This window comes from Kitasatospora sp. NPDC127067 (assembly GCF_042724755.1).
Taxonomy (GTDB): Bacteria; Actinomycetota; Actinomycetes; order Streptomycetales; family Streptomycetaceae; genus Kitasatospora; species Kitasatospora lactacystinica.
Genome location: NZ_JBHXEM010000011.1, coordinates 52286 through 109681 on the forward strand (window position 1 = coordinate 52286; position 57396 = coordinate 109681).

Annotated in this window: 44 protein-coding genes and 1 pseudogene (1 of these 45 running past the window's edge); 11 read left to right on the forward strand and 34 right to left on the reverse strand. The window is 73.9% G+C overall.

The features are described 5' to 3' along the window. Nucleotides 1–215: 215 nt before the first annotated feature. The 10 genes from ACFWJ4_RS07080 to nrdR form a co-directional block, all read right to left on the reverse strand. Nucleotides 216–1604: an ABC transporter substrate-binding protein gene (locus tag ACFWJ4_RS07080; RefSeq protein ID WP_380540132.1), complete on the reverse strand. Its 1389-nt coding sequence runs from the start codon at nt 1602–1604 to the stop codon at nt 216–218. Nucleotides 1605–1930: 326 nt separating this feature from the next. After that, a complete protein-coding gene (locus ACFWJ4_RS07085; RefSeq protein ID WP_380540135.1) occupies nt 1931–3145 on the reverse strand; it encodes a cytochrome P450 in 1215 nt (404 codons plus the stop codon). Nucleotides 3146–3180: 35 nt separating this feature from the next. Continuing rightward, nucleotides 3181–4425 (reverse strand): cytochrome P450, encoded by a 1245-nt coding sequence (locus tag ACFWJ4_RS07090; protein WP_359907035.1) that lies wholly within the window; start codon nt 4423–4425, stop codon nt 3181–3183. Beyond that, on the reverse strand, nt 4422–5234 hold the full coding sequence (locus tag ACFWJ4_RS07095) for an ATP/GTP-binding protein (RefSeq protein WP_380540140.1): 813 nt from the start codon (nt 5232–5234) through the stop codon (nt 4422–4424). Before ACFWJ4_RS07095 ends, ACFWJ4_RS07090 begins: the two co-directional genes overlap by 4 nt. Further along, nucleotides 5215–5583 (reverse strand): DUF742 domain-containing protein, encoded by a 369-nt coding sequence (locus ACFWJ4_RS07100; protein WP_359907038.1) that lies wholly within the window; start codon nt 5581–5583, stop codon nt 5215–5217. The genes ACFWJ4_RS07095 and ACFWJ4_RS07100 overlap by 20 nt, the downstream gene beginning before the upstream one ends. Beyond that, on the reverse strand, nt 5580–6017 hold the full coding sequence (locus ACFWJ4_RS07105) for a roadblock/LC7 domain-containing protein (RefSeq protein ID WP_380540143.1): 438 nt from the start codon (nt 6015–6017) through the stop codon (nt 5580–5582). Before ACFWJ4_RS07105 ends, ACFWJ4_RS07100 begins: the two co-directional genes overlap by 4 nt. Continuing rightward, on the reverse strand, nt 6017–7798 hold the full coding sequence (locus ACFWJ4_RS07110) for an ATP-binding protein (RefSeq protein ID WP_380540146.1): 1782 nt from the start codon (nt 7796–7798) through the stop codon (nt 6017–6019). The genes ACFWJ4_RS07105 and ACFWJ4_RS07110 overlap by 1 nt, the downstream gene beginning before the upstream one ends. Before the next feature lie 304 nt (nt 7799–8102). Then, complete coding sequence (locus tag ACFWJ4_RS07115) at nt 8103–8867, reverse strand: SDR family oxidoreductase (protein WP_380540244.1); 765 nt, start codon at nt 8865–8867, stop codon at nt 8103–8105. 170 nt (nt 8868–9037) lie between these two features. Continuing rightward, nucleotides 9038–11923 carry a vitamin B12-dependent ribonucleotide reductase gene (locus tag ACFWJ4_RS07120; RefSeq protein WP_380540149.1) on the reverse strand — a complete coding sequence of 962 codons (2886 nt, stop codon included), beginning with the start codon at nt 11921–11923 and terminating at the stop codon, nt 9038–9040. A 207-nt stretch (nt 11924–12130) separates the two neighbouring features. Next, nucleotides 12131–12631, reverse strand: a complete 501-nt coding sequence (nrdR, locus tag ACFWJ4_RS07125; protein WP_359907050.1) for a transcriptional regulator NrdR — start codon at nt 12629–12631, stop codon at nt 12131–12133. Nucleotides 12632–13082: 451 nt separating this feature from the next. On the opposite strand from nrdR, the gene lexA reads away from it, so the two are divergent. Then, nucleotides 13083–13868 carry a transcriptional repressor LexA gene (gene lexA, locus ACFWJ4_RS07130; protein WP_380350895.1) on the forward strand — a complete coding sequence of 262 codons (786 nt, stop codon included), beginning with the start codon at nt 13083–13085 and terminating at the stop codon, nt 13866–13868. 96 nt (nt 13869–13964) lie between these two features. On the opposite strand, the gene ACFWJ4_RS07135 is transcribed toward lexA, so the two are convergent. Genes ACFWJ4_RS07135 through ACFWJ4_RS07155 form a run of 5 tightly spaced genes read right to left on the reverse strand, consistent with a single transcriptional unit; the run spans nt 13965 to nt 21782 of the window. Continuing rightward, complete coding sequence (locus ACFWJ4_RS07135; RefSeq protein WP_380540152.1) at nt 13965–16079, reverse strand: ATP-dependent DNA helicase; 2115 nt, start codon at nt 16077–16079, stop codon at nt 13965–13967. Nucleotides 16080–16091: 12 nt separating this feature from the next. Then, a complete protein-coding gene (locus ACFWJ4_RS07140; RefSeq protein WP_380540155.1) occupies nt 16092–17915 on the reverse strand; it encodes an IucA/IucC family protein in 1824 nt (607 codons plus the stop codon). Then, nucleotides 17893–19293: a lysine N(6)-hydroxylase/L-ornithine N(5)-oxygenase family protein gene (locus tag ACFWJ4_RS07145; protein WP_380540158.1), complete on the reverse strand. Its 1401-nt coding sequence runs from the start codon at nt 19291–19293 to the stop codon at nt 17893–17895. Before ACFWJ4_RS07145 ends, ACFWJ4_RS07140 begins: the two co-directional genes overlap by 23 nt. 9 nt (nt 19294–19302) lie before the next feature. Continuing rightward, nucleotides 19303–20031, reverse strand: coding sequence for a GNAT family N-acetyltransferase (locus tag ACFWJ4_RS07150; protein WP_380540247.1), 729 nt, complete (start codon nt 20029–20031; stop codon nt 19303–19305). Further along, a complete protein-coding gene (locus ACFWJ4_RS07155) occupies nt 19923–21782 on the reverse strand; it encodes an IucA/IucC family protein (RefSeq protein ID WP_380540161.1) in 1860 nt (619 codons plus the stop codon). Before ACFWJ4_RS07155 ends, ACFWJ4_RS07150 begins: the two co-directional genes overlap by 109 nt. Before the next feature lie 368 nt (nt 21783–22150). Here ACFWJ4_RS07155 and ACFWJ4_RS07160 point away from each other — a divergent pair, with 368 nt between their 5' ends. Together ACFWJ4_RS07160 and ACFWJ4_RS07165 are read left to right on the forward strand one after the other, a co-directional pair. Next, entirely contained in the window at nt 22151–23350 is a 1200-nt protein-coding gene (locus ACFWJ4_RS07160; protein WP_380540163.1) for a trypsin-like serine peptidase, read from the forward strand. 73 nt (nt 23351–23423) lie between these two features. Then, entirely contained in the window at nt 23424–24542 is a 1119-nt protein-coding gene (locus ACFWJ4_RS07165; protein WP_380540165.1) for a trypsin-like serine peptidase, read from the forward strand. 68 nt (nt 24543–24610) lie between these two features. Here ACFWJ4_RS07165 and hflX read toward each other — a convergent pair whose 3' ends face one another. The 5 genes and pseudogenes from hflX to miaA form a co-directional block, all read right to left on the reverse strand. Next, the gene (gene hflX, locus ACFWJ4_RS07170) at nt 24611–26113 is read right to left on the reverse strand and encodes a GTPase HflX (RefSeq protein ID WP_380540167.1); all 1503 of its coding nucleotides are present in this window, start codon (nt 26111–26113) and stop codon (nt 24611–24613) included. Nucleotides 26114–26345: 232 nt separating this feature from the next. Further along, the gene (locus tag ACFWJ4_RS07175; protein ID WP_380540170.1) at nt 26346–28583 is read right to left on the reverse strand and encodes a RelA/SpoT family protein; all 2238 of its coding nucleotides are present in this window, start codon (nt 28581–28583) and stop codon (nt 26346–26348) included. Nucleotides 28584–28784: 201 nt separating this feature from the next. After that, nucleotides 28785–29690, reverse strand: a complete 906-nt coding sequence (dapF, locus tag ACFWJ4_RS07180; RefSeq protein ID WP_380352600.1) for a diaminopimelate epimerase — start codon at nt 29688–29690, stop codon at nt 28785–28787. Between the two features lie 96 nt (nt 29691–29786). Further along, entirely contained in the window at nt 29787–30299 is a 513-nt protein-coding gene (locus ACFWJ4_RS07185) for a hypothetical protein (protein WP_359907080.1), read from the reverse strand. 249 nt (nt 30300–30548) lie between these two features. Further along, nucleotides 30549–31487 (reverse strand): annotated as a pseudogene (gene miaA, locus ACFWJ4_RS07190) (tRNA (adenosine(37)-N6)-dimethylallyltransferase MiaA); the annotation flags it as partial. 164 nt (nt 31488–31651) lie between these two features. Here miaA and ACFWJ4_RS07195 point away from each other — a divergent pair. Further along, nucleotides 31652–31912, forward strand: coding sequence for an antitoxin (locus ACFWJ4_RS07195; protein ID WP_359907083.1), 261 nt, complete (start codon nt 31652–31654; stop codon nt 31910–31912). 85 nt (nt 31913–31997) lie between these two features. Here the strand turns inward: ACFWJ4_RS07195 and ACFWJ4_RS07200 are convergent, their stop codons facing one another. Beyond that, a complete protein-coding gene (locus tag ACFWJ4_RS07200) occupies nt 31998–32696 on the reverse strand; it encodes a class III extradiol dioxygenase subunit B-like domain-containing protein (protein ID WP_380540173.1) in 699 nt (232 codons plus the stop codon). A 78-nt stretch (nt 32697–32774) separates the two neighbouring features. Further along, a complete protein-coding gene (gene miaB, locus ACFWJ4_RS07205; RefSeq protein WP_380540176.1) occupies nt 32775–34277 on the reverse strand; it encodes a tRNA (N6-isopentenyl adenosine(37)-C2)-methylthiotransferase MiaB in 1503 nt (500 codons plus the stop codon). Nucleotides 34278–34372: 95 nt separating this feature from the next. Between miaB and ACFWJ4_RS07210 the strand changes: the two genes are divergently transcribed. Then, nucleotides 34373–35392 carry a TAXI family TRAP transporter solute-binding subunit gene (locus ACFWJ4_RS07210; RefSeq protein WP_380540179.1) on the forward strand — a complete coding sequence of 340 codons (1020 nt, stop codon included), beginning with the start codon at nt 34373–34375 and terminating at the stop codon, nt 35390–35392. 50 nt (nt 35393–35442) lie between these two features. On the opposite strand, the gene ACFWJ4_RS07215 is transcribed toward ACFWJ4_RS07210, so the two are convergent. Next, nucleotides 35443–36867, reverse strand: a complete 1425-nt coding sequence (locus tag ACFWJ4_RS07215; protein WP_380540182.1) for a sensor histidine kinase — start codon at nt 36865–36867, stop codon at nt 35443–35445. Between the two features lie 6 nt (nt 36868–36873). Continuing rightward, on the reverse strand, nt 36874–37632 hold the full coding sequence (locus ACFWJ4_RS07220) for a response regulator transcription factor (protein ID WP_380540185.1): 759 nt from the start codon (nt 37630–37632) through the stop codon (nt 36874–36876). Nucleotides 37633–38023: 391 nt separating this feature from the next. On the opposite strand from ACFWJ4_RS07220, the gene ACFWJ4_RS07225 reads away from it, so the two are divergent. From ACFWJ4_RS07225 to ACFWJ4_RS07245, 5 genes are all read left to right on the forward strand, one after another. After that, the gene (locus tag ACFWJ4_RS07225) at nt 38024–38797 is read left to right on the forward strand and encodes an amino acid ABC transporter ATP-binding protein (RefSeq protein ID WP_359907100.1); all 774 of its coding nucleotides are present in this window, start codon (nt 38024–38026) and stop codon (nt 38795–38797) included. Nucleotides 38798–38912: 115 nt separating this feature from the next. After that, nucleotides 38913–39818: a glutamate ABC transporter substrate-binding protein gene (locus ACFWJ4_RS07230; RefSeq protein WP_359907103.1), complete on the forward strand. Its 906-nt coding sequence runs from the start codon at nt 38913–38915 to the stop codon at nt 39816–39818. A 52-nt stretch (nt 39819–39870) separates the two neighbouring features. Beyond that, entirely contained in the window at nt 39871–40521 is a 651-nt protein-coding gene (locus ACFWJ4_RS07235) for an amino acid ABC transporter permease (RefSeq protein WP_359907105.1), read from the forward strand. A gap of 73 nt (nt 40522–40594) precedes the next feature. Continuing rightward, on the forward strand, nt 40595–41443 hold the full coding sequence (locus ACFWJ4_RS07240; RefSeq protein WP_380540188.1) for an amino acid ABC transporter permease: 849 nt from the start codon (nt 40595–40597) through the stop codon (nt 41441–41443). Nucleotides 41444–41565: 122 nt separating this feature from the next. Beyond that, nucleotides 41566–43293 (forward strand): FAD-dependent monooxygenase, encoded by a 1728-nt coding sequence (locus ACFWJ4_RS07245; protein WP_380540191.1) that lies wholly within the window; start codon nt 41566–41568, stop codon nt 43291–43293. Between the two features lie 82 nt (nt 43294–43375). On the opposite strand, the gene rny is transcribed toward ACFWJ4_RS07245, so the two are convergent. From rny to ACFWJ4_RS07280, 7 genes are all read right to left on the reverse strand, one after another. Continuing rightward, nucleotides 43376–44845, reverse strand: coding sequence for a ribonuclease Y (gene rny, locus ACFWJ4_RS07250; protein WP_359907114.1), 1470 nt, complete (start codon nt 44843–44845; stop codon nt 43376–43378). A 134-nt stretch (nt 44846–44979) separates the two neighbouring features. Beyond that, nucleotides 44980–45987: a recombination regulator RecX gene (gene recX, locus ACFWJ4_RS07255; protein ID WP_380540194.1), complete on the reverse strand. Its 1008-nt coding sequence runs from the start codon at nt 45985–45987 to the stop codon at nt 44980–44982. A gap of 4 nt (nt 45988–45991) precedes the next feature. Beyond that, on the reverse strand, nt 45992–47119 hold the full coding sequence (recA, locus tag ACFWJ4_RS07260) for a recombinase RecA (RefSeq protein ID WP_380540197.1): 1128 nt from the start codon (nt 47117–47119) through the stop codon (nt 45992–45994). A gap of 184 nt (nt 47120–47303) precedes the next feature. Then, a complete protein-coding gene (locus tag ACFWJ4_RS07265) occupies nt 47304–48530 on the reverse strand; it encodes an AI-2E family transporter (protein ID WP_380540200.1) in 1227 nt (408 codons plus the stop codon). A gap of 37 nt (nt 48531–48567) precedes the next feature. Continuing rightward, nucleotides 48568–48762, reverse strand: a complete 195-nt coding sequence (locus ACFWJ4_RS07270; protein WP_359907122.1) for a DUF3046 domain-containing protein — start codon at nt 48760–48762, stop codon at nt 48568–48570. Next, entirely contained in the window at nt 48759–49349 is a 591-nt protein-coding gene (locus ACFWJ4_RS07275; protein ID WP_380540202.1) for a GNAT family N-acetyltransferase, read from the reverse strand. The genes ACFWJ4_RS07270 and ACFWJ4_RS07275 overlap by 4 nt, the downstream gene beginning before the upstream one ends. A gap of 112 nt (nt 49350–49461) precedes the next feature. Next, entirely contained in the window at nt 49462–51060 is a 1599-nt protein-coding gene (locus ACFWJ4_RS07280) for a S8 family serine peptidase (protein WP_380540205.1), read from the reverse strand. A gap of 211 nt (nt 51061–51271) precedes the next feature. Between ACFWJ4_RS07280 and ACFWJ4_RS07285 the strand changes: the two genes are divergently transcribed. Beyond that, on the forward strand, nt 51272–55981 hold the full coding sequence (locus ACFWJ4_RS07285) for an ATP-dependent helicase (protein ID WP_380540208.1): 4710 nt from the start codon (nt 51272–51274) through the stop codon (nt 55979–55981). 84 nt (nt 55982–56065) lie between these two features. On the opposite strand, the gene ACFWJ4_RS07290 is transcribed toward ACFWJ4_RS07285, so the two are convergent. The 3 genes from ACFWJ4_RS07290 to ACFWJ4_RS07300 form a co-directional block, all read right to left on the reverse strand. Further along, nucleotides 56066–56374 (reverse strand): hypothetical protein, encoded by a 309-nt coding sequence (locus tag ACFWJ4_RS07290; protein WP_380540211.1) that lies wholly within the window; start codon nt 56372–56374, stop codon nt 56066–56068. A 55-nt stretch (nt 56375–56429) separates the two neighbouring features. Next, on the reverse strand, nt 56430–56798 hold the full coding sequence (locus ACFWJ4_RS07295) for a helix-turn-helix transcriptional regulator (protein ID WP_359913890.1): 369 nt from the start codon (nt 56796–56798) through the stop codon (nt 56430–56432). A gap of 318 nt (nt 56799–57116) precedes the next feature. Further along, nucleotides 57117–57396, reverse strand: the 3' portion of a protein-coding gene (locus ACFWJ4_RS07300) for a CinA family protein (protein ID WP_359913911.1). Its footprint extends 182 nt past the window's final position; the window shows 280 of its 462 coding nt (coding positions 183–462); its start codon lies off the right edge, out of view; it ends in the stop codon at nt 57117–57119.

The window sequence follows — 57396 nt, forward strand, 5'->3', positions numbered from 1 at the left end:
ACCGCCTCCTGTGGTCCCGGTATTCGGGTTCCCGCGTGGTATCTACGCCCTTCGGGCGGGGGTGGGAGGGGGGGGGGGGGCGCGGTGGGGGGGCCCCGCACCGCCCTCGACAGGTGGTCCCAGTGCGCCGGCAGCGGACCGGCGCCTCGGTTGCTCGCGCCGGCAGCAAAGCCGACGCGTCGGCTGCTCCCGCCGGCAGCGGACCGGCGCGTCGGCTACTGCGGCCAGGCGGCGTCGATGTCGGCGGCGGTCTTCTGGATCGACTGCCCCTCGGCGAACCAGGCGGTCAGCGACTTCCACTCCTGTCCGGCGCCCACGGCGGCCGGCATCAGGTCGGAGCCGTCGAAGCGGAAGGTCGCCGACGGGTCGGTCAGCGCCTCGGCCGACAGCTTGTCGATCGGGTCGGTGTAGAGGCCCTTGTCCACGCCCTGGTTGGCCGAGACCCAGCCGCTCGCGGTCTTCACCCGGCTGCTCGCCCAGGCGGAGCTGGACAGGTAGTTCTGCACCGCCTGCACCTCGGGCCGGCCGGAGAAGGCCGCCAGGAACTCGCCGCCGCCCTCGACCGGATTGGCGATCGACGGGTTCACCGCGGGCAGGTGGAAGGCGAAGACGTCCCCGTCCGGGCCGACCTTGGTGCCCTTGGGCCACTGCGCCTCGTAGAAGGAGGCCTGCTGCAGCAGCATGCACTTGCCGCTCAGGATCGGGGTGCCCGCGTCCTGGAAGGTGGTGGTGGCGATCGACTTCACGTCACCGAAGCCCGCGTTGACCCAGGCCGGGTTCTGCATCCAGTCGGCGACCGTCTTCATCGCGGTGGTGATCTTCGGGTCGGAGAACTTCACCTGGTGGCCGACCCACTGGTCGTACACCTCGCCGCCGTACGAGCCGAGCACCACCTCCTCCAGCCAGTCGGTGGCCGGCCAGCCGGTGGCCGTTCCGGAGGCGATGCCGCCGCACCACGGCTTGGCGCCGCCCGCCTTGGCGATCCGGTCGCTGAGCGCCATCAGGTCGGCCCAGGTCTTGGGCGCCTCGTAGCCGGCCGCCTTGAAGGCCTTCGGCGAGTACCAGACCAGGGACTTCATGTTGGCGCTCATCGGGGCCGCGTAGAACGTGCCGTTGACCGATCCGTAGGTCTTCCAGATCGGGCTCCACTTGTCCTGGTTGGCGACGGTCTGGGCGGGCGGCTTCACCACCTTGCCGCTCTTCACCATCTGCGCCAGCAGGCCCGGCTGCGGGATGATCGCGAAGTCCGGGGCGTTGCCCCCGGAGACCCGGACCGGCAGCTGGGACTCGAAGTCGTTCGAGCCCTCGTAACTGATCTTGATCCTGGTGCACTTGCTGAACTCGGCCCAGGACTTCTCCAGGTTGTCCGACTCAGGGCTCAGGATCGAGGCGAACATCGTCACCGTGGTACCCGCGTGTCCGGCGTACGGCTGGTACGCGGCGCAGTCGCCGGACAGCGACGCGGCCGATCCGCCCCCGCCACCGCCCGAACCGCCGGAGCTGTTGGAACAGGCCGCGGTCAGCGCCAGCGCCGCCACCAGGGCGGCCGCGGCGACCGGACGACGGCGGTAACCCGGATGCTGCGCGGTCGGGTTGAGGGTCAATGCGGTTCTCCTCGCCAGGGCGTGCTGCCGACGGTGGGCTGAACGACATCGCGCTGTACCGGAGATGGGCCTGCAAGGGATCACGGACAAGGATCACGGACGGGGATCGCGGACGGGATCACGGACGGGATCACGGGCGAGCCGCGTCCGGACTGATCGAAGACGTTAACGCAGCCGCCGCCCCTCGCCAAGGTCCACGTTCGACCTTCACAAGCCGGTGTCCCGACCGTGACCCGCGACCAGGCGGTACCCGGACCGCCACCACCAGAAGCCGAAGACCCCGACCGGAAATCCGGACGGGGCCCAGAACGTGACGACACATCAGATCAGAACAGCCGGATCGGCAGCTCCCGCAGGCTGTTCACCACCAGCGAGGGGCTCGGCCGCAGCTCGGCGTCCGGCACCGCGAGCGACAGCCCCGGGAAGCGCTCGAACAGCGCGGGCAGCGCGACCCCCGCCTCCAGCCGGGCCAGCGGGGAGCCCGGGCAGACGTGCGGGCCGTGCCCGAAGGACAGGTGACGGGCCGGGTCCCGGGTGAGGTCGAAGACCTCGGCCGTCACCCCGTGCTGGAGCGGGTCGCGCCCGATCGCGTTGTACGAGACCAGCACCGGCTCACCCGCCGGGATCACCACCTCGCCGACCGGGATGTCCTGCGCGGCGAACCGGAACAGGAAGTTGCTGGTCGGCGGCGTCCAGCGGAGCGACTCCTCCACCACCACGTCCCAGGACACCCGGCCCGAGCGCACCAGCTCCAACTGGTCCGGGTGGGTCAGCAGCGCCCGCACCGCGTTGCCGATCAGGTTCACCGTGGTCTCGTGGCCGGCCGCGATGATCACCCGCAGGGTGGCCGCAGCCTCCGCGTCGGTCAGCGCCCCGCCCTCGGTGTCGGCCGCCAGCAGCACGCTCGCCAGGTCCTCGCCGGGAGCCGAACGGCGCTGCGCCACCAGGCCGTTGACGAAGGCGTTCAGCCCGGCGACGGTCGCCTGGATGCCCTCCGGGTTCGGCTTGATGCCGAAGAACCGCTCGTACAGGTCGCGCAGCAGGCCGTGATCCGACTCGGGAACGCCCAGCAGCGAGCAGATCACCGTCATCGGCAGCGGGAAGGCGAAGGCCGTCTTCAGGTCCACCACCGGCTCGCCCGCCGCCAGGGCGTCCAGCAGCGCGTGGGTGATCTCCTCGACGCGCGGACGCATCAGCTCCACCCGGCGCGGGGTGAAGGCCTGCGCGACCAGCGCCCGCAGCCGGCGGTGCTCGGCGCCGTCCGTGGTCACCATGCTCGGGCCGGGCACCGCCAGACCGATCAGCGGCCAGGTCTTCGGCACCTCACCGCGCTGGTACGCCGCCCAGTGCGCGGCGTCCTTCACCAGCCGGGCGTCGGTCAGCAGGTCGCGCGCGGCGGCGTGCTGCGTCACCGCCCAGGCGGCGACCCCACCGGGCAGCTCGACCGGCACCACCGGGCCGGCGGCCCGCAGCAGCACGCCCTCGGCCGCGTTGTCACGGGCCAGCGGGTCGAGGACGATTCGGGCCGGGGCAGCGGTCATCGACAACTCTCTTTCGAACAGCGGGTGTTGAACGATCAGGCCGGGTGGCCCGGGGTGAACGAGACCGGCAGCGCCACCAGCCCCCGCACCCAGGCCGACGGCCGCCACACCAGCGCGTGCTCGGCCACCGCCAGCCGAAGGTCCGGCAGCCGGTCGAGCAGCACCTCGATCGCGGTGGTGGCGATCACCTCCGCCGCCTCCTGCGCCGGGAACGGGCAGCCGTGCTCGCCGTACGAGTAGCTCATGTGCGCCCGGTTCCCCTCCGCCGGGCGGCCGTCCGCCTGCCGGACCGCCGGATCGGCGTTGGCCCCGGCGAAGCCCAGCAGGACCATGTCCCCCTCGGCGATCCGCTGGCCGCCCAGCTGGGTGTCACGGACCGCCCAGCGGCCGGCGAAGATCTGGGTCGGGGTGTCCTCCCAGAGCGCCTCGTTCAACGCCTGGCTGATGCTGCGCCGGCCGCCGGCCAGCGAGGCGGCGAACCGCTCGTCGGTGAGCATCAGCCGCAGCGCGTTGGAGATCCAGTACGAGCTCGGCTGGTGGCCGGCGATCAGCAGCACCCGCAGATCGCGCATCACCTCGTCGTGGGTCAGCCCGGCCGGGTGCGCCAGCATCCGCGAGGCGACGTCGGCGCCCGGGTACTCCGCCTTCTCCTCGACCAGCGCGAGCATCAGCTCCAACAGCCGCTGGGCGCCGGCCGGCGCGTCCGGGCCGCCGTCCAGCATCGCCAGCAGCGCCGCGATCAGCTGCGGCGCCTGCTCCTCGTCCAGGCCGAGCACCCGGCACAGCACCAGCAGCGGCATCCGGTGCGCGTACTCGGCGACCAGATCGGCCTCGCCGCGCCCGGCGAACTCGTCGATCAGCCGGTCGGCGATCTCCTCGGCGTGCTTGCGCAGCTCGTACGGGTCGATCCCGGCCAGCGCGTCGGTGACCGCGCGCGAACGCCGGACGTGCTCCTCGCCCTCGGCGTAGAGGATCGACGGCACGGGCGCCATCATCGGCTTCAGCGGCCAGTCGGCGGGCAGCGTCTCCCAGGCGTGCCAGCGGCTGGAGTCGCGGCCGAACAGCTGCGGCCGGCCGGTCACCTGCTGGAGCTCGCGGTAGCCGATGACCAGCCAGGCGGGCACGCCGCCGGCCAGCTCGACCGGGGCGACCGGGCCGTGCGCGGCGCGCAGTTCGCGGTAGAGCTGGGACGGGTCGGTCTGGAAGCGCGGCCCGTACAGCGGCGTGGCGCCGGCGTGCGCCGGGCAGCCCGGGGGCGGGGTGGCGGCGGGCTCGGTCACGGGGTGCTCTCCTCGTAGATCACGGTGCGGGACCCTGCCCGGGCGGGCTCCTCGGCCCCGGCGGCAACGGCCCGGGCGGTAACGGCCGGAGCGGCAACGGCGGCATCGGCCGGAGCGGAAACGGCCCCGGCGGCAACGGCCGGAGCGGCCCCGCCGGTCAGGGCCCCCTCGTCGGCCCCGGCCAGGGCGGCCAGATGGTGGACCAGGGCGATCAGCACCTGCTTGCCGGACTCGCGGTCGCGCGCGTCGCAGTCCACCAGCGGTACCCCGGCCGGCAGGTCCAGCGCCTCGCGGACCTGCTCCAGGGTGTGGCCGGGCTCGCCGAAGTTGTTGCGGGCCACGATGAACGGCGTGCCGTGGTGCTCCAGCCGGTCGATCGCGTACCAGGAGTCCTCCAGCCGCCGGGTGTCCACCAGGACGACCGCGCCCAGGGCGCCGCTGAACAGCCGGTCCCAGAGGAACCAGAAGCGCTCCTGGCCGGGCGCGCCGAACAGGTACAGCACCTGGCGCTCGGAGAGGGTGATCCGGCCGAAGTCGAAGGCGACCGTGGTGGAGCGCTTGCCCCAGGCGCCGGCCGGGTCGATGCCCTCGCCCGCCCTGGTCATCACCTCTTCGGTGTTCAGCGGGCGGATCTCGCTGACCGAGCCGACCAGGGTGGTCTTGCCCACCCCGAAGCCGCCGACCACGACGATCTTCAGCGCGTTGTCGGCCGTCGCCCGCAGCGGGGTGCGCGCGCCGGCGGACCGGACGCCGGCAGCGGCAGCCGCGTCGGGGTCGGCGTCCCACGCATCAGAGCCGTTGGAGGCCATGCAGCACCTGCTTCAGCGTGTCGAGGTCGGGCAGCCGGGCCTTGTTCGGCGCGAACCGGGGGTGGCGGGCGGTGACCGCCCCGGACTCCAGCAGGTCGCCGAGCAGGATCTTCACCACCGAGACGGGCAACGCCAGCTCCGCCGCCACCTCCACGACGGCGGTCGGGGCCTCGCACATCCGCAGGATCCGGGCGTGCTCCGACTGCATCCCGGGCGCCGGCTGCCGCTCGGCGACGATCAGGGTGACCAGGTCGAAGGCGTTCTCCGGCGCCCGGCTGCGGCCCCGGGTGATGGTGTAGAGGCGGTCCGGGTCGTCGTCACGGCCCGGCAGCACCGGCCCGGCAGTCATATGCCGGCGCTCTCTTGCGCGGCGGCCTCGCCCTCCGCCTCCCGGGCGGGCGCGCTGAGGTGGACCCCGATCTGCTCGATCAGGCCGTGCATGTTGTGGCCGACCACGCCGACGTCCGCGTCGTCGTCCGTGACCACCGCGAGGTGCGCGCCCTCACCGGCCGCCACGATGCACAGGATGCCGCCGTGGAACTCGGTCATCGACTGCCGCACGCCGCCGCTGCCGTCGCCGAACTCGATGGAGGCGCCGTGCGCCAGGCTCTGCAGGCCGGATGCGATGGCGGCCAGCTGGTCGGCCTGGTCGGTGCTCAGCCCGGCGGTGTGGCAGAGCTTGAGGCCGTCGGCGGAGAGGACCAGGGCGTGCCGGGTGCCGGGGGTCGCCGCCCGCAGGTTCTCCAACAGCCAGTCGAGGTCGCGGTCGCTGGCACTGCTCATCAGGTGTCCTTCTCGGTGACGGGGGAAGCGTCGGGCATGGTGTCGGGATTCGTGGTCGGCGCCCCGGCGGGGGGCTGCTCGGCCCCCGCGGGACGGGCGGCGGCCCGGCGGAACGCGCCGAACCGGGCGGCCGCGCCGACCGCGTCGGTGCTCACGGCCTTCGCGGTCCGGGCCGTCGCGGGGGCGCTGGTCGCCAGCGTCTGTCCGCGCCGGCGCTGCGGCAGGCCGCTGTCGGTCATCCGGGCGGGCGCAGCCGGCAGGGCGGGCGCGGTGGACGTCTGCGTCCCGGTGGCGGTCGGCGTCCCGGCCGGGGTCCGCTGCGCGGCGGGCGCCGGAGGCAGGGAGGCGGGCGCCGGAGGCAGGGAGACGGGTGCGGGGCGCGCCGAGGTGAGCGCGGGGCGCGCGGTCTCCACGGGCGGCGTCTGCGCCGGGATGGACGCCTGGACGGGCGCCGGGGCGGCGGTCGGCACCGGGTGCGTGACGAGCCGCGGCGGGATCAGCATCACCACGCCGGTGCCGCCGCGCGCCGAAGGCCGGAAGGAGATCTGCAGCCCGTGCTTGCGCGCCAGCACGCCGACCACCGCGAGCCCCAGCCGGGTACCGGCGGAGAGCGTGGTGAGGTCCAGCGGCTCGGCGCAGACGGCCCGCTCGGCCCGGCGCAGCCAGCTGTCGCTCAGCCCCAGCCCGCTGTCCTCGACGGTGACCACCAGCCCGGCCGGCACCTCCTCGACGTAGACGTGCACCTCGGCCGGCGGGGCGGAGAAGTTGGTGGCGTTGTCCAGCAGTTCGGCCAGCGCGTGCATCACGCCCTCGGCCGCGTACCCGGCGACCGCGGCGGTGCTGGCGTTGTGCAGCCGCACCCGCTGGTAGGCGCCGATCCGGCCGAGCGCGCCGCGCAGCACCGACTCCACCGCGATCGGCTTGGCCCAGCGGCGGCCCGAGCGGGCGCCGGTGAGCACCGCGATGCTGTCGGCCATCCGGCCCGCCTGGGCGGTCGAGTGGTCCAGGCTCAGCAGGTCGCCGAGGACCTCCTCGCCGTGCCGGTGCTGCATCTCGCGCAGCTCGGCGTGCATGCTCGTGGCCAGCGCCTGGACCCGCCCGGCGGCGGTCGCGCAGACGGCCAGGGCGGCTGCCCGCAGCCGCTCGCCGCGGCCGATCTCCTCGCCGACGGCGCGCAGCAGCGCGTACTGGGGGTGCTTGCGGTGGACGGCCAGCGCGCTGTCCACGGCGGCGCCGGCCCGCAGCTTCGCCACCACCTCGGGCAGCACCCCCTCGACGATCCGGGCCAGTTCGGCGCGTTCCGACTCGGCCCGGGTCCGCTCCGTCTGCGCCCCGGCCCGCTCGGCGTCCAGTTCGGCCCGCAGCCGGGCCAGTTCGGTGTGCGCGGCGGTGACGTCCGCCTCGGCGCGGGACTGCTCGGCGCGGGCGGCGTCCCGCTCGGCGAGCGCGGCGGCGGCGCGGTCGGCGGCGGCCGTCTCGGCCTGCCGGGCCGTGCCCGCGGCGACCAGCGCGGCCCGGGTCTCCTCGTGCTGAGCGGCCAGCTCCTCGGTCAGCCCGCGGGCGCGCTCCGCACCGGTCGAGGCGAGGCCGACGGCGATCAGCCAGAGCACCGTGACGGCAACCACCGCGAGGGCGGTGAGCGGCTGGTGCGCGCCGAACGCCCGGACGACGCCGACCGGCGCGGCGACCAGCGCCAGCAGCACGGCGGCCGCGGTCAGGGCGACGGTGCGCGGCGCGGGCCGTCGGCGCGATCGGCCGTCGGGGCTGGTGGCTTCTCTCATCGGTGCGGTCCTCGGCAACGTCGGCGGGCGGCGGCGCGGGCGGCGGGTCGGCGACGGTTGCGGCCGCCGACAGCTGGGTCGGGCGCATACCGGACCGCCCGGCGACGTCATGAAACGTCTCCGGGCGTCTGATCGGTTCACGCTTTCGGCCGATCATATCGATTCAGACATAGGCCTCAAGTGGCCAGTTGACGGCCAATCTCCTGCTTTCACACCGTCCACACCACACTGCGACACCACCGACGCCCACCCGCGTGCCACGGTTCACACCTCGGGTGGCCGGCCCCGTCGGCCGCCGCCGAACTCAGCGGCGGCCGAACCGCCGTTCCAGCGCCTCCTCGAAGGTCCCCCGGCCCACCGCCCGGTCCGGCGTCAGGTTGCCGCCCGCCCGAAACCCGCGGCCGGCCGCACCCGGCACGCGCAGCGTCAGCAGCAGCCGGCGCCTGCCCGCCGCCCGCAGGTAGGCCTCGGCCAGCTCCCGGTACGAACGCACCTGCGGGCCGCCCACCTCCGGCGCGAAGCCGGCCGGCTCCTCCCCCACCAGGTCCGCGACCGCCGCCGCCACCTCCCGCACGTCCACCGGCTGGCACGCCGTCCCGCTCAGCACCGGGAAGACCGGCAGCTTCACGGAGGCGTCGAAGAACCTCAGCACCAGGTCGTGGAACTGCGTCGCCCGCAGCACCGTCCAGCCCAGCCCCGACTCCCGCACCACCCGCTCACAGGCGAGCTTCGTGTTGTAGTACGCGATCGGCACCCGGTCGATCCCGACGATCGACACGTACACCAGGTGCCGCACCCCGGCCTCCCGGGCCCGCGCCACCAGCGTCCGGACTCCGGCCAGGTCCTCCTTCTTCTGCGTGGTCGCGCAGTCGACCACCACCTCGACCCCGGCCATCGCCCCCGCGATCCCGGCGCCGCTCACCAGGTCGCCGACCGCCCACTCGACCCCGTCGCCCCCGTCCCGCGCCCGCCGGCTCAGCCCCCGCACCGCCACCCCGCGCGCCACCAGCAGCCGCACCACCTCCCGCCCGAGCGTCCCCGTCGCCCCGGTCACCAGCACCGTTCCCATCACCGCACCACTCCTTCTCGGCAGAACCCGTCACCCCCTACGGACCGGACACCACCCCCGAACGTGACATCGGCAGTCACGGGAACACGAAAAAGGCGGGGCGAGGACCGTGAAGTCCTCGCCCCGCCTCAGGTTTTCACCTCATCGGGTGAAACCGGGGTCGAGCGTGATCAGCTGCAGCCGCTGGTGGAGCCGCAGCCCTCGCAGAGGTAGCAGCTGCCGGCGCGGCGCATCTTGGTGCCGCAGGAGAAGCAGAGCGGGGCGTCGGCGTTGAGGCCGAGCTGGATCTCCATCAGCTCCGTGGAGTTGTGGGCCTGCTTCGGGGCCGTCCTGGGCGCCTCGACGGCCGGGGCCGGGACCACGGGCGGCCTGGCGGCGACCGGGGCGGACTGGGCGAGCGACTCGGTGTCGAGCTCCTCGACCTCCAGCGGCTCGTACGAGCCCGTCTCCAGGTGGCGCTGGCGCTCCTCGACGGAGTGGATGCCGAGCGCCGAGCGGGTCTCGAACGGCAGGAAGTCGAGTGCCAGGCGGCGGAAGATGTAGTCGACGATCGACTGCGCCATCCGCACGTCCGGGTCGTCGGTCAGGCCTGCCGGCTCGAAGCGCATGTTGGTGAACTTGGAGACGTAGGTCTCCAGCGGCACGCCGTACTGGAGGCCGACCGAGACGGCGATGGAGAAGGCGTCCATCATGCCCGCGAGGGTCGAGCCCTGCTTGGACATCTTCAGGAAGACCTCGCCCAGACCGTCGTCCGGGTAGGAGTTGGCGGTCATGTAGCCCTCGGCGCCACCGACCGTGAAGGAGGTGGTGATGCCCGGGCGGCCCTTGGGCAGACGCTTGCGGACCGGGCGGTACTCGACCACCTTCTCGACCACGGCGGGAGCCTCGGCCTGCGCCGACTTCTCCTCGGAGTCCTTCTTCTTGGCCGAGAGCGGCTGGCCGACCTTCGAGTTTTCGCGGTAGATGGCGAGCGCCTTGACGCCCATCTTCCACGCCTCGAAGTAGATCTCCTCGACGTCCTCGACGGTCGCGGCGGCCGGCATGTTCACGGTCTTGGAGATGGCGCCGGAGATCCAGGGCTGGATCGCGGCCATCATCCGCACGTGGCCCATCGGCGAAATGGAGCGCTCGCCCATCGCGCAGTCGAACACCTCGTAGTGCTCGGCCTTCAGGCCCGGCGCGTCCACCACGTTGCCGTGCTCGGCGATGTGGGCGACGACCGCCTCGATCTGCTCGTCCTGGTAGCCGAGGCGCTTGAGGGCGCGCGGGACGGTGCCGTTGACGATCTGCATCGAGCCGCCGCCGACCAGCTTCTTGAACTTGACCAGGGCCAGGTCGGGCTCGACGCCGGTGGTGTCGCAGTCCATCATCAGACCGATGGTGCCGGTCGGGGCGAGCACCGAGGCCTGGGCGTTGCGGAAGCCGTTCTGCGCACCGACGCGCAGCACGTCCTGCCAGGTCTTGTTGGCGGCCAGCCAGACCGGGGCGTCCAGGTCGTCGTGGGAGACGGCGTCCAGCGAGGCGTCGGCGTGCTGCTTCATGACCTGCTGGTGCGGGGCCGCGTTGCGGGCGTAGCCGTCGTACGGGCCGACCACGCCGGCGAGTTCGGCGCCGCGGCGGTAGGCGGTGCCGGTCATCAGCGAGGTGATGGCGCCGGCCAGGGCGCGGCCGCCCTCGCTGTCGTAGGCGTGGCCGGTGGCCATCAGCAGGGCGCCGAGGTTGGCGTAGCCGATGCCGAGCTGGCGGTAGGCGCGGGTGGTCTCGCCGATCTTCTCGGTGGGGAAGTCCGCGAAGCAGATGGAGATGTCCATCGCGGTGATGACCAGCTCGACGACCTTGGCGAAAGCCGCCGCGTCGAACGAGTCGTCGTCGCGCAGGAACTTCATCAGGTTCAGCGAGGCGAGGTTGCAGCTGGAGTTGTCCAGGTGCATGTACTCGGAGCAGGGGTTGGACGCGTTGATGCGGCCGGACTCCGGGCAGGTGTGCCAGTGGTTGATGGTGGTGTCGTACTGGATTCCGGGGTCGGCGCAGGCCCAGGCGGCCTCGGCCATCTTGCGGAACAGCTTCTTCGCGTCGACGGTCTCGATGGCCTCGCCGGTCATCCGGGCGCGCAGGCCGAATTCGGTGCCGTTCTCGACGGCGGTCATGAATTCGTCGTTGACGCGGACCGAGTTGTTGGCGTTCTGGTACTGGACGGAGGTGATGTCGTCCCCGCCGAGGTCCATGTCGAAGCCCGCGTCGCGCAGGGCGCGGATCTTCTCCTCCTCCTTCACCTTGGTCTCGATGAAGGCCTCGACGTCCGGGTGGTCCACGTCGAGGACGACCATCTTGGCCGCGCGGCGGGTGGCGCCGCCGGACTTGATGGTGCCGGCCGAGGCGTCGGCGCCGCGCATGAAGGAGACCGGGCCGGAGGCGTTGCCGCCGGAGGAGAGCAGTTCCTTGGAGGAGCGGATCCGGGAGAGGTTGAGGCCGGCGCCGGAGCCGCCCTTGAAGATCATGCCCTCTTCCTTGTACCAGTCGAGGATCGACTCCATGGAGTCGTCGACGGACAGGATGAAGCAGGCGCTGACCTGCTGGGGCTGCTTGGTGCCGACGTTGAACCAGACCGGCGAGTTGAAGCTGAACACCTGGTGGAGGAGGGCGTGCGTCAGCTCGTGCTCGAAGATCTCGGCGTCGTCCTTGGTGGCGAAGTAGCCGTGCTTCTCACCGGCGGCGCGGTAGGTGAGCACCACGCGGTCGATGATCTGCTTCAGGCTCCACTCGCGCTGCGGGGTGCCGACGGCGCCGCGGAAGTACTTGGACGTGACGATGTTGACGGCGTTGACCGACCAGAAGTCGGGGAACTCGACGCCGCGCTGCTCGAAGTTGATCGAGCCGTCGCGCCAGTTGGTCATGACGACGTCACGCCGCTCCCAGCGGACCTCGTCGTACGGGTGCACGCCAGGAGTGGTGTAGATGCGCTCCATCGGGAGGCCGCCCTTCGGCGCCTTGGCGCCCTTGACCGCGGCCTTCTCGGACTTCGACCCGCGCGCCGAACCGCTCGTGGTGTCTGTCACTTCTCGCTCCTCCTCCTGGGCAAACGCCCGAAGTGCCCTGAAAAGTCCGGGCACTGCTGGTTCGTTCTTCCGGTGTGCGGGCAGGCGGAGACCTTGCCTGCTTACGCACGGTTTGTAGTGTTCTGTGCCCCGTTTTCGGGCACGCGTGGGCCCCGCGGGGCCATGGTGGTGCGACGGGGCCCGCCCGGGGCCCGGTGCCGACGCCCGCTAGGGCGCGGCGGCGGAGACGGACACGGGGGTGTCGTCCGCCTCGGGGGCGCGGGGCCGTTCGACGCGGAGTTCCGCGATGGCGGCCTCGAAGTCCTCAAGTCCGTCGTACGCCTGGTACACGGAGGCGAAGCGCAGGTAGGCGACCACGTCGAGCTCCTTGAGCGGGCCGAGTATGGCCAGCCCCACGTCGTGGGTGGTCAGCTCGGCGTTGCCGCTGGCGCGCACGCACTCCTCGACCCGCTGCCCGAGCTGGGCCAGCGCGTCCTCGGTGACCGGGCGGCCCTGGCAGGCCTTGCGGACGCCGGTGATGACCTTCTGCCGGGAGAACGGCTCGGTGACGCCGCTGCGCTTGATGACCATCAGTGCGGCCGTCTCCACCGTGGTGAAGCGGCGGCCGCAGTCCGGGCACTGCCGACGGCGGCGGATGCAGCTGCCGTCCTCGGTGGTCCGGCTGTCGACAACACGGCTGTCGGAGTGCCGGCAGAAGGGGCAGTGCACCTCGGGATCCCTCCCTGGCAGAACGTTCGGACCTCTTGAGTCTATGCGATGTGCCCCCGGCCTGGGCAAGCCGATCATGCGGGGTGACCACTAGTACTGGGCACGGATGACGACTATAGCCACTACATCTAGGAGTCCGGGGGAGGTGAGCACCATGGCGTGTCGATGCCGCGACGGCGCCGATTAGACTGCCGGAGTCGAGTTCTGCTCGAACATTTACTCGATGTACAACAAAGCCTTGATCGAGTCAGTCAACTCCCGAATAATTCACTCGAACGTGTGTTTGGCGCAACCTTTCGATAGGAGGCGCGTTGGGCTGGAAAAGGGGAGAGGACAGCCGTCGAGAGGGGCCGCCGTGAACACGATCGAAAGCAACACCATCCCGGTGCAGGAACACTCCCAGTTCAAGGTGGGGCAGCGCACCACGAATCAACAGGGTCTGGACATCAGCATGGACCGTAGCGAAGACCACCGTCTCCCCGGCGCGGCCCTGTCCGGAACGGCCCGCGTTCCGGACCAGCCGATCGAACACTCCGCCGCCCTGGACGACGGCCATCCCTCCCCCGCCCGCGCGATGCCCGGCCGCCCCCCCGGGATCCGCACCGACGAGGCCGGTCTCACCGAGCGCCAGCGCCGGGTGATCGAGGTCATCCGGGATTCCGTCCAGCGCCGCGGCTACCCGCCGTCCATGCGCGAGATCGGCCAGGCCGTCGGCCTGTCCAGCACCTCCTCGGTGGCCCACCAGCTGATGGCCCTGGAACGCAAGGGCTTCCTGCGCCGGGACCCGCACCGCCCGCGCGCCTACGAGGTCCGCGGCGTCGAGGTGGCCCGCCCGAACACCGCCGAGACGGCCGGCCGCCCGTCCACCTCCTACGTCCCGCTGGTCGGCAGGATCGCCGCCGGCGGGCCGATCCTGGCCGAGCAGACGGTCGAGGACGTCTTCCCGCTGCCCCGCCAGCTGGTCGGCGAGGGCGAGCTGTTCGCGCTCACCGTGCGCGGCGACTCGATGATCGAGGCCGCCATCTGCGACGGCGACTGGGTCACCGTGCGCCGCCAGCCGGTCGCCGAGAACGGCGACATCGTGGCCGCGATGATCGACGGCGAGGCCACCGTCAAGCGGCTCAAGCGCGAGGACGGCCGGATCTGGCTGATGCCGCACAACTCGGCGTACGAGCCGATCAACGGCGACAACGCGACCATCCTGGGCAAGGTCGTCGCGGTCCTGCGCCGCCTCTGACTCCTGTGCCGCGGCCGACGGCACCGGGAAGGGGCTCCACCGCTCGTGCGGGGAGCCCCTCCGGCATTGCGGCCCGGACGCCCCCGGGCCCGGCCCTCAGCCCCGCTTCACCACCGGCCGGACCGGCGCCGCCGAGGCGTCGATCGCCGCCAGCGAGCGGCGCACCTGGTTGCGGTCCGTGGTGTACCAGAACTCGGGCATCGAGGACCGGAAGAAGCTCCCGTACCGCTTGGTCTCCACCCGCGGGTCCAGCACCGCGACCACGCCCCGGTCGTCGGCCGCGCGCACCAGCCGGCCCGCGCCCTGTGCCATCAGCAGCGCCGCGTGCGTCGCCGCGACGGCCATGAAGCCGTTCCCGCCGCGCTGCTCGACGTCCTTCTGGCGGGCGCTCATCAGCGGGTCGTCCGGCCGGGGGAACGGGATCCGGTCCATCACGACCAGCTGGCAGGCCGAGCCGGGCACGTCCACGCCCTGCCAGAGCGAGAGCGTGCCGAACAGGCAGGTGGTGGCGTCCGAGGCGAACTCCCGGATCAGCTCGCCCAGGGTGTCCTCGCCCTGCAGCAGGACGCGCTGGTCCAGCCGCTCGCGCATCGCCTCGGCGGCCGTCTGGGCGCCCCGCATCGAGGAGAACAGCCCCAGCGTCCGCCCGCCGGCCGCACCGATCAGCTCGGCCAACTCGTCCAGCATGTCCGGCCGTTCGGGGTCGCGCCCGGGGTCGGCGAGGTGCTTGGCGACGTACAGGATGCCCTGCTTGGGGTACTTGAACGGCGAGCCGACGTCGATCCCGCGCCAGTGCGGCACCGCATCCTCGCCGAAGGCCGGACCGGACTCCGGGTTGTCCCCGGCGGTGCGGACGTCCGGCAGCCGCGTCTCGGAGGGCAGGCCGACGGAGGCGGCGACGCCGTTGAAGTCCCCGCCGAGCTTGAGCGTGGCCGAGGTGAGGACGACCGAGCGCTCCTTGTACAGCCCCTCGCGCAGCAGCCCGGAGACACTCAGCGGGGCGACCCGCAGCGAGGCCGTGCCCAGCCCGTAGCGGTCGCTGCGCTCGATCCAGACCACGTCGTACTCGGAGTCCTCCAGCAGCCGCTCGGCCGTCTCGTGCAGCGCCTCGGCCGAGGCCATCGCCTGCTTGCGGACGGCGTCCTCGTCGCTGAGCCCCTTGTCCCTGGTCTCGCCGAGCGAGCTGATCACCTGGCGGGAGGCGTCCCGGATCGCGGTGACCGCGTACGCCAGGTACTCGGGCAGTTCCTCGACCCGGCCGGGCTGGGCGGTCTCCATCAGGCCGTGGTAGTTCTCGGCGGCGGCCTGGAGCGCGTCGACCGCCTTCTCGTTGGCCAGCCGCGCGGCCCGCTTGACCGCCCGGTTGACCGCGCCGACGGTCAGCTCGGCGGTGGCCGCGCCGGTGACCCGGTTGACCAGCTCGTGCGCCTCGTCCACGATCAGCAGCCCGTGCTCGGGCAGCACCGGCGCGCCCTCGATCGCGTCGATCGCGAGCATCGCGTGGTTGGTGACCACGACGTCCGCCAGCTTGGCCCGCTCCCGCGCCTTCTCCGCGAAGCACTCCTGCCCGTACGGGCAGCGGGTGGCGCCGAGGCACTCCTTGGAGGTGACCGACAGCTGGGCCCAGGCCTTGTCGGAGACGCCGGGGCTGAGGTCGTCGCGGTCCCCGGTGTCCGTCTCGTCGGCCCAGTCGCGCAGCCGCAGCACGTCCTTGCCGAGCTTCCCGGTGGGCCCTCCGAGCGCGTCCACCGGGTCGAACAGGCCCTCGCCCTCGTCGCTCGGGGTGCCCTCGTTGGCCCGGTGCAGGCACAGGTAGTTGGAGCGGCCCTTGAGCATCGCGAACAGCGGCCGGCGGCGCAGCACGGGGTGCAGCGCCTCGACGGTGCGTGGCAAGTCCCGTTCCACCAGCTGGCGTTGCAGCGCCAGGGTGGCCGTGGCGACGACCACGCGGTCGCCGTGGGCGAGTGCGGGCACCAGATAGGCCAGGGACTTCCCGGTGCCGGTGCCGGCCTGGACGAGCAGGTGCTCGCCGTGGTCGACGGCGTCGGCGACGGCCTCGGCCATCCGGACCTGACCGGGGCGCTCCGCGCCGCCGACGGCCGCCACCGCGGCGTGCAGCAGTTCGGGGATCCGCGAGCGCGGGACGGCGACGGCTTCCTCGGCCTCGTCGCCGAGGGCCGTCGCGGGCTGGGATTCGGAGTCGTTCGTCATGACCCTCCCACCCTACGGGGCGGGGGTGACAATCCGGTCCCGTTGCCCGGGCAGTCGCACGTCCACCGCGACCAGCGCGTTCGGCACGGTCCCGTGCCGGGCGGCGTGCGGGCGGTGCGGGCGGTCCTGGTAGCCGTCCAGCAACAGCCGGTTGCGGTTGAGGCAGAGCCGGTCGATCCGCGGGCGGAACAGGTCGAACAGCTCGAAGCGCTCGCCCAGCTCGGGGAAGCGGTCCTGGTAGCGCAGCACCTCCGCGCGCAGCAGCGCCCAGAACTCGGTCTCGGGCAGTCCGGTCTGCGCCTCCAGCAGCGGGGCGAGATAGCGGAAGACGCCGATGAAGAGCCCGGAGTGGATGAACTGGCAGAGTCCCTGCGGGCTCTCCCGCAGCAGCACCTCGGCGACCTCGGCGGGCAGCGCGTGCAGTTCGGGCAGGCTCTGCGCGCTGAGGTTGACGTCGTCCACGAAGTCCTTGACCGCGAGCCGGACCGGCACGTCGGACGGGTCGAAGACCACGATGGCGTTCTCGCCGTGCGGGGAGAAGACCAGCCCGTAGCGGTAGAGGAAGTGCAGCAGCGGCGGCATCGTCGCGGCGAACAGCCGGGCGGTCCAGTCGCCGGGGAGCAGGCCGGAGCGGTCGATCAGCTCGGCGGCGAGCGCCCGCCCGTCGGAGCCGGTCTGCAACAGCGCGGCCAGGGTGCGGGCCCGCTCGCCGCCGGCCAGGAAGGGGCCGAGCGGCTGGCGCCAGATCGCGCCGAGCAGCTCCTTGTACTGGTACGGCGCCTCGGGCAGCTCGCGGTAGAGCGGGTGGTCGACGGTGACGGAGGCGATCTCGCCGAGCAGGATCACCCGGCACTCGTCGCGCAGGTACGGGTCGGCGTCGCGCAGCCCGAGCAGCCAGGCGGTGACGGCGGGCGCGGCCAGCGTGCGCTCGACCGGCAGGCCGCGCCAGACCAGGGTGTTCAGGACGGACAGCGGCAGCTTGACGGTGCAGCGCTCGGGATGGGCGGTGTTGAAGAAGGAGCGGATGGACTGCTGGGGCAGCCGTGGGTCGCCGTCCGAGGGCAGCGGGACGATCTCGCCGGAGGCGATCCAGGGGGCGAACAGCGGCAGGATCGTCTCGTCCCACTGCCAGGGGTGGACGGGCAGCAGCAGGTAGTCCCCGGCGTCCGGGCCGAGGGCGGCGCGCAGCGCGTCGACGTCGTCCAGCTCGCGGGCGTACAGCTGCTCGGGCCGTTCCAGGCCGGGCACCCCGCGGTACTCGGCGAGCCGGCGGTGGACGGCGATCCAGGGCAGCGGGCGGGGGCTGCGGGCCTCCGGGGCCCAGCGGGCGGCGTCGGTGCCGGAGAAGCCGATCCGGCCCTTGTTGGGCACGATCCAGGGGTGGCCGGTCTGCCGGCCCTCCAGGGCGGCGTGGTCGAGGTCGGCGAGTTCGGCGGCGGTCAGCGCGGTGGCGAGCTGGCGGGCGTCGGCGGTCAGGGTGGCGCAGAGCTCGCGGATCAGGTGGCCGGTGGTCTCGCCGCGCATGCCGAGGGTCTGCCGGGCGTACGGGAGGAAGCGCAGCGGGTCCAGGCCGTCCGGGCGGGTGCAGCGGACGGACTCGGGGTCGACCTGCCAGCTGTCGTAGGCGCCGCGCCGGGCGGTGAAGCGGTACTCGGCCTCGGGCAGCTCCAGCCGGTACTCGCCGGGCGCCTCGCCGGGGACGGGCCGGAGCAGGTCCTCGTAGGCGAACTCGCCCAGCATCTTGGCCAGCAGGGCGCGGCCGGCCCGCTGCCAGTGCCCGGCGGTGAGGTGCGGCGGCAGGTGGAGCGGCGGTTCAGCGGCCGACGGTTGCGGCACGGGTCAACTCCTGGGGGCGGGGGACGACGGTGGTCCGGTGGTGGGACGCGGGGTCGGGGGCGGGTACGGGCGGTGCGAAGCCGGTCCAGGCGGTGCGGTCGGGCAGCCGGTGGACGGTGCGCCCGGTGACGGCGTTGAGGATCACGGCGGCCCGGTGGGCGCCGAGTCCGAGGTCGGGGGTGCCGACGCCGTGGGTGTGCAGTTCGGCGTTCTGGACGTACAGCCCGCCGGTGAGTTCGGGGCGGGTGGCGACCCGGTGGTCCAGGTCGACCCGGTAGCGCCCGGCCTCGTCCCAGTCGATCAGCTCGGCGAGCGGTTCGAGGGCGGCCGGGCGGGCCGCCCGGTAGCCGGTGGCGAGCACGAGGGCGTCGGTGCGCAGCAGGTGCTCGGCGCCGGAGTCGGTGTGCCGGCAGTGCAGTTCGAGGCCGCCGCAGGGGCCCGGTCGGGCGGCGGTGACGGCGGTGCCGGGGGTGATCTCGACCGGGGCGGTGTCGATCGGGCGGCCGATGGTGCGCTCGTAGAGGTGGTCGTGGATCTCGGCGAGGGTCTCGGTGCTGGCGGCCTTGTGCAGCTGCCACTGGGCGGCGACCAGCGCGTCCCGGACGGGGGCGGGCAGGCTGTGGAAGTAGCGGGTGTAGTCGGGGGTGAAGTGCTCCAGGCCGAGCTTGGAGTACTCCATGGGGGCGAGCGCCCTGGTGCGGGTGAGCCAGCGCAGCCGGACGCCGTCGCCCTCGTGGCGCCGGAGCAGGTCGAGGAAGACCTCGGCGCCGGACTGTCCGCTGCCGATCACGGTGATGTCCCGGGCGCCGGCCAGGTCGGCTCGGCGGTCCAGGTACTCGGCGGAGTGGAAGGCGCGCGGGTGTCCGGCCAGCGCGGCGAAGGCCTCGGGGAGGACCGGCCGGGTGCCGACGCCGAGGGCGAGGTTGCGGGCCCTGACCTCGGAGCGCCGGCCGGTCGCGGTGTCGGTCAGCTCGGCGCGGTACCAGGGCGCGTCCCAGTGCAGGGCGGTGACCTCGGTGCCGAAGCGGCAGCCGGTCAGCCGTTCGGCGGCCCAGCGGCAGTAGTGGTCGTACTCGCGGCGCGGCAGCTGGAAGCGCTCGGCGAAGTAGAACGGGAAGAGCCGGTCCTGGTCGCGCAGGTAGTTGAGGAAGGACCACGGGCTGGTCGGGTCGACCAGGGAGACCAGGTCGGCGAGGAACGGCACCTGCATCCGGGCCCCGTCCACCAGCATCCCGTGGTGCCAGCGGAACTCCGGGCGCTGGTCGCAGAAGAGGGTGCGCAGGCCGGGGACGGGCTCGGCGAGCGCGGCGAGCGAGAGGTTGAACGGGCCGATGCCGACGCCGAGCAGGTCGTACGCGGGGGGTGTCGAGGTGTCCACAGGGGTTTCCTAGGCGGGGAGTTGGGCCTGCGCGGCGGGCCCGTCGGCCCGGTCGCGGACCATCAGGGCGGCGCGCTTGCCGGGCAGGTCGAGTTCGGCGGCGGCTCGGAATCCGGCCCGTTCGAAGGCCCGGACGGACCGCCGGTTGCGGACGTCCGGCTCGGCCACCACCCGTTCGCAGCGCGGATTCCCGCGAAGAATCAATTCTGCGAGGGCGGCGAGGAGGACGGCGCCCAGCCCTCGGCCGCGGCTGGCGGCGGGGCCGAGCAGCAGGTGCACGCCGGTGTCGTGCGGCCGGGCGGGGTAGTGCGCGGCGAGCGGGTCGAGGTCGGCGCGGTAGACCTCCCAGTAGCTCATCGGCTCGCCGTCGAGCAGGCCGAGGCAGGGCAGGCTCCGGCCGTCGCCGTCCTGCTGGGCCCGGACGTGCCGTTCGGTGACCTCCGGCGGCCCGGCGAGCTCCCAGAAGGCGTCGACCTCCGGGTCGTTCATCCAGCCGGTGAGCAGCGCCAGGTCGGCGGGCAGCAGCACCGGGCCGAGCCGGAACTCGCCCGCCGGAGTGGGCACCGGACCGAGCCGGAACTCGCCCGCCGGGGCGGGCACCGGTGCCCGCCCGGGCAGCTCGTACGGCATCAGGCGCCCGCCACCGGGTTGGGGATGTCCACGTACACGGACTGGCTGGCGACCGGGCCGACCAGCTCGTCCATGCCGTTGATCCGGGTGAGCAGGTTGGCCTTGCAGGGCAGCGTGGGCGCGTCCAGCAGCAGGGCGGGGAGCGCCGAGCCGGTGGCGGCGGCCCGCGGACCGGCCAGGAACCGGCGCAGCGCCGCCAGCAGCACCGTTTCGTCGGCGAGCCGCTGGGAGCCGAAGGCGCCGATCAGGCCGAGCACGTGGTTGATGCCGAGGTAGTAGGCGAAGTGGTGGTCGATCACCTCGTCCGGCAGGAAGGTGTCGCTGTCCGTGCCGAGCCCGGGCAGCCGGGCGGCGAGCGCGCCGACGGCGCTCTCCCGGTAGTAGTAGCCCTGGTTGTCGCGGTAGCGGCCGCCGCACGGCCAGCCCTCGGCGTCCAGCAGCACGAGGCTGTTCTGCTGGTGCGCCTCCAGGGCGATGCCGCCCCGGCCGTCCAGCCAGAGGATGGGCAGCACGACCGCGTCCAGGTAGCGCAGGAACCATTCGGCGGCCACCGTCCGCAGCGGGCGGGCGCAGCGCAGGGCCAGCGCCCGCAGGAGGTCGCCGAGCCGGGAGGGCACGGTGTCGCCGCCGCCGAGCGGTTGTTCGGCGACCAGTCCGGCGACGCACAGCGCGCGGTCGGTGGGTGCGAAGGGCTGGGCGCGCAGCACCGTGTCCAGGCCGTTGGGGTCGCCGAGGTCGGGGTGGTCGACGCCGATCCAGGCCGGGTCGCGGACGATGTCGAAGCCGGGGTGGGCGGCCCGCCACTCGGCGGCCAGCCCGCTCTCCAGCAGCCGGTGCATCTCCAGGCCGCGGTGCAGTTCCTTGCGCAGGTTCTCCCGGCGGGAGTTGGTGATCCGCAGGCCGAGCGAGAGCTTGAGCATCCACGGGGTGCCGGGCCGGTAGACGGTGCGCACCGAGGAGGTGGGGTACCAGGGCTCGCCGGCCGGGCCGAGGTCGTGCAGCAGCCCGTCGGCGAGCAGTGCGGCGACGGCCGGGCGGTGGGCGAGTTCGCGGGCCTGCCAGGGGTGCAGCGGGACGGCTGCGGTGCCGGGCGGCAGCGCCGGGCCGCCGTCGAGCAGGCCGGCGGTGAGCTGCTCGGCGCTCTCGGCGACGGCGGAGCCGGCCGCGAGCAGTTCGCGGTCCACCGCGTACCAGTGCAGTTGGAAGGAGCCGTGCAGTTCGGGCGAGTAGGCGGCGCTCTGGGCGGGGCCGAGGCCGTCGCGGCTCTTGGGCGTGGGGTGCAGCGGGTGGCCGAGCAGCAGGGACTGTTCGGCGGCGAGGAAGTGCGAGCGCTCCGGCCCGCCGGGCACGGCGGCGGTGCGGCGGTGGGCGAGGATCTCGGCGGTGCGCACGACCGAGTCGGCGACCCGGCCAGCCAGGTCGGCGACCTGCCCGGGGTCGGGCCGTTCGGCGGCCGCGGCGGCGAGCAGCGCGGCGGCGGTGACGGCGTCCACCGGGGCCTCGGCGCCGCCCTCGCCGACCGCGAGGGTGGCGGGGCCGAAGCGGTGCCAGCCGCCGGGCGACCAGTAGCGGACCGGGGCGGTGAGCCGGGCGGCCCCGCCGAGGACGGCGATCCGCAACCGGCCGTCCGGGCCGGGCCGGGCTCCGGTCTCCCGCGTCCAGCAGCGCAGCAGGGCCTCCAGTCCGGCCTGTTCGGCGGCGACGGCCGGGTCGGGGTGCAGCAGCAGGTCGTGTCCGAAGGCCCGTGCCACGGTGGGCGGCGGTACGGGCGGGGCTCCGGTGAGGGCGGTGCTCAAGGCTGCTCCTTGGGGCGCGTGGGGGTGCGGACGCGCACTGTGGTGGAGGGGATCGGCGGGCACTCGCACCGTCGCGTCAGGTAAGGGTTACCTATCCATGACGGGTGATCACAAGGAGCGCTCACTCGTCCGGGTGAGAATCGGCGATTGTGCACATCCGGGGCCGGATGCCCTGCTGGGCCGGTGCACCGGCCGGGCCCGGATCACGGATCGGTGACCTCCGGCCGGCACCGCAACCCGGGGGGTGGGCAGCGCCGTCCTTCTGGGCGATGGAAGACTCCAGAACGGCGGACCGCCGCACCGCGAACCGGCCGGGTACCCACCGCCCCGGTGTGCGGCCGCCCGCCGCGGCACCGTCCGGCGAGCCGGGACCACCCGGCGACCCGGCACCGCCCAGCACCCACCGCCCGAGCACAGGGGGAAGCGCACAGATGCCAACGATCCACCGGTCAGCCCTGGCCGCCGCCCTGGCCGCGGGCACCCTGCTCGCCGTGAGCGCCTGCGGGCCCGACGGCCCGGCGGGCGGCGGGACCAGCCCCGCGCCGCCGCCCTCCTCCGCGGCGGCCCAGGCCGCGGGCGCGGGCGCGGGCGGGGCGATCGGCGGCATCACCCTCCCGTCCGGGCTGCCGACCAGCCTGCTGGAGGGACTGCCCAGGAGCTGGGACGACCTGAAGAAGTGGAAGTTCGAGGACTGGGACAAGTGGGCGTCCAAGCACGTCTTCAACAACCCGGTGGTGAAGGACTTCTGGGACCCGGACAAGATGGGCGACTCCAAGCCCGCCGAGCCGGCCCCGCCCGCCGCCAAGCCCGCCCCCGCCACCCCCGCGCCGTCCACCGACGACGGCGTGACCGACCCCGAGCCCCCGGTGGTCAAGGCCCTGGCGGTGCCCCGCCCGTACACGAAGCAGCCCTCCGGAAAGGTGTTCTTCTCCGCCCAGGGCGGCCGCGGAAACTGCTCGGCGACGGTGATCACCGACCCGCAGCACCCGGGAAAGAGCAACCTGGTCTGGACGGCCGGCCACTGCGTGCACGAGGGCAAGGGCGGGAACTTCTTCAAGGACCTGGTCTTCGTGCCCGCCTACAACAACTCGGGCGCCTCCAGCGGCGGCAAGCGGGCCCCGCTGTCCGAGCTGGCCCCGCTGGGCACCTGGTGGGCCGACCAGGTCACCGCCTCGCCGCAGTGGATGGTCGAGGGCGGCGGCAGCGGCGACGCCGCCAACCAGTACGACTTCGCGGTGATGCGCGTGCGCAACCAGAACGACACCGGCAAGTCCCTGGAGGAGACGGTCGGTTCGGCCGTTCCGGTCTGGTTCGACGCACCGCGCGACCAGCTCAAGGTCTCGGCCGTCGGCTACCCGCTCGTCAAGCCGTTCGACGGCCAGGAGCTGTACAAGTGCGACGGCGGCAAGCCGACCCGGCTCTCCTTCGACGCCAAGCGCCCGACGATGCTGACCATCGGCTGCACCATGACCCAGGGCGCCAGTGGCGGCGGCTGGTTCGCCACCATGCCCGACGGCAGGACCGCCCTGGTCAGCAACACCTCGATCGGCACCCAGGAGCACACCTCGCTGAGCGGCCCCTACCTGGAGGCGGTCGCCCGGCAGGCACTGGACTGGATCTCCAAGAAGTAGCAGCCGTACGAGGGAAGCAGCCGCCGGCGGGGGCGGTACGGGATCACCAGCACAGCACGGGGGACGAGCCAGCATGCCGACAACCACCAGCCGGCGGCGCCGGGCCGCGACAGCCGGCGCCGCGCTGCTCGCCGCGCTCGCGCTGGGCGCCGCCGGGTGCGGCCCGGACGGCCCGGCCCGGCCCGCCACCGCGCCCCTCGCCCTGCCCCGCTCCGCGCCCACCAGCCTGGGCGACCTGACCGGCTGGAAGGTGGAGGACTGGGACCGCTACGTCGCCGACAGCGCCTTCGCCGGCGACGCGGCGCCCGGCTTCTGGACGGCCGCCCGGATGGACACCGCCAAGCCCCGGCCCACCCCGGAGTACTCCCTGACCGCCCCCGCGGCGGCCGGTGTCGAACAGGACGCCCCGCCGGCCGCCGTCCCGGCCCAGCCGCTGCCGCACCCGTACGCCCAGGCCGGCGCGGTGGTCGGCCGGCTCTTCATGACCACGCCGCAGGGCGACGCGGCCTGCTCCGCCACCGTGGTCTCCGACCCGGTCAACCCCGGCCGCAGCAACCTCGTCTACACCGCCGCGCACTGCCTGCACGACGGCAAGGGCGGCGGCTGGCTGAAGAACCTGGTCTTCGTCCCCGCCTTCAACCGGGACGGCCGGGTGGTCCACGGCAAGCCGAACCCGGACCAGCAGGCCGCCCCGTACGGCCGGTGGACGGCGGTGCGCGCGCTGGTCTCGCCGACCTGGCGCCAGGAGAGCGGCGTCGGTGCCCGCAACCAGTACGACTACGGCGTGCTGCGGGTGCGCGGCGAGGACGGCTCCGGCAGGTCCCTGGAGGAGACGGTCGGCGGCTCGGTGCCGATCTGGTTCAACGCCCCGCGCGAGCAGATCACCGCGGCCGCCGCCTACGGCTACCCGGCCGAGCGGCCGTTCGACGGCCTGGAGCTCGAACACTGCGACTCCCCGGCCGCGCCCGGGCGGCTCTCCTTCGACCGGACCCGCCCGCCGATGTACGTGATCGGCTGCTCCATGACGGCCGGCGCCTCCGGCGGCGGCTGGTTCGTCATCAGGGACGGCAAGCCCAACCTGATCAGCGTCGGCGCGGTCGGCAACCGCAACCCGGCCGGCTACCAGGCCGGGCCCTCCCTGCACGACCAGGCGAAGCAGGCCTTCGACTACTTCGCCAAGAACGTCCGGTAGCCCCTGCGGGGGCACGGGAAGGGCCCCGGGACGGCGAACCGTCCCGGGGCCCTCCGTCGGCTCCGGCCTCAGCCCTGCAGCGCCACCGCGAAGTACTCCAGCTCGGCGGCCAGCTCGGCCTGCACCTTGGCGTGCAGCAGGGTGCCCTCGCCGGTGTGCTCGGCGGAGAGCAGCTCCCCCTCGGCGTGCACCCGGGAGACCAGCGCGCCCTGGGTGTAGGGCACCAGGGCCCGCACCTCGACCGCCGGACGCGGCAGCTCGTCGTCGATGAGCTGCAGCAGCTCCTCGATCCCCGCGCCGCTGCGGGCCGACACCACGATGGCGTGCGGCTCGCGGCGCAGCAGGCGCTGGAGCACGTGCGGGTCGGCGGCGTCCGCCTTGTTGATCACCACGATCTCCGGCACGTTCTGCGCGTCGACCGAGACGATGACCTCGCGGACGGCGGCCAGCTGCGTCTCCGGCTCGGGGTGCGAGCCGTCCACCACGTGCAGGATGAGGTCGGCGTCGGCGACCTCCTCCATGGTCGAGCGGAAGGCCTCGACCAGGTGGTGCGGCAGGTGCCGGACGAAGCCGACGGTGTCCGCCAGGGTGTAGAGCCGCCCGCCGGGGGTCTCGGCCCGGCGCACGGTCGGGTCCAGGGTGGCGAACAGCGAGTTCTCCACCAGGACGCCCGCACCGGTGAGCCGGTTGAGCAGCGAGGACTTGCCGGCGTTGGTGTACCCGGCGATGGCCACGGACGGCACCTGGTGGCGCTTGCGCTCCTGGCGCTTGGTGTCGCGGCCCTTCTTCATGTCGGCGATCTCCTTGCGGAGCTTCGCCATCTTCTCGCGGATCCGGCGCCGGTCGGTCTCGATCTTGGTCTCACCGGGACCACGGGTGGCCATGCCGCCGCCCGAGGTGCCGGAGCCACCGCCACCCATCTGCCGGGACAGCGACTGGCCCCAGCCGCGCAGGCGCGGCAGCATGTACTGCATCTGCGCGAGCGAGACCTGCGCCTTGCCCTCCCGGGACTTGGCGTGCTGGGCGAAGATGTCCAGGATCAGGGCCGTCCGGTCGACGACCTTGACCTTGACCACGTCCTCCAGGTGGATCAGCTGGCCGGGGGTGAGCTCACCGTCGCAGACGACGGTGTCGGCGCCGCTGGCGGCGACGATGTCGCGCAGTTCCTTCGCCTTGCCGGAGCCGATGTAGGTGGCCGCGTCGGGCTTGTCGCGGCGCTGGATGACGCCGTCCAGCACCTGGGAGCCGGCCGTCTCGGCGAGTGCGGCGAGCTCGGCCATCGAGTTCTCCGCCTCCTCCAGCGTGCCGTCCGTCCAGACGCCGACGAGCACCACGCGCTCCAGGCGGAGCTGGCGGTACTCGACCTCGGTGACGTCTTCGAGTTCGGTGGAGAGGCCGGCGACACGGCGCAGGGCGGCTCGCTCGCTGCGGTCGTACTGGTCGCCGTCGTAGTGGTGGCCGAGGTCCTCGTCGATGGCCGCGAGGTCCTCGTCCATGAGGGCTTCCGCCCGCAGACCGTCGAGGCGGCGCGGAGCGTCGGCGTGGTCGCGGGTGTCGAACGTGGAGGTCATTCTGTCCTTTGGCTCGCTGGTACGGGTGGCCTTCGGGGACCGCTGCCGCGGTCCCGTACGGAGTCTGCCCAGCTGCCGCCCCGGTTACCGTCCGGGCGGGGGTGAGCTGCCCCTCGGGTCCTCGGGTGAGACCCGGGCTCCTGTGCCCGGACAACGCTGTGGACCGGCCGTGAATTCCCCATGATGGTCGCACGCCCGGCGCGGGCCGGTCATCCCCATTTCCGCGGGCCGGTCATCCCGATTTCCCGCGGGCCGCCGGGCCGAGCGGCCGCTCCCCCGGCTCCCGGCCGCCGTCCGGGGCCTGCGGGCGGCTCACGTCGTACACCCCGGAGACCTTGAGCATCGCCCGCATCAGCCGCGGCAGGGCGGCCGGCTCGGGCAGTTCGACGGTGTAGGTGTGCCGGACCCGGGACTCCTGCGGCGGCTCGACCTCGGCCGAGACGATGCCGACGCCGGCGCCGGCTCCGGAGATCGCGGCGGTGAGGTCGGCGAGCAGCCGGGGCCGGTTCAGCGCCTCGGCCCGCAGGGTGACCCGGTGCCCGGTCGCCGGGGCGTCCTCCGGTCGCCAGCGGACCTCCAGCTCGGCCCGCCCGTCCGCGCGCATCCGCTCCCCCGCCGGGCAGCCGGTGCGGTGCACCGCGACCGCGCCGCCGCGGATCGGGTAGCCGGCCACCTCGTCCGGCGGCACCGGGGTGCAGCAGCGCGCCAGCCGGACCGGCGCCCCGGGCCGCCCGGCCACCACGACCGGGGCGGCCCGCCGCTCGGCGGTCGGGCGCCCTGGCGGGGCGGGCTGGCCGCCGGTCGGGCCGGTGCGGACCACCGGCTGCCGGGCCGGGTGGTCGGCCAGCCAGCGCTCGATGGCCAGCCGGGCGCCCGGGGTGCGGGCGTGCGCCAGCCACTCGGGGGCGGGGCCGGAGGGCTGGCCGCCGCCGGCCGGGAGGGATTCGGTGAGCACCGCGATCTGGTCGCCGTCCTCCAGCACGGTGGACAGGGCGGTGAGCCGCCCGTTGACCCGCACCCCGATACATCGGTGGCCGGTCTCCTCGCCGAGCAGGTAGGCCGCGTCCACGCAGGTGGCGCCGGCCCTCAGCTGAAGCGTTTCGCCGCTCTCCGTCACCACGGTGATCTCGCGGTCGCCGGCCAGGTCGGCGGTGAGCGCGGACCAGAAGGCGTCCGGATCGGGCGTCTCCTGCTGCCACTCCAGCAGCCGGCTGAGCCAGCCCGGGCGGGCCGGGTCGGTGCGGTCCAGCTCGTCGGCGTCCTGCACGGCGCCGGCCGGGGACGGGTCCCCGAGCGCGACCACCCCGGTCTCGGCCACCTCGTGCATCCGCCGGGTGCGGACCAGCACCTCGACCACCGCGCCGCCGCTGAGCGCCACGGCGGTGTGCAGCGACTGGTAGAGGTTGAACTTGGGCGCGGCCACGAAGTCCTTGAACTCCCCGGGCAGCGGCGTCCAGCAGGTGTGCAGCTCGCCGAGCACGGCGTAGCAGTCGGCGTTCTCCTCGACCACCACCAGCAGCCGCCCGAAGTCGGCCGGCCGCGGCCCCTGCGGCCGGCCGTCCGGCCCGGGCACGGCGGCCCGGCGGAGCAGCACCCGGTGCAGCGAGACGCAGTGCCGGGGGCGGACGGTCACCTCGGCGGTCACCCCGGCCTCGGCCAGTTGGCGGGCCAGCTGCCGGGCGAAGGGCTCCAGCAGGGTGTCCGGCTCGGCCTCGTGACCGGTCATCAGGGCGCGGGTGCGGGCGTGTTCCTCGGGGTGCAGGGTGGCGAAGACGATGTCCTCCAGCTCCGCCTTGAGCACCTGGATGCCGAGCCGCTCGGCCAGCGGGATCAGCACGTCCCGGGTGACCTTGGCGATCCGCACCTGGCTGGCCGGCTTCATGTGCCGGATGGTGCGCATGTTGTGCAGCCGGTCGGCCAGCTTGATCACCATCACCCGGACGTCGTCCCCGGTGGCGACCAGCATCTTGCGGAAGGTCTCGGCCTCGGCGGCGGCGCCGAAGTCGACCTTCTCCAGCTTCGTCACCCCGTCGACCAGGTAGGCGACTTCGGGCCCGAATCCGGCGCCCACCTGGTCCAGCGTCAACTCGGTGTCCTCGACCGTGTCGTGGAGCAGCGAGGCGACCAGGGTCGTCGTCCCGGCGCCGAGTTGGGCCAGGATCATGGTCACGGCCAGCGGGTGGGTGATGTACGGCTCGCCGCTCTTGCGCTTCTGGCCGCGGTGGCTGGCCTCGGCGAGCCGGTACGCCCGGGCGAGCAGGCCGAGGTCGGCCTGCGGGTGGTGCCGGCGGTGGACCTGGACGAGCGGCTCCAGGGCGTCCGGCACCGGCGGCCGGCCCGTGGCCAGTAACGCGGCCCGCCCGGCCCGGCCGAGAGCGGCCCGGCCGAGCTCTCCGAGGGGCCGCCTGGCCCCGGCCTGCCGTACGGTCGTCGGCTGCCCCGTCAGGGACTGCCCGGCTTCGATGGTCATCGGCACCTCCGGCAACGGTCGCCGGGCGCCGCCCCGTCCGAGGGGGTGATCTCGACACCCCTCCCCATGGGGTGATCGACCCGGTGGTCCATGCTACCGAGCAGAGCACGTTCCGCGACGCCCTGATTCCCGTCCGCGACCGGTATCACCCGATCGGGGGGATTCGTCACCACACGAATTGGGCAAACCGGGCCGCAGGCCTCAGCGCACCGACTCCCACCAGCGCCCGTCCAGCCGCCCCTCGGCCACGATCACCGCCGGCCCGGTCATCTCCACCCGGCCGTCCGGGTGCTCGGTGATGACCAGTCGCCCGCCCAGCACGTCCACGGTGTACGCGACCGACTCGCCGGTGACCGCCGGGTCGGCGCCGTCCCGGCGGATGGCCGCCACCGCCACCGCGCAGGCGCCGGTGCCGCAGGAGCGGGTCTCGCCCGAGCCGCGCTCGTGCACCCGCATCGCGACGTGCCGCGGCCCGCGGTCCACCACGAACTCGACGTTGACGCCCTCCGGGTAGGCGCTCGCGGGGCTGGTGAGCGGTGCGGCGAACAGGTCGCCGGCGTGGTCCAGGCTCTCCACGAAGGCCACCGCGTGCGGGTTGCCCATGTTGACGTTCAGGGCCGGCCAGCGCCGCTCGCCGACCGCGACCTCGATGCCGTCCGGCCCGGGCAGCCGGGCCCGGCCCATGTCGATGGTGACGTCGCCGGGCGTGCCGTCCTCGGCGGCCTCGGCGACCTTCGCGGTGAGCACCCCGGAACGGGTGGCGACGGCCAGCTCGCCCGGCTCGGCCAGGCCGGCCTCGACCAGGAAGCGGGCGAAGACCCGCAGGCCGTTGCCGCACATCTCGGCGACGCTGCCGTCGGAGTTGCGGTAGTCCATGAACCACTCGGCCCGGTCGGCCATCGCCGCGGCCGCCGGGTCGGCGGCGGCGCGCACCACGCGCAGCAGCCCGTCCCCGCCGAGGCCGGCCCGCCGGTCGCACAGCGCGGCGACGGTCTCGGGACCGATCTCCAGCGCGCCGTCCGGGTCCGGGACGATGACGAAGTCGTTCTGGGTGCCGTGCCCCTTGAAGAAGGGGATGCCGCCCTGCTGGGGAGAGGATGCGCTCACCCCTCCGATGGTACTGAGCGGCGACCAGCCCGCTCGGGGCGGGAGGCTCCCGGAGCTGGAGGCGCCCGGGGCGGAGGTGCTCCGGGCGGGCGGCGCTCAGCGCAGGTAGGCGACCCGCCAGACCGCGAGCGCGCAGGCGGCCAGCGCGATCAGGGTGTAGACCACGATCGCCTTCCAGCCGGCCCGCTGCCCGGAACCCCGCCGCGGCAGCCCCGGCCACTTGTAGCCGGCGTGCCGGGCGGCCATCGCGCCCCAGCCCATCGAGGCGGCGGTGAACAGCAGCCCGAGCATCCCGACCATGGTGGCGCGCGCCCCGGCCGAGCCGAAGGCGAGCGGGAAGGCGAACATCAGCGAGCCGAGGGTGCCCAGCAGGGCGATCGGCAGCGTCTGCCACCAGCGCAGCCGGCGCAGCGGACGGATCTCCCGTTCGTGCACCGCGGCGTCGGGCGGCGTGCGGGTGTCCAGGGCGGGCACCGCGGCCGCGTAGGAGGTCGGCGCCTCCAGTCCGGTCAGCACGGGGAGGTCACCCATCGTCGACTCGTCGAACTCCTCGGCCGGCGCGGTGACACTTCCGCCCTGGCCGGATTCGGGGCCGGTACCCGTCGACACACGGCCTCCCCTGACAGTTCGACACGAGCGGACTCGCGGCCGGGCACGGTCGGCCCGTTCGGCCGACCCCTACGGCATCGATGATGGCATGTCCAGAGAGGCGTTCCGGGCCTGACCGGGGTCGACGGGTGATCCGTGGCCATCACGTGATCGGGCCGTGACCGCCGGTTCGTCCTGCACGGTCGCCTGCGCGCGCAGGTGCACCGCCGGATTGGCCAAAAACCCGTCCTGTACGGCCGGAACCGCCTGACGGCCGATCAGTTCGAGGGATCGTTCCAGCAGCTCGACGGGGTCGGTGCCGGCCGGCCGGGAGAGCCATTCGATGCGGTCGTCGCGGCGGAACCAGGACTCCTGACGCCGGGCGAAGCGCTTGGTCGCCCGGACGGTCTCGGCCCGGGCCTCGTCCTCGGTGCACTCGCCGGCGAAGTGGTCGAGCACCTGCTGGTAGCCGAGCGCCCGGGAGGCGGTCCTGCCCTCGCGCAGCCCGGCCCTCTCCAGCTCCCGCACCTCGTCCAGCAGTCCGTCCTCCCACATCCGGTCGACCCGCAGCGCGATCCGCTCGTCCAGCTCCGGGCGCGGCACGGCGACGCCGATCTGCACCGCCTCGTACACGGCGGTGTTGCTCGGCAGGTTGGCGGTGAACGGCTGCCCGGTGATCTCGATGACCTCCAGGGCGCGGACGATCCGCCGGCCGTTGCTGACGAGGATCGCCTCGGCGGCCGCCGGGTCCAGCTCGGCCAGCCGCCCGTGCAGCGCGTACGGGCCGACCAGCTCCAGCTCGGCCTCCAGCCGGGCCCGCACCTCCGGGTCGGTGCCCGGGAACTCCATCTCGTCGATCGCCGCCCGGACGTACAGCCCGGAGCCGCCGACCAGGACGGGCGTGCGGCCGGCCGCGAGCAGCCGGTCGATCTCGGCCCGGGCCAGCCGCTGGTACTCGGCGACGCTGGCGGCCTCGGTGACGTCCCAGACGTCCAGCAGGTGGTGCGGCACTCCCCCGCGCTCGGCCGTGGTGAGCTTGGCGGTGCCGATGTCCATGCCCCGGTACAGCTGCATCGAGTCGGTGTTGATCACCTCGCCGTCGAGGCTGCGGGCGATGGCGACGGCCAGGTCGGACTTGCCGGCGGCGGTCGCGCCGACGACGCAGACCACACGGGGAGGGGCGACATGCGGGGTACGGGAGCTGCTCACCGTTCCAGTCTCCCAAAACCGCCGGGCCACCGGGGACCGGGCTGCCGCCCGCCCGCGACTGCGCGACGATATGACTGTTTCCCGGACATTTTCCGGCCGTTTCCCCGGTTGGGCCCGGTTTGCGAACGCTTTGCCCGGCCCGCTCGTTGTGCGGGGAACAGCGGATGAAGGAGATCGTCATGGGCCTGATGGACAACCTCAAGGGCAAGGCCGAGGAGCTCAAGGGCAAGGCCGGCGAGTTCGCGGGCAAGCACAGCGACCAGATCGAGAAGGCCGTGGACAAGGCCGGCGGGGCCATCGACAAGGCGACCAAGGGCAAGTACAGCGACAAGATCGAGCACGGCGCCGAGAAGGCCAAGGACGCGGTCGGCGACTTCGCCCAGAAGCCGAAGCCGGGCGACGAGGGGCAGCCCCCGCGGTCCTGACCCCGCGGTTCCGGTCCCGGCCGGTCCGGCGGCCCCGACCGGGAGCCCCGACGGCCGGGAGTCCCGGTCCGGCGGCCCCGGCCGGCTAGGACCAGGACGCCACGAAGTACCCGACCCCGTACGGCGCCTCCTGGTGGCCCAGCCGCCCGGTGAGGCCGGCGCCCTCCGCGGCGCCGGCCAGCACCTGCCAGGGCGCCCGGCCGTCGGCCTTGAGCTCGGCGGCCAGACCCGGGTCCAGCGCGGCCAGGGCGGGCAGGTCGGCCGAGCCCAGGGCGGCGGCCAGGGCGGTGTCGAAGCCCTCGGCCCGCTCGTCCAGGTATCCGGGCGCCTTCACCGAGCGGCAGGCGCTGCCGTCGCCGAGCACCAGCAGGGCGACCCGCTCGGCCAGGCCGGCCAGGCCCTGGCCGAGGCCGAGCATCCGGTCGGCGGGGGCGTCGGCGGGCACCGCGCAGGCGTGCGTCGGCAGGGTCACCCCGGCGCGCTCCAGCAGCCAGGCGCCGACGGTCAGCGAGGGGGCCAGCTCCGGCCCCTCGACCCGGTCGCCGGGCAGCTTGACGACCAGCGGAACCCCGTAGCGGCGGAAGGAGCCGGCTCCGCCCTCGGTCCAGACCTCGGCCGTCGGCCCGGTGCCGACCACCACGACCAGCTGCGGCCCGGCCGCGACCAGCGCCGCCAGCGCCTCGTCGCAGGCCGTGCGCAGGGCGTCCAGCTCGGGCGCGGCCCCGGCGGCGACCTCGGGGACGAGCAGCGGCGGACAGGGGCACACGGCGGCGGCTACCAGCATGTGGATCACTCTAGCCAAGAAGCCGGGCGGCCCGGCCGGAGCCGAAGCTCCCGCCGGGCCGCCCGGAACACCGGCGGGTCAGTCGCCGCAGCAGGCCCCGCCCGCCGGCGCGGCCAGCGGCAGCTCGGCCGGGGCGCCGATCTTCGGCAGGCCGAGCATCACTCCGGCCGGCTTGGCGGCGGGCGCGCCCTGGCGCTTCTCCCAGGCGTCGCCGGCGCGGGTGCGGCGCACCGCGAGCGCCGGGCCCTCGGCGAGCAGGTGGTGCGGGGCGGCGTAGGTGATCTCGACGGTCACCACGTCGCCGGGGCGCACCGGCTCGTCCGGCTTCGTGAAGTGCACCAGCCGGTTGTCGGGGGCGCGTCCGGAGAGCCGCCGGGTCTGATCGTCCTTCTTGCCCTCGCCCTCGGCGACCAGGATGTCCAGGGTGCGGCCGACCTGCTTCTTGTTCTCCTCCCAGGAGATCTCCTCCTGGAGGGCGATCAGCCGGTCGTAGCGGGCCTGGACGACCTCCTTCGGCACCTGGTCCGCCATGTCCGCGGCGGGGGTGCCGGGGCGCTTGGAGTACTGGAAGGTGAAGGCGTTGGTGAAGCGGGCCTCGCGGACGGTGTGCATCGTCTCCTCGAAGTCCTCCTCCGTCTCGCCGGGGAAGCCCACGATGATGTCGGTGGAGATCGCCGCGTCCGGCATCGCCTCGCGGACCTTGCGGATGATCCCGAGGAAACGGTCCTGCCGGTAGGAGCGGCGCATCGCCTTGAGGACGCGGTCCGAGCCGGACTGCAGCGGCATGTGCAGCTGGTGCATCACGCTCGGGGTCTCGGCCATCGCGGCGATCACGTCGTCGGTGAAGTCGCGGGGGTGCGGCGAGGTGAAGCGGATCCGCTCCAGGCCCTCGATCTGCCCGGCGGCGCGCAGCAGCTTGGAGAAGGCCTCGCGGTCGCCCAGGTCGGAGCCGTAGGCGTTGACGTTCTGGCCGAGCAGGGTCACCTCGATGACGCCCTCGTCCACCAGCGCCTCGATCTCGGCGAGGACGTCGCCGGGGCGGCGGTCCTCCTCCTTGCCGCGCAGCGCGGGGACGATGCAGAAGGTGCAGGTGTTGTTGCAGCCGACCGAGATGGCGACCCAGGCGGCGTACGCGGACTCGCGGCGGGTCGGCAGGGTGGAGGGGAAGGTCTCCAGCGACTCCAGGATCTCGACCTGGGCCCTGCGCTCGACCGCGGCCCGCTCCAGCAGCGCCGGCAGGTGGCCGATGTTGTGGGTGCCGAAGACCACGTCGACCCAGGGGGCGCGCTTGACGATGCTCTCGCGGTCCTTCTGGGCCAGGCAGCCGCCGACGGCGATCTGCATGCCCTTGTGACGGGTCTTGACCGGCGCGAGCTGGCCGAGGTTGCCGTACAGCTTGTTGTCGGCGTTCTCGCGCACCGCGCAGGTGTTGAACACCACCAGGTCCGGGTCGCCCTCGGGCCCGGCCTTGACGTACCCCGCGTCCTCCAGCAGGCCGGACAGCCGCTCGGAGTCGTGGACGTTCATCTGACAGCCGTGCGTGACGACCTTGTAGCTCTTCAATCCGCTCTCACCGCTCACCAGACCAGGGTACGGGCAGCGGCGAAGGGCTTTTCCCTGAGCTTCCACCACCCGTTCCACTCCCGTTCGGCCGGAGCGCCTGGCAGTATCCCTGCATGACCCCCACCACTGCGTCCCGTCTCGGCGCCGCCGTCCGCACCGCGGCCCGGAGCCCGCTGTGGCGCACGGTGCTGGTGGTGGTACTGCTGGTGGCCGGGTTCGGCGGCTGGTGGCTGTCGGCGGGCCGCTCGCCCGGATACCCGCGCGGCGAGGTCCGCTTCGCCACCGGGGTGCAGCGCGGCGTCTACGACCGGTACGGGCAGCTGCTCCAGGCCCACGTCTCCCGGGCCATGCCCGGGGTGCGGCTGGCCCTGGACAACTCCGAGGGCTCGATCGACAACCTCACCCGGGTGATCAGAGGCCGGGACGCCTTCGCGATAGCCACCGCCGACGCGGTCGCCGACTACCAGGGCCAGGGCAAGGAGAAGCTGCGGGCCATCGCCCGGCTGTACGACGACTACCTGCAGCTGATCGTCCCGGCCTCCTCCCCGGTGCGCCGCACCGCCGACCTCAAGGGCCTGCGGGTCGGCGTCGGCCTGCCGCAGTCCGGGGTGAACCTGGTGACCAAGCGGCTGCTGGGCGCGGCCGGCCTGGACCCGGACCACGACATCGTCCCGGTGCCGAAGGGGATCGGCGAGGCCGCCGACGACCTGCGCGCGGGCAGGCTGGACGCCTTCTTCTGGTCCGGCGGCCTGCCCACCAGCGCGCTCACCGACCTCTCCGACCACTTCCCGATCCGTGTCGTGCCGCTGAGCGACCTCGCCGAGGCCCTGCACAAGGCCGAGGGCGGCGGCACCGACGCCTACCGGGCGGCCACCATGCCCAAGGGGACGTACCCGAACGCCGAGCCCAAGGACGCCGTCGCCACGGTGGCCGTGCCCAACCTGCTGATCACCCTGGACGACGCGGACCCGCGCCTGGTCGAGGGGATGACCCGCGCGGTGATCGACAGCCGGGACCAGATCGGCGCCCAGGTGCACGCGGCCCAGCTGGTCGACCTGCGCACCGCCGTCTACACCGACCCGCTCCCGCTGCACACCGGCGCGGCCCGCTACTACCGCTCGGTGAAGCCGTAGGGCGCGGCCGCCGCCCGGTGAAGCCGTAGGGCGTAGGGCCTGCCCCGGCGCTACTTCTCCGGCCGGGGCACCGCGAGCGTCACCGCGAGCCCGGTCGGCCTGACCGGCGCGAAGCCGAGCGTGCCGCCGCCGGCCGCCAGCAGGGTGCGGGCGATGGACAGCCCGAGCCCCGAACCGTCCACGTTCTGGTGCCGCGTGCTGCGCCAGAACCGGTCCCCGGCCCGGGACAGCTCGTCCTCGGTGAGACCGGGCCCGGCGTCGGTGACGGTCACCGCGACCTCGTCCCGGCGCACCGCCACCCGCAGCCGCACCTCGCTGCCGGCCGGGCTGAACTTGAGCGCGTTGTCCACCACGGCGTCCAGGGCCGAGCCGAAGCCGATCGGGTCGGCCATCCCGATCGCCAGCGCCGGGCCGTCCCAGCGCAGCCCGATCCCGCGCTGCTCGGCCACCGGCCGCCAGGCGTCCACCCGGGACAGGGTGAGTTCGGCGAGGTCGGTGCGCTCCGGTTCGGGGCGGGCGTGCTCGGCGGTGGCCAGGCCGAGCAGGTCGTCCAGCACCCGGGCCAGCCGGGCGCCTTCCTCCCGTACGCCGCTGAGCTCCTCCTCGTGGCCCTCGGGCAGTTCCAGGCCGAGCAGCTCGACCCGCAGCAGCAGCGCCGACAGCGGGTTGCGCAGCTGGTGGGAGGCGTCCGCGACGAAGGCCTTCTGCTGGTCCATGGCGAGCACCACGTGGTCCGCCATCTCGTTGAACGACCGGGCCAGCCGCTGGAGTTCGGGCGGTCCGCCGCCCGGGGCGACCCGGGCGGCCATCCGGCCGGTGGCAATGTCGTGGGTGGCCCGGTCCAGGGTGCGCACCGGGCGCAGCACCCACTCGGTGAGCCGGACGGCGAGCAGCACGGCGACGATCATCGCGGCGGCCTCGCCCGTGCCGATCACCAGCCACTTGTGCACCACCCGGGTGCGCAGCGCCTCGGCCGGGGATTCGCTGAGCACCACCGCGACCACGTCGCCGTCGCGCACCACGGGGGCGGCGACGGTGATCGTCCGGTCCGGCGTCCACGGCCAGACCTGCGGCGGGTTGTGGCTGCGCCGCCCGTCCAGCGCCTCCTGGAAGGCCTGGGCGCCCCAGCCCCCGGAGGGCACCCGCCAGTCGTCCGGGGCGACGGCGAGCGGAACGCCGTCGCGCTGGAAGATGCCCAGGCGCACGCCGTACAGGTCGTGGTAGCGGCGGACCTCGGCCTCGATCGCGCGCTGCCGGCTGCCGTCGCCCGGGGCGGGTTCCGGGTCGCCCTTGCGGGCGGAGTCGGCGGCGCCGGAGGTGGGCAGGTCCTGGGCGAGGCGGGCGGCGTCGTCGAGCCGGTCGACGACCACCTTGGTCTGTTCGGCCGCCGCGACCGCCGCCGCGAGCGGCAGCCCCAGGGCGGCCAGGACGCAGAGCATGAGGGCGATCAGGATGCCGAGCAGGCGGGTGCGCACGTGCGGTCAGTGCTCCGCGGGGGCGCTCGGGGCCGGTTCGGCCGCGGCGGGCGTCGGGCAGTCGGGGATCAGCCGGTAGCCGACCCCGCGCACGGCCTCGACCAGGCCGGGCAGCGCCAGCTTGTTGCGCAGCGAGCCGATGTGCACCTCCAGGGTGCGCCCGTTGCCCTCCCAGCCGCTGCGCCAGACCTCGCTGAAGATCTGCTCGCGCCGGTAGACGACGCCGGGGCTCTGCGCGAGCAGCGCGAGCAGGTCGAACTCCTTGCGGGTGAGCGGCACGTCGCGGCCGTCCACGCTGACCCGGCGGCGCTCCCGGTCGATCCGGATGCCGCGGGACTCCAGCGGGCCGCGCTGCTGCGGCACGGTGTCGGGCGCGGGCACCGCCACCGCGGCGGGGGCGGCGCCGCGGCGGGCCACGGCGTGGATGCGGGCGAGCAGCTCGCCCATGTCGTACGGCTTGGTGACGTAGTCGTCGGCGCCCAGGTTGAGGCCGTGGATCCGGGAGCGGACGTCGGCACGGGCGGTGACCATGATCACCGGCACGCCGCTGCCGGCCCTGATCCGGCTGCACACCTCGAAGCCGTCGCGGTCGGGCAGTCCGAGGTCGAGCAGCACCACGCGGTACGGCTCGTTGCCGTCCGGCACCAGGGCGTCCAGCGCCTCGTGCCCGCTGCGGGCGTGCCGGACCTGGAAGCCGTGCCGGCCCAGCACCGCGACCAGCGCGGCGGCCACGCGTTCGTCGTCCTCGACGAGCAGCAGTCGCATCCTGTCCTCCTCCTTCCCCCACGTGATCACCGATGATCACCGGGCCGATCGTTCAGGTCCCGGTCCTGCGCAGTATGGGCCAGTGAACGGCCCGGCGCCAGGTTCGACCGCGCACCGGGCCCGGGGGGAACGGGGAGCACCGGAGCGGATTCCCGCTGTGACATGCCCCGTCGGCGCCCGCGCGAACAGCGTGCGAGCGCCGTGTGGCCGTTTCGTGATCCTCAAGTTCCGCTCAGATCGGCTGACGGCGCGCGGTCATGGCTCCTAAGGTCGGCCCACCGGGGGCCGCGGCTCCGCCGGCCTCGGCCCCCGGATCCGTACCACCATTGTCTGTCAAGGGAGTTGAGACTTCTCGGACAGGCGTGATTCGACGACAGAGGGAGCAGGCGCGATGACCGAGAGCCCGGTCGAGGACTCCACCCCCGCAGCCGCCCCACTGGTCGTGCTGAGCAACGTCAACAAGCACTACGGTGCGCTGCACGTCCTGCAGGACATCGACCTCCGGATCGCCCAGGGCGAGGTGGTCGTGCTGATCGGCCCGTCCGGCTCGGGCAAGTCGACGCTCTGCCGGACGATCAACCGGCTGGAGACGATCGACTCCGGCGCGATCACGATCGACGGCCGGCCGCTGCCCGACGAGGGCAAGGAACTGGCCCGGCTGCGCGCCGAGGTCGGCATGGTGTTCCAGAGCTTCAACCTGTTCGCGCACAAGACCGTGCTGGAGAACGTGGTCATCGGCCAGGTGAAGGTGCGCAAGGTGCCCCGCCCGCAGGCCGAGAAGACCGCCCGGGAGCTGCTGGAGCGGGTCGGCGTCGGCGCGCAGGCGGACAAGTTCCCGGCCCAGCTCTCCGGCGGCCAGCAGCAGCGCGTGGCGATCGCCCGCGCGCTGGCGATGAAGCCCAAGGTGATGCTCTTCGACGAGCCCACCTCGGCGCTGGACCCGGAGATGGTCAACGAGGTGCTGGAGGTCATGCGCCAGCTCGCCGCGGACGGCATGACGATGGTCGTGGTCACCCACGAGATGGGCTTCGCCCGCTCCGCCGCCAACCGGGTCCTGTTCATGGCCGACGGGAAGATCGTCGAGCAGAACACCCCGGACGCGTTCTTCACCGCGCCGCGCTCCGAGCGCGCCAAGGACTTCCTCTCGAAGATCCTCCACCACTGACGCTTCGAGACCGGCGGGACCGCCCCCGGCCGCAGTGCCGGCCGGCCCCGCCCGTGCACGCCTTCCAGACGCCAGAGCCCGGTTGACACCGCGGCCCAGCCCCAGGAGAACCCTCATGAGGACGTCCCGCACCCTCGCCGTCGCGCTCTGTGCCGTCGCGCTCACCGCCACCGCCGCCTGCGGCAAGGACGGCACCCCCGGCGCCACCGCCGCGAGCAGCGGCGCCGGCGCCCCGAAGCTGCCGAGCTACACGGTCAAGACCGACGTCAAGGTGGACTCCGCGGTCCTCGCCGAGGCCAAGAAGCGCGGCCAGCTGATCATCGGCGCCAAGGCCGACCAGCCGAACCTCGGCTGGGAGGACGTCGCCAGCGGCGACCGCAGCGGCTTCGACATCGAGATCGCCAAGATGATCGCCGCCGACCTCGGCTTCACCCCGCAGCAGATCAAGTGGCAGACCCTGGTCTCCTCGCAGCGCGAGCCGGCCATCGCCAAGGGCCAGATCGACTTCTACGTCGGCACCTACAGCATCAACGACGAGCGCAAGAAGAGCGTCTCCTTCGCCGGCCCGTACTACATCGCCGGCCAGGACCTGCTGGTGAAGGCCGACAACACCACGATCACCGGCCCGGAGAGCACCGGCGGCAAGAACGTCTGCACCGCCACCGGCTCGACCTCGATCAAGAACATCCAGCAGTACAACCCGAAGGTCACCCAGTTCGACACCTACTCGGCCTGCGTCGAGAAGCTGCTGTCCGGCGAGGTCGACGCGGTCACCACCGACGACGCGATCCTCAAGGGCTACGCCTCCAAGTACAGCCCCAAGCTCAAGGTGGTCGGCAAGCCGTTCACCAAGGAGAACTACGGCGTCGGCCTCAACAAGGACGACAAGGCGCTGCGCGACGCGATCAGCGACGCCCTCAAGGCCCACGAGGACAACGGCGACTGGAAGAAGGCCTACGACGCGACCCTGGGCGCCTCCGGCTCCCCGGCGCCGGACGTCCCGGCCCTCGAGCGCTACTGATCCGCCCGCCGTACGTCGACTCCCGACCATGAACTGAGAGGAGGGCCGCCGGATGGGGTTCCTGTTCGAGGACGACAACTTCGCGTTGTTCCGCGACGGCTTCCTACAGACGATCGAGGTGAGCGCGCTCAGCGCTCTTCTCGCCCTGCTGCTGGGCACCCTGCTGGCGGCCTTCCGGGTCTCCCCGGTGCCGGTCCTGCGCGCCTTCGGCACCGCCTGGGTGACGCTCTTCCGCAACACCCCGCTGACCCTGCTGTTCTTCGCCGTCACCTTCGGCCTGCCGCCGCTGGGCGTGCACTTCAGCCACCTGGCGTTCGCGGTGCTGGCGCTCGGCGGGTACACCGCCTCGTTCGTCTGCGAGGTCATCCGCTCCGGCATCAACACCGTGCCGCTGGGCCAGGCGGAGGCCGCCCGCAGCCTGGGCATGACCTTCGGCCAGACCCTCACCCTGGTCGTCCTGCCGCAGGCCGCCCGGACCGTCCTGGGCCCGATGAGCAGCGTGTTCATCGCCCTGCCCAGGAACTCGGCGATCGCCGGCGCGTTCAGCGTCCCCGAGCTGTACAGCGCCCAGCAGACCTTCTCCGAGCGCGGCTACTCGATCTTCGCCATCTTCTTCTGGGTGGCCTGCGCCTACCTGCTGATCAGCGCCACGGTCGCCACGTTCTTCCGCTTCCTGGAATCCCGACTGGCGGTGGCCCGATGAGTGAGCGCAGCGAGCGAACGATCAAGTGGTGCGCGTGGGCGAAGGCCCCTGCCGAGCGCAGCGAGGTGGGCGCATGAGCGTTCTGAACCGTCAGGCGTCGGCGAGTGTCCTCTACGACACCCCCGGCCCGAAGGCCCGTACCCGGTACCGCATGTTCGGTGTCCTCTCGGTGCTCGGCATCGCCGGTCTCCTCTGGTACGTCTTCAGCGCGCTGAACGACAACGGCCAGTTCGACGCCGGCCTCTGGGACGCCTTCCAGTACACCTTCGTCCAGCAACAGATCGTGGACGGCCTGCTGTCCACCCTGGAGGCCTTCGGGCTCGCGGCAGCCTTCTCGCTCACTCTGGGCGCGCTGCTGGCGGCCGGTCAGCTCTCCGACCACCGGCCGGTCCGCTGGTTCTGCACGGCCTTCACCCAGTTCTTCCGGGCGATGCCGCTGCTGATCCTGATCGTCGGGCTCTACTACGCCTTCTTCGCCCAGCAGCCGATGTGGGCGCTGGTGCTCGGCCTCAGCCTCTACAACGGGGCGGTCCAGGCCGAGATCATCCGCAGCGGCGTCAACGCCGTCCCGCGCGGCCAGGGCGAGGCGGCGTACGGGCTCGGCATGCGCAAGACCCAGGTGATGATGTCGATCCTGGTGCCGCAGGCCGTCCGCTCGATGCTGCCCTCGATGATCGGCCAGCTGGTCGTCACCCTCAAGGACACCTCGCTCGGCTTCGTCATCACCTACAGCGAACTGTTGTTCATGGGCAAGAAGATCGCCAGCCAGCCGATCAACGCCGCGGGCTTCCCCTACATCCCCGTGGTGCTCGTGATCGGCCCGATCTACATCGTGATGTGCCTTCTGTTGACCGCGCTCGCACGCTGGATCGAAGCACGTGGCCGTCGCGGCGCGAACCGGCGCACTTCAGCTTCTGCTTGACGGACACGCAGGTGAACTGTTGCATTGCTCTTCGTGACACCTCCCGGGAGCATCCACGCGGCATATGCGGCAGCGGTAACTGACGCCGGCCGATCGGCCGGTTCGCGCCCGGAGGTTTCCTCATGGACCCGGTGATCGTGGTCGGGGCCGGACCGGTCGGTCTGGCCCTGGCCCTCGCCCTGGCCCGGCACGAGGTACCCACCGTCGTCCTGGACGAGGGCTCCGGACTCTGTCCCGAGGGCCCGCGCAGCCTCGTGCTCGGCGCCGACACCGCCGCCTTCCTGACCCGGATCGGCTACCCGCGGGCCGCCTCGGACTCCGCGCTGTGGGACTCCTTCGCCGTCTGGCGCCGCCGCCAGGAGGTGCTGCGGATCGACCTCACCGATTCGCCCACCTACCACCTGCCCCAGCACCGCCTCCAGCGCGGGCTGCGCGACGCCCTCACCGGCACCCCGCTGATCAAGCTGGTCCCGCTCAACCGGGTCGTCGAACTCGAACAGGACCGGGACGGCGTCAGCATCCGCACCACGGGCACCCAGGACGGCTCCACCACCTGGTGGCGCGGCAGCCACCTGGTCGGCTGCGACGGCGCCAGATCCACCGTCCGCAAGCTCCTGAAGATCCGTTTCCCCGGCCGCCCGGCGGTCGACCGCAACGCCATCGCCACCGTCCGGGTCGACCTGCCCTTCGACGGCGCCCGCTTGCACCGCGAGCCCCCGTGGCGGGGCGACCGCGAGGCCTCCGCCCGTCCGCTGCCGGACGGCGTCTGGCGGCTCGACTGGCGACTGCCCCCCGGCCGGCCCGCCGCCACCGAGACGGTCGACCCGCACGCCACCTGGCCCGGCATCGTCACCGGCGACACCCTGCTCACCCGGGTCACCTCCACCCTCACCGGCTGGTGCGGCGAGCTGCCCCGCTTCGAACTGCTGGCCGCCGCCGACCACACCGCCCAGCAGCGGCTCGCCGCCCGCTTCCGGATCGGCCGCTGCTTCCTGGCCGGCGACGCCGCCCACCTGCACGGCGCGCTCGGCATGCAGAACCTCCCGGACGGGCTGCGCGACGCCGACAACCTCGCCTGGCGGCTGGCCCTCGCCTGGCACCTCCACTCCGGCGGCCCGCAGCCCGGCGGATCGCTGCTGGACGGCTACGAGGCCGAGCGGCGCGGTGCGGTCGGCGCCCGGCTGCGCGCGGTCGACCAGTCCATGCCGCTGCTGCGCCCGCTGCGCGGCTGGCAGCAGACCCGGCGCTCGCTGCTGGTCGGCGGCTTCCGCAAGCACGCCCCGCTGCTCGCCGACGGCCAGCTCGGCACCGGCCGGTTCGGCGGCGCTCCCGCCTACCCGGCGGCGCCCTCCGGCGTTCCCGGCCGGGTCCCGGTGCAGCGCGGCGCGCGCGGCACCACCTCGCTCAGCGAGCTGCTGCCCGCCACCGCCCCCGGGGTGCTCGTCCCGGACCTGCCGGTGCTCGCCGACGACGGCACTCCCGACCACCTGCACGCCCGGCTCGGCACCACCTTCCTGCTGCTGCTGGTCGCCCCCGGCACCGCCGTCTGGTCGTCCGAGCACTGGCTCGGCGCCGGCCTGATGCCCCGCCTCGCCGAGGTCGCCGCCGCGCTGCCCGTCCCCGCCGAGGTGCTGGTCACCGAGGACTACCCGGGCGCCGGCCCGCACTCCGTCCTGCTGATCCGCCCGGACGGCCACCTCGTCGGCGTCACCCAGGGCGCCGTCGCCGAGGACCTCCTCGCCCTCGCCGACCGCGCCCGCGGCGGCCCGGCCACGCTCACCCCGGCCCCCGACCCGGCCGAGCAGTCCGAGCCCCGCGAGGTGGACTCCCCGAGCCAGGGCGTGTCCTGACAGGTCCTGGCGGGTCCTGGCGGGACGGCCCGGCAGGTCCTTGCAGGTCTGGCAGGTCTGGCAGGTCTCCTGGCGGGGCGTCCTAGCCGGCCACCGCCGTGGCCCGGCTCTCGCGGACCACCGTCACCCGGATCCGGCCCGGGTAGGTCAGCTCGGTGGAGAACTGGCGGGCGACCTCACGGGCGATCAGCTCCGCGCCCAGGTCGTCCACCGCGTCCGGGCGGACCATCACCCGGACCTCGCGGCCGGCCTGCATCGCGTACACCTCGGCCACGCCCTGGTGCGAGCGCGCGATCTCCTCCAGCCGCGCCAGCCGCCGCACGTACAGCTCCAGCGACTCCTTGCGGGCGCCCGGCCGACCGCCCGAGCAGCCGTCCGCGGCCTGGGTCAGCACGGCCGTCACCGTCCGGGGATCGACCTCGTTGTGGTGGGCGGCGATCGCGTGCACCACCTCGGGGGACTCGCCGTACCGCCGGGCGAGCTCCGCGCCCACCGCCGCGTGGCTGCCCTCCGACTCATGGGTGAGCGCCTTGCCGATGTCGTGCAGCAGCGCCGCGCGCCGCACCGGCTCCGGGTCCACCCCGAGCTCCGCGGCCATCATCCCGGCCAGGTGCGCGGACTCCAGCAGGTGCCCGAGCACGTTCTGCCCGTACGACGCCCGGTAGCGCAACGAGCCCAGGGTGCGGACGAGTTCGGGGTGCATCGCACCGACCCGGGCGTCCAGCAGGGCGTCCTCGCCGGCCCGGACGCAGCGCTGCCCGACCTCCTCGCGGCTGCGCTCGTGCAGGTGCTCGATCCGGGTCGGGTGGATCCGGCCGTCCTCGACCAGCTGCTCCAGGGTGAGCCGGGCGGTCTCCCGGCGGACCGGGTCGAAGCAGGACAGCTGCACCGACTCGGGGGTGTCGTCGACGATCAGGTTCACGCCGGTGACCGCCTCGAAGGCCCGGATGTTGCGGCCCTCCCGACCGATGATCCGGCCCTTGATGTCCTCGTTCGGCAGCGGCAGGACGGTGACGGCGCTCTCCATCGTCTGCTCCGTCGCCAGCCGCTGGATCGCCCCGGCGACGATGTCCCGGGCCCGGCGCTCACCCTCCTCCTTGGCCTCGCGCTCGATCTCCCGGACGGTAACTGCGGCCTCCCGCCGGACCGACTCCTCGGCCTCCCGCAGGAGTTCGGCGCGGGCCTGCTCGGCGGAGAGCCCGGCGGCCCGCTCCAGCGCCGCCACCCGGCGGGCGACCAGCGCCTCGGACTCGCTCCGGGACCGCTCCAACTCGGTCGAGCGCTCCGCCAGTTCGTCCTCGCGGCGGCGCAGCCTGCGCAGCTCCTCGGCCATGTCCTGCTCGCGCCGGGCGAGTTCGGCCCGCTGCCCGGCGCTCTGCTCCTCGGCCCGCCGACGGGCCCGCTCGGCCTCGGCCAGCGCGCTGTGCCGGGCCGCCCGGAGCCGCCTGATCACCAGCCCGGCGGCCACCGCGAACACCAGCAGCAGGAACGCGGCCGATCCGGCGACCGCCACCAGCGAGCCGCCCGGGCCGGTGCCCGCCGAGATCCCCATGTGCCGCCCACTCCCCCGTCGCCGCGCGGGCCGCCGTACGGAGGCGCCCCGGGAACTGATGGCGAGGCTAGGTGGGGGTCATGAAAGGGTCAAGGGTTGACCTGGTTCACTCCAGGACGCCTACAGAACTGCCACTACTCCCGACCCGACAGTTCACTCTGCTCCTCCTCCAGCGCACTGCGCACCACCCGGAACGCCAGTCCCTCGGAGTAGCCGCGCCGGGCCAGCATCCCGACCAGCCGCCGGGTGCGCACCTGTGCGTCCAGCCCTCGGGTGGAGCGCAGCCTGCGCTCCACCAACGCCCGGGCCGCGTCCGTCTCGTCGTCGTGGTCGACCTGGGCGACGGCCTGCTCGACCAGGTCGGCGGCGACGCCCTTGGTGCGCAGCTCCTGGGTCAGCGCCCGCCGGGACAGGCCCCGGACGGCGTGCCGGGACTCCACCCAGGCCGCGGCGAAGGCCGCGTCGTCGATCAGCCCGACCTCTTCGAGCCGGGTGAGCACCTCGTCGGCGACCTCGTCCGGGATCTCCCGCTTGCGCAGGGCGTCGGCGAGCTGCTTGCGGGTCTTGGCGGCGCCGGTCAGCAGCCGCAGGCAGATGTCCCGCGCGCGGGTCTCCGGATCGACCGACTCCTCGGCCTGCTTCCGGGAGGCGCGGCCGGTGCCCTCCTCCCCGGACGGCCCGGCCGCGGAACGGCCCCGACGGGCGCCGCGACGGGAGGCCGAGGCGGCCGCACCCCCGTGACCGGCCGCCTCGCCTCCGCCCCGGCCGCTCTCCGCGGCCGCCGGTGCCGAAGCGGGCCCCGCCGCTTCGAGTTCCTCGGCCTCCAGGGCCGAGCGCCGCCGTCGGCGGCCGGTGGGCAGCTCGGAGGCGGAGACCAGGCCGAGCGCCTCGACCGATGCTTCCGCCGGCTCCGGCCCGGGCGCCGCGCCGGGCACCGCCCGGTCCGGAGCCAGGTCGAACTCCGGCTCGGGGCCGGATGCCCACCGCGTGGTGGAGCGGCGGTCGCGCCGGGAGGGCCGCCGCCCGGGCCTCTCGGTCGCCGGCTCCGGTTCCTCCGCGACCGCGGCGAACCAGTCCGGCGGGCCGTAGTCGTCGTCCTCCGGGCCCGCCGGGCCGCCGCCCACCGTGTCGTACTGCGTCAACGGATCAGGCCTTGGCCGCCGCCGTCTTCTTCGCCGCGGCCGTCTTGGTGGCGGTCGCGGTGATCGGCTTGGCGGCGCCGTCGGCGGCGGGAGCAGCAGCGGCGGCGTCGGCCCCGCCCTCGGCCGGCTCCTCCACCTTCGGGCCGATGCCGAGCTTGCCCTTGATCTTCCGCTCGATCTCGTCGGCGAGCTGCGGGTTGTCCCGCAGGAAGTTGCGGGCGTTCTCCTTGCCCTGGCCGAGCTGGTCGCCCTCGTAGGTGTACCAGGCGCCCGACTTGCGGATGAAGCCGTGCTCCACGCCCATGTCGATCAGGCCGCCCTCGCGGCTGATGCCCACGCCGTAGAGGATGTCGAACTCGGCCTGCTTGAACGGCGCGGCGACCTTGTTCTTGACCACCTTGACGCGGGTGCGGTTGCCGACCGCCTCGGTGCCGTCCTTCAGGGTCTCGATCCGGCGGATGTCGAGGCGGACCGAGGCGTAGAACTTCAGCGCCCGGCCACCCGTCGTGGTCTCCGGCGAACCGAACATCACGCCGATCTTCTCGCGCAGCTGGTTGATGAAGATCGCGGTGGTGTTCGACTGGTTCAGCGCACCGGCGATCTTGCGCAGCGCCTGGCTCATCAGTCGGGCCTGCAGACCGACGTGCGAGTCGCCCATCTCGCCCTCGATCTCGGCGCGCGGCACGAGCGCCGCGACCGAGTCGATGATCACCAGGTCGATCGCGCCGGAGCGGATCAGCATGTCGGTGATCTCCAGCGCCTGCTCACCGGTGTCCGGCTGGCTGACCAGCAGGGCGTCGGTGTCCACGCCGAGCTTCTTGGCGTACTCGGGGTCGAGCGCGTGCTCCGCGTCGACGAACGCGACCGTGCCGCCGGCCTTCTGGGCGTTGGCGGCCAGGTGCAGGGTCAGGGTGGTCTTGCCGGAGGACTCGGGGCCGTAGATCTCGACCACCCGGCCGCGCGGGATGCCGCCGACCCCGAGGGCGACGTCCAGGGCGGTGGACCCGGTGGAGATCACCTCGACCGGCTCGTTGGCCTTCTCGCCGAGGCGCATCACCGAGCCCTTGCCGAACTGCCGCTCGATCTGGGCGAGAGCGGTCTCCAGGGCCTTCTCGCGGTCCGTACCTGCCATGGCTTTTTCCCTCGGGTTCTGTGCTGTGCGCTTCATCGTCCTCGACGCTAGCGCGTCCCACTGACAAACGGGCTCGATCGGGCTCGGCCTGTGGAAAACTCCTCGCCGGAGAGTACAAAGAACATCTGTTCGATTCAAGCGTCGCACGTCCGGGCCGTGCCGCCCCCGGGGGCGGCGCCCCGGGTCACTCCCCGCGCCTCGTCCCGTCCCCGCCGACCATCCGGCGCAGCCGCCGGGCCGCCTCCCGGCGCAGTTCCCGCCGCGCCCGCCGCTGCTCGCCCCGGTCGATCCGCGGATCGGTGGCCACCTCGTACCGCCGCACGTACGTCCCCACGAAGCCCTGGAGCGTGGCCGCCGCCGGGATCGCGATCACCGCGCCGACCGCGCCGAGCAGCGCCGCACCCGCGATCACCGAGCCGAAGGCCACCGCCGGGTGCACGTCCACCGTCCGCGCGGTGATCCGCGGCTGCAGCAGGTAGTTCTCGACCTGCTGGTAGACCACCACGAAGACCAGCACCCAGAGCGCGTCCACCGGCTCCACCGTCAGCGCCACCAGCACCGGCAGCGTCCCGGCCAGGTACGTCCCGAGGGTCGGCACGAACTGCGACATGACGCCGACCCAGACCGCCAGCGCCGCCGCGTACGGCAGGTCCAGCAGCTCGAACATCACCCAGTGCCCGGCGGCCGACACCACCGCGAGCAGCGCCCGGGAATACAGGTAGCCGCCGGTCTTGGCGAGCGCGATCTCCCAGGCCCGCAGCACCTCGCCCTGCTTGGCGGGCGGCAGCATCGAACAGACCGTCCGGCGCACCCGCGGGCCCTCGGCGGTGAAGTAGAAGGTGAACAGCCCCACCGTGAAGGCCTGGAAGAGCCCGCCGATCACGGTGGACGAGACGCCCCAGACATTGTCGGCGGCCTGCTGGACGTAGTTCTCGATGGTGCCGGAGTCCTTGAGCAACCGATTCTGCAACTCGCCCAGCGAGAGGTCCTGGTGGAAGGTCCGGTTGATCCAGCCGATCAGATTGTCGACCAGGTGCGGAAGGTCCCCCGCGATCTTCGCCACCTGGTCGACCAGCAGCGTGCCGAGCGCGGCGAGGAAGCCCACCACCGCGGCCCCGACCGCCACGAACACCAGGAAGGTCCCCACCCCCCGGCGCACTCCCCGCGCCGCCATCCGGTCCACGGCCGGCTCCAGCGCCAGCGACAGAAAGAACGACACCAGCAGCATCACGAACAGGTCGATCAGCTGCCGGAACGCCCAGTCGGCGAGCTGGAACACCCCCACCAGCACCAGGAACAGCACCATCGCCCGCGGCAGCCAGCGCGGCATCCCGCCGCCCCAGAGCCCCCCGCCCACCGGAGCGCCCTCGGCGCTCCGGTCCGAATTCTTCTGCTCTGCGCTATTTGTCACCCGAACAGTCTGTCCCATGCCGGCCGGAGGCCGGCACTCAGCGCAGCACGCCGGAGACGCCCTGGGTGTCGCAGACCACGCGCCAGACGTCCTTGGCCTCCCAGCCCGACTCCAGCGCCTGGCGCACCGTCCGCCCGCCCAGCTCGCTCATCACGTGGTCGGTCGCGAACGACTCCGCGTACGACTCCCCGAAGTGCGCGTACATCCGTCGCCAGAAATCCGTCAGCCTCATGCCTCGAGTATCCCGGACCGCGCCCGCCAGTCCCCGGCCGTCAGCGCGTACTCGACCTCACCGTGCTCACTGCCCGGGATCGTCTCCGGGTAGTCCTCGCGGAACGTACGGACGTACGACAGCCCGCTCTTCTCCATCACCCGCCGCGAGCCCGCGTTCACCGTCATGGTGTACGCCACCACCCGCTCCACCCCCAGCTCCGCGAACCCGCGCCGGACCAGCGCCCGCGCTCCCTCCGTCGCGTACCCGCGCCCCCACGCGGCCCGCCGCAAGCGGTACCCGAGCTCGACCTCCCCGCGCTCACCCTCCCGCGTCGGCCGGAACTCGAACCACCCCAGGAACGCCCCGCCTGCCCGCTCCTCGGCCGCCCACCAGCCGAGGTCGCCGTACCGCCGGTAGTGCTCCAGGTACTGCGGCAACAACTCCCCCTCGACCCACTCCCGCGGGCTCGGCCTCCCCCCGGTGAGGAAGCGCATCACCGCGGGGTCCCCGTCCAGCTCCACGAGCCGGTCCGCGTCCGCCGCCGTGAAGCGCCGCAGCACCAGCCGCTCGGTCGTCAGGAACACCGCCGCGTCCGATTCACCCATGCTCCGATCCTCACCCCCGTCCCGCCGCCCCGTCACCTGCTTTTCCCCGCCCCACCACCCGGCGGGCGCGCGGGGCGCAGCCCGCGCGCCCGCAACGGAAACCGCGCCCCCGTCACCGGGGCAGCGCCAGCAGCCCCGCACCGAAGTACTGCCGCTCCCCGCAGCCGAACACCCCCGCAGGACACCCCGGCGCCGCCGCCCCCGCCAGCACCCCCGCCAGCCCGTCCGCCCCCAGTTCGGGACGCAGGGCCGCCACCACCGCCACCGCCCCGGTCACGTGCGCGGCCGCCATCGAGGTCCCCGCCAGCGCGGCGTACCGCCCGTCCGGCCAGTCGGAGACGATCGCGCCCTGCGGCCCGCCGTCCGGGTCGCCCCCCGGCGCGGCCAGCGAGACCCGTCCGCGCCCGTAGTTGGAGTAGCCCGCCGGGTGCCCGTCCCGGTTGACCGAGGTGACGGTGACCACCCCGGGCAGCTCGCCGGGCAGCCGCACGCACTCGGTGCCCAGGTGGCGGACGGGCGCCGGCCCCGAGACCCGGTCGTTGGGGCTCCGGTCGTCGGTCCGCCCGGCGCCGAGGTCCTGCCCGTCGTTGCCCGCCGAGGCGACCACCACCGCCCCCTTCCGCCGGGCGTACCCGACGGCCCGCCCGACGGCCGCGGTCAGTGCGGCCTGGTCCCGGTCCTCGGGGCAGTTGTACTTCCACGGGTCGGCGAAGTAGCTGTTGTTGATCGCCCTGGCCCCGTGGTCGGCGGCCCAGAGCATGCCGCAGACGACGTTCTCGGCGTAGTACTGCCCGAGCGGCCCGAGCAGCCGGACGGCGGCGATCCGTACGCCCGGCGCGACCCCGGTCACGCCGTGGCCGTCCCGGGTGGCGCCCACGATCCCGGCGACGTGCGTGCCGTGGCCGCTCTCGACCACCCCGGGGTCCGGCCGCCAGGCGCCGGTCCGGGCGTCGGGCCGGCCGTCCGCGCAGGAGGCGGAGGCCTTGGGGTCGACGGCGGCACGCAGGTCCGGGTGGGTGTCGTCGACGCCGGAGTCCAGCACGGCGACCAGCACCTTGTGCAGCACGTCGGCGCCCGGCACCGCACCCCCGGCCGGCGCCGAACCCCCGCCCCGCACCGCGCCTGCGGCCGGCGGCGCGCCACCGGACACCGCCGAGGCATCGCCCGCCCGGACGCCGGCGCCCCCGACCATGGCGAGGTTCCAGGCGCCCGCCTCCCCCGGATCGGGCACCGTCGCGGTCCCGGAGTCCGCCCGGTCACCACCGCGCGGAAGGACGTCCCCGCTCCGCCCCGTCCCGGCCGCCGGCCCCGCGCCAGTGCCCGCCGAGAAGTCGCCCGCCCCCGCCACCGCCCGCGGCGGCGCGACCACCGGCGCGGTCCTGGTCGCCCCGACGGCGGCGATCCCGGGCCGGGCCCGCACCCGGTCGGCGAACGGGCCGGTCGCGTACACCAGCGCGGCCCCGATCTGCGGGTACTCCTGGACCACCTGCCCGCCCGCGGCCCGGCTCTCCGCACCGGCCCGGGCCGCGCCGGCGGCGTCCTCGCCCTCGGCCAGCACCAGGTAGCTGAGGTACGCCCGCCCCGATCCGGACACGTACGGGACGGCGCCACCCACCACGAGCGCCGTGAGCAGCATCGCGAGCAGCGCCCGGGCGGGCCCGCCGACCCGGCGGCGCCGGACGGTCCTGCCCGACGGGTGCACCTGCGCCATCGCACGGTCTCCGCTCGTCGGTCCGGTGGATCACGGCTGGATCAAGCATCCGATTCCTCACCATATGAGCGGATTGTTGTTTCTGCTCCCCGGCTTGCACCCCTCCCCGCACCCCTCCCCCGCACCTCCCGCCCGCCCCCTCCCGCACCGCCCTCCCGGACCCCGTCCCGGCCCACCTCCACTTGTCGGTCCCACCCGGCACCATGGGGGCATGGCGCCCCAGCACCCGACCCCGCCCGCCGACGACCCCCTGGCCGGTTTCGCCCCGGCCACCCGGGCCTGGTTCACCGGCGCCTTCTCCGCCCCCACCGCCGCCCAGTCCGAGGCCTGGCGGGCCATCCAGCGGGAGACCGACGTCCTGGTGGTCGCCCCCACCGGCTCCGGCAAGACGCTGGCCGCCTTCCTCTCCGCCCTCGACCGCCTCAGCACCACCCCGCCCCCCGCCGAGCCCAGGCGCCGCTGCCGGGTCCTCTACGTCTCGCCGCTCAAGGCGCTCGCGGTGGACGTCGAACGGAACCTGCGCGCCCCGCTGGCCGGCCTGCGCCAGGCCGCCGTCCGGCTCGGCCTGCCCGAACCGGAGGTCCAGGTCGCCATCCGCTCCGGCGACACCCCGGCCGCCGACCGCCGCCGCTTCGCGACCCACCCGCCGGACATCCTGATCACCACCCCCGAGTCGCTGTTCCTGCTGCTCACCTCCGCCTCCCGGGAGGCCCTGCGCGGCGTGGACACGGTGATCCTGGACGAGGTGCACGCGGTCGCCGGCACCAAGCGCGGCGCGCACCTCGCGCTCAGCCTGGAGCGGCTGGACGAGCTGCTGGACCGCCCGGCCCGCCGGATCGGCCTGTCCGCGACGGTCCGCCCGGTCGAGGAGGTGGCCCGCTTCCTGAGCCCCCGGCGCGGCGCCGCCGTGGTCCAGCCCGCCTCCGAAAAGGAGTTCGACCTCTCGGTGGTCGTCCCCGTCCCCGACCTGGACGACCTGCCCGCCGCCCCGGCCACCGGCGGCTCCGCCGGCACCGACCCGCAGCGGCAGGCGTCGATCTGGCCGCACGTCGAGGAGCGGATCGTCGACCTGGTCGAGGCGCACCGCTCGACCATCGTCTTCGCCAACTCCCGCCGGCTGGCCGAGCGGCTGTGCAACCGGCTGAACGAGATCGCCTACGAGCGCGCCACCGGCACCGCCGTCCCCGGGGCGCACGCCCCGGCCGAGCTGATGGGCGGCTCGGGCGCGGCCAAGGGCGCGCCCCCGGTGATCGCCCGGGCCCACCACGGCTCCGTCTCCAAGGAGCAGCGGTCGCTCGTCGAGGAGGAGTTGAAGGCCGGCCGGCTGCCCGCCGTGGTCGCCACCTCCAGCCTGGAGCTGGGCATCGACATGGGCGCCGTCGAGCTGGTCGTCCAGGTCGAGTCCCCGCCCTCGGTCGCCTCCGGCCTGCAGCGGGTCGGCCGCGCCGGCCACCAGGTCGGCGCCGTCTCCACCGGTGTCTTCTTCCCCAAGTACCGGGGGGACCTCGTGCAGTCCGCCGTGGTCACCGAGCGGATGCGGGCCGGCCGGATCGAGTCGCTGCGCATCCCGCGCAACCCGCTGGACGTGCTCGCCCAGCAGCTGGTCGCGATGACGGCCCTGGACACCTGGCCGGTGGACGAGCTGCTCGCCGTGGTCCGCCGCGCCGCCCCCTTCGCCACCCTCCCGCAGTCCGCGTTCGACGCCGTGCTCGACATGCTGGCCGGCCGCTACCCCTCGGACGCCTTCGCCGAACTGCGCCCCCGCCTGGTGTGGGACCGGGTGGCCGGCACGGTGACCGGCCGCCCCGGCGCCCAGCGGCTGGCCGTCACCTCCGGCGGCACCATCCCCGACCGCGGCCTGTTCGGCGTCTTCATCGCCGGCACCACCGCGTCCGATTCGAAGACGGGGAAGAAGGGCGGTGGCGGGCGACGGGTGGGCGAGCTCGACGAGGAGATGGTCTACGAGTCCCGCGTCGGCGACGTGTTCACCCTCGGCACCACCTCCTGGCGGATCGAGGAGATCACCCACGACAAGGTGCTGGTCACCCCGGCTCCCGGCGTCCCCGGCCGGCTCCCGTTCTGGAAGGGCGACACCCTCGGCCGTCCGCTCGAACTCGGCCGCGCCCTCGGCGCCTTCACCCGCGAACTGGGCGCTCTCCGGCCCGAGGCCGCCACCGCGCGCCTCCAGCAGGCCGGCCTGGACGACTGGGCGGCCGCCAACCTGCTGGACTACCTGGCCGAGCAGCGCGCCGCCTGCGGCCACCTCCCGGACGACCGCACCATCGTGGTCGAGCGCTTCCGGGACGAGCTCGGCGACTGGCGGATCGTCATCCACTCCCCCTTCGGCGCCCAGGTGCACGCCCCCTGGGCGCTCGCCCTCGGCGCCCGGCTGCGCGAGAAGCACGGCCTGGACCCGCAGGTCATGCACGCCGACGACGGCATCGTGCTGCGCCTGCCCGACGCCGACCTGCTGGCCGCCGACTTCGACTTCGGCGGCCCCCCGGAGCAGGCGGTCCCGGACGAGGCGCCGGTCGGCGCCGACGCCGCCCTGTTCGACCCCGGCGAGATCGAGCAGCTGGTCACCGACCAGGTCGGCGGCTCCGCCCTGTTCGCCTCCCGCTTCCGGGAGTGCGCCGGCCGCGCCCTGCTGCTCCCCCGCCGCAGCCCCGGCCGCCGCACCCCGCTCTGGCAGCAGCGCCAGCGCGCCGCCCAGTTGCTCGAAGTCGCCTCCGAGTACGGCTCGTTCCCGATCGTCCTGGAGGCCGTCCGGGAGTGCCTGCAGGACGTGTTCGACGTCCCCGGACTGGTCGAGCTGATGGGCGATCTGGAGTCCCGCGCCGTCCGCCTGGTCGAGGTCACCACCCCGGAGCCCTCGCCCTTCGCCCGCTCGCTGCTGTTCGGCTACGTCGCCCAGTTCCTCTACGAGGGCGACACCCCGCTCGCCGAACGCCGTGCCGCCGCCCTCTCGCTCGACTCCCGGCTGCTGTCCGAACTCCTCGGCCAGGCCGAACTGAGCGAACTGCTCGACCCGCAGGTGCTCACCGAGCTGGAGGCCGAGCTCCAGCGCCTCACCCCCGAGCGCCGGATCAAGGACGCCGAGGGTGTCGCCGACGCCCTGCGCCTGCTCGGCCCGCTCACCGAGGCCGAGTTGACGCTCCGCGGCGCCGATCCGCTCTGGGCCCTGGAGCTGGAGGCGGCCCGCCGGGTGATCCAGGTCCGGATCGCCGGCGAGCAGCGCTGGACCGCGATCGAGGACGCCGGACGGCTGCGCGACGCGCTGGGCACGCCGCTGCCGGTGGGTGTCCCGGAGGCCTTCACCGAACCGGTCAAGGATCCGCTGGGCGATCTGATCGCCCGCCACGCCCGCACCCACGGCCCGTTCACCGCCGCGGAGGCCGCCGCCCGCTACGGCCTGGGCGGCGCCGTGGTCGCCGGCACCCTGCACCGCCTGACCGCCGCCGGCCGTCTGGTCCAGGGCCGCTTCAGGCCCGCCGAGAGCCACACCGCCCCCGAGTGGTGCGACGCCGAGGTGCTGCGCCGGTTGCGCCGCCGCTCGCTGGCGGCCCTGCGCCAGGAGGTCGAGCCGGTCCCGCCGCGCGCCCTGGCCGCCTTCCTGCCGCAGTGGCAGCACCTGTCCGGCCACCGGCTGCGCGGCCCGGACGGCCTGCTGCGGGTGGTCGAGCAGCTCCAGGGCACCGCCCTGCCCGCCTCCGCGCTGGAGAAGCTGATCCTCCCGGCCCGGCTCACCGACTACTCCCCCGGCCTGCTGGACGAGCTGATGGCGGCCGGCGAGGTCGGCTGGTGCGGGGCCGGCGCGCTTCCCGGCAAGGACGGCTGGCTCAGCCTGCACCTCGCCGAGAACGCCCACCTGCTGCGCCCCGAGCCCGTTCCGCCCGCGCTCACCCCGGTGCACAGCGCCCTGATGTCCGCGCTGGCCGGCGGCTACGGCCTGTTCTTCCGCCAGCTCGTCCAGCAGCTGCCGGAGGAGACCGCCGAGGCGGAGATCGTCGAGGCGCTCTGGGACCTGGTCTGGGCCGGTCACGTCACCAACGACACCCTCGCCCCGCTGCGCGCCCTGCTCGGCTCCGGCCGGACGGCGGGCGCCACCGCCCACCGCGCGCCGAGGTCCACCCCGCGCGGCCGCTACGGCGGCGCCGGCCGCGCCTTCGGCCGGGTCGGCGGCGCCCTGCGCAGCGGCCCGCCGACGGTGGCCGGCCGGTGGTCGCTGCTGCCCGCCTTCGCCGCCGACCCGACGGTCCGGGCCACCGCCCGGGCGCAGAGCCTGCTGGACCGGCACGGCCTGCTCACCCGGGGCACGGTGGCGGCCGAACGGGTGCCCGGCGGCTTCGCCGGCGTCTACCGGGTGCTCGCCGCGATGGAGGAGCGCGGCCGGGCCCGCCGGGGCTACTTCGTCGAGGGCCTGGGCGGCGCCCAGTTCGCCATGGAGGGCGCGGCGGACCGGCTGCGCTCGGTGAACGGCCGGCTGGAGCGGGCCCGGGCCGCCGAGTGGCCGGCCGCCCCGGTGGGTGAGCCGCCGCAGACGCTGGTGCTGGCGGCCGCGGACCCGGCCAACGCGTACGGCGCCGCCCTGCCCTGGCCCGAGCCGCCCACCGCCCCCGGCGGCAAGGAGTCCACCGCCCACCGCCCGGGGCGCAAGGCGGGCGCCCTGGTGGTCCTGGTGGACGGCGAGCCGGCGCTGTACGTCGAGCGCGGCGGCAAGTCCCTGCTGGCCTGGCCGCAGGACGGAGCCACCCTGGCGCTGGCGGCCGGGGCGCTCGCGGCCGCCGTCCGGGAGGGCGCGCTCGGCAGCGTGACGGTCGAGCGGGCCAACGGCGAGCCCGCCCTCGGCTCGGATCTCGGCCGCGCCCTGGAGGAGGCCGGTTTCCACGCCACCCCGCGCGGCCTGCGTCTGCGCCCCTGACCGCGCGGTTCCGGCCCCGCCGCGGGGAACGCCGAAAGGCCGGAGGCCGCGGGGTCGGGCCCCGCGGCCTCCGGCCCCGTCGAATCACCCGGTCGGCGGCGGCTGTACCTCCACCGGCTCCACCGGTGCCACCGGCTCCGCGCGCGGACGCCGGGCCGGTCCGGTCGCGTTCCAGTCGGCGTGGACCGGGATGAGACCGAGTCCCCAGCCGCCGGCCGCGAGCAGCCCCAGCACCGCACCGTCGGTCAACTGCCCCCGGACCACCAGGAGCCACCAGGCGAGCCCGGCCGCCGAGAGCGCCAGCAGCCGGCGCACCGGACGCCGTATCCGGGTGGACAGCCGCGCCCGGGCCCGTATTCGGGCCGTCGGGCGCGTCTGCGCGTCTGTTCGCACGACCGCCCTCCCTTCGCTCGCCCCGGGCAGGGGCGCCCGGGAGTCGAGGCCGGGATCAGGCGGCGACCACGTCCATCGCGGCGGCCTTGGGCGACAGGGTCGCCCGGTCGGCGCCGGGGGCGGGCAGCGGAACCGGTTCGAGTACCGGCCTCAGCAGATCACCTTCGGAGAGGGTGGCCATCGCCGCAAGTTCGGCGAGCGACAGTTCGTCGCTGACCTCGCGCATGACCTCGGACATCCGGACATCGAGTGCGTCGCAGATGGCGGAGAGCAGCTCCGAGGACGCCTCCTTCTGTCCCCGCTCGACCTCGGAGAGGTATCCGAGCGAAACCCTGGCGGCCGCCGACACCTCGCGGAGTGTGCGGCCCTGGCGCTGGCGCTGCCGACGCAGTACATCGCCCAGTAGGCGACGAAGCAGGATCATCGGTGCCTCCCTCCTCGGACTGCGGATCGAGATGTCACGACCCCACCGTACCGCCTTGCCCGCTTCGCGTGCGGGGACCCTGGTCGTGTTCACTCTGGGCTGCAAGGCCGTCCCCCTCCTCGTTCCGGTGTCGTACCGGGGTTCGCGGGCCCTTCGTGGTACCCGTCGCGACCCGCCCCGCCACCGTCACGCAACTCGTTCGCCACCTGGTTTCTGCCCAACCAGGGTGTTGGATGTAACACGATCCTCCAGCTGTCCCATACCCGCGCACCGGATCGCCGGATCCCGGTTCGGTGGAGATCCCCGCCCGGCGGGCTCCTACCGTGCGAACCGACCGACCAGCAGCTCCAGCGCCGCGGTCACCGCCCCGTGACGGATTGTGGCACGACCGCCCGACAGCAGGGGAGAACTGACCAGAGTTCCCCCCGGGCCGGCGACCGCCAGGTGCACCGTGCCCACCGGCCGCCCGTCCTGCGGGTCCGGCCCGGCCACCCCGGTCGTCGCGAGCCCGTACGTGGCCCCCAGCAATCCGCGCACGCCCTCGGCCATCTGCCGGGCCACCACCGGATGGACCGGCCCGTACACGTCCAGCAGGCCC

What these genes read in the sequence shown, in the direction of transcription:
- ACFWJ4_RS07085 (WP_380540135.1), bottom strand. Translation starts at nt 3,145, where the DNA reads ATGACCGCTGCCCCGGCCCGAATCGTCCTCGACCCGCTGGCCCGTGAC.
- ACFWJ4_RS07095 (WP_380540140.1), bottom strand. Translation starts at nt 5,234, where the DNA reads ATGGCCTCCAACGGCTCTGATGCGTGGGACGCCGACCCCGACGCGGCT.
- ACFWJ4_RS07100 (WP_359907038.1), bottom strand. Translation starts at nt 5,583, where the DNA reads ATGACTGCCGGGCCGGTGCTGCCGGGCCGTGACGACGACCCGGACCGC.
- ACFWJ4_RS07105 (WP_380540143.1), bottom strand. Translation starts at nt 6,017, where the DNA reads ATGAGCAGTGCCAGCGACCGCGACCTCGACTGGCTGTTGGAGAACCTG.
- ACFWJ4_RS07110 (WP_380540146.1), bottom strand. Translation starts at nt 7,798, where the DNA reads ATGAGAGAAGCCACCAGCCCCGACGGCCGATCGCGCCGACGGCCCGCG.
- ACFWJ4_RS07115 (WP_380540244.1), bottom strand. Translation starts at nt 8,867, where the DNA reads ATGGGAACGGTGCTGGTGACCGGGGCGACGGGGACGCTCGGGCGGGAG.
- lexA (WP_380350895.1), top strand. Translation starts at nt 13,083, where the DNA reads ATGGACCGTAGCGAAGACCACCGTCTCCCCGGCGCGGCCCTGTCCGGA.
- ACFWJ4_RS07135 (WP_380540152.1), bottom strand. Translation starts at nt 16,079, where the DNA reads ATGACGAACGACTCCGAATCCCAGCCCGCGACGGCCCTCGGCGACGAG.
- ACFWJ4_RS07160 (WP_380540163.1), top strand. Translation starts at nt 22,151, where the DNA reads ATGCCAACGATCCACCGGTCAGCCCTGGCCGCCGCCCTGGCCGCGGGC.
- ACFWJ4_RS07165 (WP_380540165.1), top strand. Translation starts at nt 23,424, where the DNA reads ATGCCGACAACCACCAGCCGGCGGCGCCGGGCCGCGACAGCCGGCGCC.
- hflX (WP_380540167.1), bottom strand. Translation starts at nt 26,113, where the DNA reads ATGACCTCCACGTTCGACACCCGCGACCACGCCGACGCTCCGCGCCGC.
- ACFWJ4_RS07175 (WP_380540170.1), bottom strand. Translation starts at nt 28,583, where the DNA reads ATGACCATCGAAGCCGGGCAGTCCCTGACGGGGCAGCCGACGACCGTA.
- ACFWJ4_RS07195 (WP_359907083.1), top strand. Translation starts at nt 31,652, where the DNA reads ATGAAGGAGATCGTCATGGGCCTGATGGACAACCTCAAGGGCAAGGCC.
- ACFWJ4_RS07200 (WP_380540173.1), bottom strand. Translation starts at nt 32,696, where the DNA reads ATGCTGGTAGCCGCCGCCGTGTGCCCCTGTCCGCCGCTGCTCGTCCCC.
- ACFWJ4_RS07210 (WP_380540179.1), top strand. Translation starts at nt 34,373, where the DNA reads ATGACCCCCACCACTGCGTCCCGTCTCGGCGCCGCCGTCCGCACCGCG.
- ACFWJ4_RS07220 (WP_380540185.1), bottom strand. Translation starts at nt 37,632, where the DNA reads ATGCGACTGCTGCTCGTCGAGGACGACGAACGCGTGGCCGCCGCGCTG.
- ACFWJ4_RS07225 (WP_359907100.1), top strand. Translation starts at nt 38,024, where the DNA reads ATGACCGAGAGCCCGGTCGAGGACTCCACCCCCGCAGCCGCCCCACTG.
- ACFWJ4_RS07230 (WP_359907103.1), top strand. Translation starts at nt 38,913, where the DNA reads ATGAGGACGTCCCGCACCCTCGCCGTCGCGCTCTGTGCCGTCGCGCTC.
- ACFWJ4_RS07235 (WP_359907105.1), top strand. Translation starts at nt 39,871, where the DNA reads ATGGGGTTCCTGTTCGAGGACGACAACTTCGCGTTGTTCCGCGACGGC.
- ACFWJ4_RS07240 (WP_380540188.1), top strand. Translation starts at nt 40,595, where the DNA reads ATGAGCGTTCTGAACCGTCAGGCGTCGGCGAGTGTCCTCTACGACACC.
- ACFWJ4_RS07245 (WP_380540191.1), top strand. Translation starts at nt 41,566, where the DNA reads ATGGACCCGGTGATCGTGGTCGGGGCCGGACCGGTCGGTCTGGCCCTG.
- rny (WP_359907114.1), bottom strand. Translation starts at nt 44,845, where the DNA reads ATGGGGATCTCGGCGGGCACCGGCCCGGGCGGCTCGCTGGTGGCGGTC.
- recA (WP_380540197.1), bottom strand. Translation starts at nt 47,119, where the DNA reads ATGGCAGGTACGGACCGCGAGAAGGCCCTGGAGACCGCTCTCGCCCAG.
- ACFWJ4_RS07270 (WP_359907122.1), bottom strand. Translation starts at nt 48,762, where the DNA reads ATGAGGCTGACGGATTTCTGGCGACGGATGTACGCGCACTTCGGGGAG.
- ACFWJ4_RS07275 (WP_380540202.1), bottom strand. Translation starts at nt 49,349, where the DNA reads ATGGGTGAATCGGACGCGGCGGTGTTCCTGACGACCGAGCGGCTGGTG.
- ACFWJ4_RS07280 (WP_380540205.1), bottom strand. Translation starts at nt 51,060, where the DNA reads ATGGCGCAGGTGCACCCGTCGGGCAGGACCGTCCGGCGCCGCCGGGTC.
- ACFWJ4_RS07285 (WP_380540208.1), top strand. Translation starts at nt 51,272, where the DNA reads ATGGCGCCCCAGCACCCGACCCCGCCCGCCGACGACCCCCTGGCCGGT.
- ACFWJ4_RS07295 (WP_359913890.1), bottom strand. Translation starts at nt 56,798, where the DNA reads ATGATCCTGCTTCGTCGCCTACTGGGCGATGTACTGCGTCGGCAGCGC.